Genomic DNA, 55,094 nt, shown 5'->3' on the forward strand with positions numbered 1-55,094 from the left:
AGCAGGACGCCATCCCCGGCATCGTCAACGAGGCCTGGACCGACATCGCCAAGCCGGGCATCTACCGCGGCCAGTGCGCGGAGCTGTGCGGCAAGGACCACGGCTTCATGCCGATCGTCGTGAAGGCGGTCACGAAGGAAGAATTCAAGCAGTGGCTGGCGCAGCAGAAGGCTGCCGCCGCCCCCGCGCCCGCCGTCGCCGTCGCCGCGGCTCCCTGAGCCGCCACCGAACAGAATTTCCCGAGGTAAGCCCATGTCCACGCATTACGAAGGCACCGCCGACAGCCACGGCCACGCCGCCGCCGGCCACGACGCGCACGACCACAAGCCGGGTTTCGTCGACCGCTGGTTCTTCTCGACGAACCACAAGGACATCGGCACGCTGTACCTGCTCTTCAGCTTCCTGATGGTGATCATCGGGGCGCTGCTGTCGGTGTTCATCCGTGCCGAGCTGGCGGTGCCGGGCCTGCAGTTCTTCAAGCCCGAGACCTTCAACCAGTTCACGACGGTGCACGCACTGGTGATGATCTTCGGCGCGATCATGCCGGCGTTCGTCGGCCTGGCGAACTGGATGATCCCGCTGCAGGTGGGCGCGCCGGACATGGCGCTGCCGCGCATGAACAACTGGTCGTTCTGGATCCTGCCGTTCGCCTTCCTGCTGCTGCTGTCCACCTTCTTCATGCCGGGCGGCGCGCCGGCCGGCGGCTGGACCATGTACCCGCCGCTGATGCTGCAGGGCGGCGCCAACGTCGCGATGACCATCTTCGCCGTGCACATGATGGGCATCAGCTCGATCATGGGCGCGATCAACGTGATCGCGACCGTGCTCAACATGCGCGCACCGGGCATGGACCTGATGAAGATGCCGCTGTTCTCGTGGTCCTGGCTGATCACCGCGTTCCTGCTGCTCGCGGTGATGCCGGTGCTGGCGGGCGCGGTGACCATGCTGCTGACCGACAAGTTCTTCGGCACCAGCTTCTTCAACGCGGCCGGCGGCGGCGACCCGGTGATGTACCAGCACATCTTCTGGTTCTTCGGGCACCCCGAGGTCTACATCATGATCCTGCCGGCGTTCGGGATCGTGTCGGAGATCATCCCGACCTTCAGCCGCAAGCCGCTGTTCGGCTACCAGGCGATGGTGTACGCGACCGCCGCGATCGCCTTCCTGTCGTTCATCGTGTGGGCGCACCACATGTTCGTGGTGGGCATGCCGCTGGGCGGCGAGGTCTACTTCATGTTCGCCACCATGCTGATCTCCATCCCGACCGGGGTGAAGGTCTTCAACTGGGTGACGACCATGTGGCGCGGCGCGCTGACCTTCGAAACGCCGATGCTGTGGGCGGTGGGCTTCGTCATCCTGTTCACCATCGGTGGCTTCTCCGGCCTGATGCTGGCCATCGTGCCGGCGGACTTCCAGTACCACGACACCTATTTCGTGGTGGCGCACTTCCACTACGTGCTGGTGACCGGCGCGCTGTTCTCCATCATCGCCGCCACCTACTACTGGTGGCCGAAGTGGACCGGCCGCATGTACAACGAGACCGCCGGCAAGTTCCACTTCTGGTGGACGGTGATCTTCGTCAACCTGCTGTTCTTCCCGCAGCACTTCCTGGGCCTGGCCGGCATGCCGCGCCGCATCCCGGACTACAACCCGGTGTTCGCGGACTGGAACCTGGTCAGCTCGATCGGTGCCTTCGGCATGTTCCTGACGCCCTTCATGATGGCCGCCATCCTGTGGAGCTCGCTGCGCAACGGCGCCAAGGCCGACGCGCGCGCCTGGGAAAACGCCAAGGGCCTGGAGTGGACCGTGCCTTCGCCGGCGCCGCACCACACCTTCAGCACCCCGCCGGTCATCAAGGATGGCGACCTGGCGCACGGCGACGTGACCCACTGAGCCGGGTGACGGGTGGCTGAGTCCATGAACGCTCCGATGCTCTCGCCGGAAGAAGCCGCGCGCCGCCGCAAGGCGGTGCTGCGCACCGCGTGGATCGTGGGTGGCCTGGCCTTCGCCATCTTCGTGCTGTTCATCCTGCGCGCGGTGCTCAGCGCATGAGCGGCAAGGCGTCCAATTCGGCGGGCCTGCTCAAGCTGGTGGGCGTGGCGCTGGGCGTGTTCGTGCTGACGTTCTCGCTGGTGCCGCTGTACCGGATCGCCTGCGAGAAGGTGTTCGGCGTGCGTCTGGAGAAGGGCCCGGGCCAGCAGGCGCAGGTCGCGGCGCCCAACGCCAAGCGCACCGTCACCGTGCAGTTCGACGGTGGCGTGAACTCCAAGCTGCCGTGGGCGTTCCATCCCGAACAGCTGACCATGCAGGTGGTGCCGGGCGAGCTGTACGAGGCCAAGTATTTCGCGCGCAACGACGGCCAGCGGCCGATCGTCGGCAGCGCGGTGCCGTCGGTGGCCCCGGCGCGCGCCTCGGGCTATTTCACCAAGACCGAATGCTTCTGCTTCACCGCCCAGACCCTCCAGGCCGGTGAAGTGCGCGACATGCCGGTGCGCTTCATCGTCGATCCCAACCTGCCGGGCGACGTGAAGACCATCACCCTGTCGTATACCTTCTACAAGAACGATGCCCTGACCGCGCAACTGGGCGCGGGCAATGCCTCCAATTCGCCGCACGCGGCACCCTGATCGAGCCTTAGGAACCGGAAGACACGCCATGGCACAAGCTCATTCGCCAGACGCCAACATCTACTTCGTGCCACACAGCAGCAAGTGGCCGTTCGTGGGCTCCATCGCCATGTTCGTCACCATGTTCGGCGTGGCCAGCTGGCTCAACGACGCGGCCTGGGGCAAGTGGACCTTCTTCACCGGCGTGTTCCTGCTGTGCGCGACCCTGTTCATGTGGTTCGGCGACGTGATCCGGGAGTCGGTCAGCGGCAACTACAACAAGCAGGTCGACGTGTCCTTCCGCATGGGCATGGTCTGGTTCATCTTCTCCGAAGTGATGTTCTTCGCCGCGTTCTTCGGCGCGCTGTTCTACGCCCGCCAGTTCGCGCTGCCGTGGCTGGGCGGCGAAGGCGACGGCGTGATGACCAACGCGCTGCTGTGGGATGGTTTCTCCGCGGCCTGGCCGACCGCCGGCCCCGGCCAGGTCGGTGGCCAGTTCCAGACCATCTCGGCCTGGGGCCTGCCGCTGATCAACACCCTGATCCTGCTGACCTCGGGCGTGACCATCACCATCGCCCATCACACGCTGAAGGCGGGCCACCGCAAGCAGCTGCTGGTGTTCCTGGGGCTGACCGTCCTGCTGGGCTGCACCTTCCTGTTCTTCCAGGCGGAGGAGTACATCCACGCCTACAAGGAACTGAACCTGACCCTGGGTTCGGGCATCTACGGCTCCACCTTCTTCATGCTGACCGGCTTCCACGGCGCCCACGTGACCCTGGGCACGATCATGCTGGCAATCATCTGGCTGCGCTGCGCGCGTGGCCACTTCACCAAGGACGACCATTTCGCGTTCGAAGCCGTGGCCTGGTACTGGCACTTCGTCGACGTGGTGTGGCTGGGCCTGTTCCTGTTCGTGTACGTGCTGTAAGGACGGGATGGAGACTGGGGTTGGGGACACGTTCCCTTTCCCCGATGCAGAAAAGGCGACGGCCAGCCCGTCGCCTTTTTGTTTTCGTTTCAGCGAACCCGGATTTCAGGGTGTGCTGGCGTCCCGGATCCCCGTTCCCGGATTTCGGCGCGGAACGCGCCTACGCCCCAATCCCGTGCGGCTTGATCCAACCCATGTAGATGGCGAGGATGACGAGCAGGATGAGCGCCACCGACAGGCCGATGCGGCGGGTCAGGGCGTTGACGGTGCGTTTGCTCTGGCCTTTGTCCACGAGCAGGTAATACAGGCCGGCGCCGAGGTTCCAGATGATCAGGATCAGGAACGCGATAATCAGCAGGGTCTTCAGCGAATCATTCATGGGAGCCTCGAAGGGCGCGCAGCGGGCATGAACACATTATTGCAGCCGAAGGGGAAACACGCGTGAGCCAGCGCCGGATGCCACTGGTGGCGGGTTGGGCGCTGGCCCTGATCGTGATCGCGCTGTTCTGCGGCCTGGGTACCTGGCAACTGGGGCGGGCCAAGCAGAAGGAAGCCATGCTGGCCGCTTCGCAGAAGATCCTGACCGAGCGCCGTCCGGTTCCGCTCGCGCAGGCCGCCCGGCCGGAGCTGCGGAGCGGGTATGCCTGGGCCTCGGGCCATGGCCATTTCCTGCCCGGCCCGGCGGTGCTGCTGGACAACCAGAACCATGACGGACGCGCGGGCATCCGCGCCTATCGGGTGTTCCAGGCCGATGGCGCGCCGCCGCTGCTGGTGGAACTGGGCTGGTTGCCGCTGCCGGGCGACCGTCGCCTGCCGGCGATTGCCGTGCCCGATGGCGAGCAGGCGCTGAGCGGCCTGATCGCGCCACCGCCGTCGGAGGGCCTGGTCAAGGCGGTGATCACGGTCCAGCCCGGCGGCGATTATCTGGTGACCGGCCTGGACGTGCCTGCGCTGGCGCGGGATCTGAAGCTGCCGGCGCTGGCGCCGCGCGTGTTCCGTCCGGATCCGGCGCTGCCGCTGGGCTATGCGCGCGATCTCGACATCCTGCCCAATACCCTGCCGCCGGAACGCCACCTCGGCTACGCCGTACAGTGGTTCGGGCTCGCGCTGGCGGTGCTGATCACCGCGCTGGTGGTGAGCCGCCGCGGCCGGCGCCCGCGGCAGGCGCACTGAGCCGCCGCGCATGAGAAAATAGCCGGATGACTTCGATGCCCCCTGATGCCGGCCGTGCCCGCGGACGCTGGATGCTGGTCGCGCTGTTCGCCCTGTTCTTCGGCACCGTGTTCGGCGCCGGCGTGCTGCGCTTCGCCGGCTGGCAGCCGGCCGGCCACAAGAACCATGGCGAAATGCTGCAGCCGCCTTCCGACGCCCGCCAGATCGTGCCCCGCCTCGCCGATGGCCAGCCGTATGCCTGGCAGCCGGGCGAGCGGATCTGGCGGATCGTGGTGGCGCCGCCGGCCGATTGCGCGGCCGGGTGCCTGAAGCTGGCCCGGGATCTGGACAAGGTCTGGCGCCTGTTCGGACACAACGCCGACAAGGTGGAGATTCTCTGGATCGGCCCACTGCCGGCGGGCGCGCCGGCGACCGAGGCGCGCCGCCAGTTGCAGGCCACGCCGGAACTGCTCGCAGCCTTGCCGCGCCTGCAGGATCCGAAGGGCGTGCCCGTCTACGTCATCGATCCCCATGGTTTCGTGATCCTGCGCTATCCGCCCGGCTTCGATGCCGGCGGACTGTACAAGGACGTCGCGAAGCTGCTGAAACTGATTTGAGGGTGCGTCCGAGATGAATGCCGTCGCCCGGCCCGTGCTGTATCGCCATTTCCATCGCATCGCCTGGCTGGCCGTTGGCCTGGCCCTGTGCGTCATCGTGTTCGGCGCCTTCGTGCGCCTGTCCAACGCCGGCCTGAGCTGCCCGGACTGGCCGACCTGCTACGGTCGCGCCACCTGGCCGCAGAGCACGCATGAGGTGGTGGATCACGCCGCCAGCGCGATCCGCCCGTTCGAGACCCACAAGGCCTGGCGTGAACAGGTGCACCGGCACATCGCCGCGACCCTGGGCATGCTGGTGTTGATCCTCTCGCTGCTGGCCGCGCGCCGGCGCCGCTTCGGCATCGCCACCATCCTGCTGGCGTCGGCATTCGTCGCCACCGCGATCCCGCTGTACATGCATGGCGAACACGTCGCCGCGTCGGTGCTCGCGATCATCGGCGAGGGCATCCTGCTGTTCGCCGCGCTGCGTTGGTCCAACCTGGATCTGGCGCGGGTCAGCGCGCTGACCCTGGCGGTGATCATCTTCCAGGCGCTGCTGGGCATGTGGACGGTGACCTGGCTGCTCAAGCCGATCGTGGTGATGGGGCATCTGCTGGGCGGCCTGACCACGTTCTCGCTGCTGGTCTGGATGGCCTGGCGCGCGACCGATCAGCCGATCACGCTGGGCGACGCGCGGTCGCTGCGACGGTGGGTGATCGGCGGCCTGATCCTGCTGGGCATCCAGATCGCGCTGGGCGGTTGGGTCAGCGCGAACTATGCGGCGGTGGCCTGCGGGCTGGATTTCCCCAAGTGCGTGGGACGCTGGTGGCCGCCGGCCGATTTCAGCGAAGGCTTCGTGCTCTGGCGCGGCATCGGCGTGGACTATGAAGGCGGCGTGCTCGACGGCGCGTCGCGCATCGCGATCCAGATGACCCATCGGATCATGGCGGTCATCGTGGCGCTGTACGTGCTGGGCCTGGGCATGCGCCTGTTCCGCACGCCGGGCATGCGCGGCTGGGCCACGCTGCTGGTGGTGCTGATCGCCGGTCAGTTCACCCTGGGCATCCTCAACGTCAAATTGAACCTGCCGCTGCACGTGGCGGTGGCGCACAACCTTGGCGCGGTGCTGCTGCTGTTCACCCTGGTTTCGCTGATCGCGCGCCTGCGCAAGCCCGAATGACGATTGCACTGCGCCAATACTGGGATCTGACCAAGCCGCGCGTGGTCGCGCTGATCGTGTTCACCGCGATCGTCGGCATGTTCCTGGCCATCGACGGACTGCCCGACCTGGCGCAGTTGCGCCTGGGCGCGCTGGGCTTCCTCGGGATCTGGCTGGCCGCCTCCAGCGCGGCGGCGATCAACCAGCTGCTCGACACCCGCATCGACGCCAAGATGGCGCGCACCTCCTGGCGCCCGCTGGTGGTGGGGCAGGTCAAGCCGTGGCAGGCGCTGGTGTTCGCGCTGTGCCTGGCGGCGCTGTCGATGGCAATCCTGGTGCTGTGGGTCAACGTCATCACCGCGATCCTGACCTTCGCCTCGCTGATCGGTTACGCGGTGATCTACACCGTCTTCCTCAAGCGGGCGACGCCGCAGAACATCGTCATCGGCGGTGTCGCCGGTGCCGCGCCGCCGCTGCTGGGGTGGGCGACCATGACCGGCATGCGCGGCGAATGGGACTGGGCCCACGCGCTGTTGCTGGTGCTGATCATCTTCGTGTGGACGCCGCCGCATTTCTGGGCGCTGGCCATCTTCCGCCGCGAGGACTATGCGCGCGCGTTGGTGCCGATGCTGCCGGTCACCCATGGCGTCACCTACACGCGCTGGCAGATCCTGTTCTACACGGTGCTGCTGGTGGAGGTGACCGTGCTGCCGGTGGTGTTCGGCATGAGCGGCCTGTTCTACCTGGGCGGCGCGCTGGTGCTGGGCCTGGTGTTCCTGTGGTACGCCTGGCGCCTGCTGGATCCGCCGGACGAGTTCTTCGCCATGCGGATGTTCAACTATTCCATCGTCTACCTGATGGCGCTGTTCGCGTTCCTGCTGGTCGATCACTGGCTGTAATCGCGATGCGTCTCCCCGGCGATGAAGAAAGGCCCGCGCGAGCGGGCCTTTCCGTTTCATCGTACCGTGGCGCGCGCGACGGGATCACTCCAGCAGGTGACGCTGCCAGAACAGCATCGAGGCGGCACTGAAGTAGTCGCTGTTGGATTTCTTCTGGAAGCCGTGGCCCTCGTCGGAGAACTCCAGGTACCACACCGGCTGGCCATTGCCGCGCACCGCCTTCACGATCTGCTCGGCCTCGGTGTAGGGCACGCGCGGATCATTGCGGCCCTGGGCGACGAACAGCGGTGAGGTGATCCGGTTGGCATGGTTGAGCGGCGAGATCTTCTCGAAGTGCTCGGCCATCGCCGGATCCCGTTCGTCGCCATACTCGGCGCGGCGCAGATCGCGACGGTAGCTCTCGGTGTTCTTGAGGAAGGTGCCGAAGTGGGAGATGCCGACCACGTCGATGCCGGCGCGGATGCGGTCGCTGTAATGCATCAGCGAGGCCAGCACCATGTAGCCGCCATAGCTGCCCCCGTAGACGCCGACGCGCTTGGCATCCAGTTCCGGCTGCTGGCCGATCCAGTCGAGCAGCGCGCCGATGTCCTTGACCGAATCCTCGCGCTTGAAGCCGTTGTCCAGCTGCACGTAGGTCTTGCCGTAGCCGGTCGAACCGCGCACGTTGGGCACCAGCACGGCGATGCCCATTTCGTTGACCAGGTACTGGATGCCGGCGTTGAAGGTGGGCAGCGACTGCCCTTCCGGGCCGCCATGGATGTTGATCAGCACCGGATAGCGGCCGTTCTTCGCGGGTTTGGCCGGCTTGTAGAAGAACGCGGGTATCGTGCGCGGCTTGCCGTCGACCTGATCGAAGGTCGGATAGCGCACCAGCGTGGGCGCGACGAAGCCGGCCGCGTCCAGCCCGCCGACTTCGCTGCGGGTCCAGCGCGACAGCGTCGCGCCGGCCAGATCGATCACGTAGATGTCGCTGGGCGACGTGGCGGTGTTGAGGCTCAGCGCCAGCTTGCCGCCATCCGGCGAAAAGCCCATGCCGCCGACGATGCCGATCGGCAGCTCGGGCAGCGCGACCGGCTTGAACGACGGCCAGGCGAACACGTGCAGGCGATCGATGCCGTCCTCGTTGCTGACGTAGGCGACGTGGCGGCCATCGTCGGAGACCTCCAGCTGATCCACGTCCCAGGGAATGTCCGCGCTGACCACCTTGAACTCGCCGGTGGCGGGATTGTGGTAGCGCAGGGTGCGGAACTCCTGCGGCTTGCTTTCCAGGTTCTCGTCGCTGACGTAGAACACGCTCTGGCCGTCGCCCGCGTAGCGGAAGCCGCCGACCGACGCCTTGCCGCCTTCCACCGGGAAGCGGGTCAGCTTGCCGCTGGCCAGATCCACCTTGCCCGGATGCGATTCGTTGACCGAAACGTACTGGCTGACCAGCAGGGTCTTGCCGTCCGGCGAGAAATCCATCGCGCCCCACTGGCCGCCCTCGGTGACCACCGTGCGCGCCTTGCGGGTGGCGAGATCCATCACCCACACGTCGGTGTCCTTGCCGTTGCGGGCGGTGCTGCTCCACGCCAGCTGCTTGCCGTCGTGCGAGAACAGCGGGCCCTGGTTGCGCGCCTTGCCGTCGGTGAGCAGGCTGGTTTCGCGGGTGGCCAGGTCGAACCAGTACAGCTGCCAGAACTCGTTGCCGCCCACATCCTTGCCGAATACGAAGCCATCGCGCCCGGACTTCGCCGGCGCCGCGCCAAGACTGTTGATGGGCTCGGGATAGAAGGTCAGCTGTTCGCGCATGCCCATCGGCTGGCAGACGCGATGCGCCTGGTTGGTCTCGGCGAAGCGGGTGGCGATCAGCACGCAGCCTTCGCGGGTCCAGCCGGCGAAGCCGGCGCCGCGGGTGTTCTGGTAGCGGTTGAGGCGCTCGCCCAGTTCGGCGGGAATCGCCGGCACGTACTCGGTGGTGCGGTTGCCGATCTGTTCGCGCGCCGGCGCCTGCGCGGGCGTGGCCGCGGTCTGGGCCAGCGCCGGCAGCGCCAGCAGGGCCAGCACCAGCGGCAGGCTTCGGCCAGGATGATGGGTCATGCGAAGGTTACTCCCCGGGTGAAAGACCCGAGGTTACCCATGTTCCGGCGCCTGCGGCCAGTGTCGCCGGGAAGCCCGCGAGCAGGGAACGGCCGGGCGATGGCCCGGCCGTTCCGCGCGATCATGGCGTCCGCAGCTTCTGTTCGACCACCGGCGCGAGCGATTTCAGGCCGGCCTGGCGACCGAGTTCCAGTGCTTTTTCGTCGCTGGCGCCTTCTTCCTGTTTCGCCATCAGCGCCAGCAACGCGCCGACCCGGTTGCCGGAAGCGCAATGCAGCAGCACGTTGTCGCCACCGTCCTGCAGCAGCTTCTTCAGCGCGGCGGCATTGGCGGCGGTGAGATCGTCGGCGCCGGCGATCGGCAGGCGCTCGTAGCGCATGCCCTGCTGTTGGATCACGGCGGCTTCATCGAAGCCCCGGTCCTCGCCGGGCGCGCGCAGATCGATGACGGTGCGCACGCCTTGTTTCGAGAAATCGGCGAGTTGTTCGGCGGTGGGCTGGCCACCGGTATGCAGGCCCGGGCGCGGCTGGGTGAAATCGCCGGCCTGGACCTGCAGCGCCAGCAGCAACAGCGCGCCGGCGAGCAGATGACGGAACGATGCGAGGGTGCGACGGGATCCACGTTTCATGGGAGTCTCCTCGTTCAGCGGGCTACGCGCGCCTGCAGCAGGGCGCGCAATTCGTACTTGTCGGCTTCGTCCAGGCCGATGTTGCGCTGTTTCACCTGAAGTTCGTCGATACGTTGCTGCAACAGCTGTTTTTCCATCTGGTGCGCGGCGTCCAGCAGTTCGGCATGCCAGGTGGCGTCGTCGCCGGGCAGATCCTGCATCGCCAGTTTCTGCAAGGCGACCAGTTCCTCGCGCTCGGCGAAATGTTCCAGCAGCGCCCCGGTTGTGATGTCCGGGCGCGCGTGCACGATGTCCAGCAGTTCCAGCAGCAGCTCGATGCCGGGCTGGCGCAGGCCGGCGAAGGCATGTGGCGGCTCCAGCGCCAATGCCAGCGCCGGCTTGTGCAGCAGGCGCACGATCGCGCTGCGGATCAGGCTGGGCTTGTGGCCGCCGGTGGAACGTTGCGGGGTGGCCGCGGTCCGGAGGGGCGGCGCCGGCGGGGCCGACGCGGCGCCGACGCCGGTGATCTCGCCCAGCCGCTGGCGCATCAGATCGCCGAATGCACCATCCGGAATCTGCGCCAGCAGCGGACGCGCGCGCTCGGCCAGGCGCGCCTTGCCGTCCAGCGTGGACAGGCGGATGTCCTTGCCCAGTTCCTGGAAGAAGAATTCCGACAGCGGCATCGCCTGCTGCAGGCGCGCGTCAAACGCGGCGGCGCCTTCCTGGCGCACGATGGTGTCCGGATCCTCGCCGTCGGGCAGGAACAGGAAGAACGCCTGGCGGCCGTCCTTCATGCGCGGCAGCACCGATTCCAGGGCGCGCCAGGCGGCGCGTTGTCCGGCGGCGTCGCCGTCGAAACAGAAATACACGTCCGGCGCGTTGCGGAACAGCAGTTCGGCATGGTCCGGCGTGGTCGCGGTGCCGAGCGTGGCGACGGCTTCCTTGACCCCGAACTGGAACAGCGAGACCACGTCCATGTAGCCCTCGACCACGATCAGCCGCGCGATCTTCTGGTTGGCCTGGCGCACCTGCCACAGGCCGTAGAGTTCGCGGCCCTTGTGGAACAGCGCGGTCTCCGGCGAGTTGAGGTATTTGGGGCCATCGTCCTTCTGCAGCACGCGGCCGCCGAAGGCGATCACCCGGCCACGCCGGTCGTAGATCGGGAACATCACCCGATCCCGGAACTTGTCGTAGGTGTGCCCGCGATCGTTCTTGGAGAACAGGCCGGCGCGATCCAGCAGTTTCATCCGGCGTTCGTCGGTGCCCAGCGCGTCCTTCAGCGCGGAGAAGCCGTCCGGTGCGTAGCCGATGGCGAACTGCGCGCGGGTGGCCGCGTCCACGCCGCGCCCGTCCAGGTAGGCGCGTGCTTTCTCGCTGCCTTCCAACTGGCGCTGGAAGAAGCGCGCGGCCGCTTCCAGCGCGCCGAACAGATCGCGGGTGTCGTTGCTCTGGTTGCGCTGCTGGGTCTCGCGCGGCACTTCCATGCCGTTGCGCCGGGCCAGTTCCTCGACCGCGTCGAGGAACTCCAGGCGGTCGTAGTTCATCAGGAACGACAGTGCGGTGCCGTGCGCGCCGCAGCCGAAGCAGTGGTAGAACTGCTTGGTCGGCGAGACCGTGAACGAGGGCGAGCGCTCGTCATGGAACGGGCAGCAGGCCGAGTACTCCTTGCCTTGCCGCTTCAGCGGCACGCGCGTGCTGATCACCTCGACGATATCCGTCCGGGCGAGCAGTTCGTCGATGAAGGCGTCGGGGATGCGGGCCATGGACTGCGTAGTATTCCACGCCCCGCAGACGGCGTCAGGAAACCCCGCGGAGCGTCTTGTCCCGGCGGGCGGCCAGCCGTTCGTCGATCAGCGCGGTCAGCAGGGCGCCGACCAGGAACACCACCGTGGCGTAGTACATCCAGACCAGCAGGATGACCAGCGTGCCCATCGACCCGTACGCGCTGCCCGGCGCCGCCTGCGCGATGTAAACGCCGATGGCCCAGCGACCGGCGATGAACAGGACCGCCGTCAGCGCTGCGCCCAGGAAAGCCCTTCGCCAGGCCACCCGCCGATCCGGCAGGTAGTGGTAGAGCAGGGCGAAGGCGAACACGTAGAGCATCAGCGATGCGGCGTTGCCCAGCGTGGGCAGCAGCGAAGGCAGCCGGGCGAACGCCACCTGCAGCACCGTGTTCAAGGTCATCGACACCAGCAGCAGGAAGCCCAGCGCCAGCACCACCCCGAACGAGAAGATCCGCTTGCGCAGCCATGCCCACGGGCTTTCCAGACGTTGGGCGTCGGTGCGGAAAATCAGGTTCAGGGCCTGCTGCAACTGGCCGAACACGGCGGTGGCGCCGATGAACAGCAGCGCGGTGCTCCAGCCGCCCGCCAGCGAGCCCACGCTGGGGCGATTGCGGGCGTTGCGCAACACCGTGGCGGCGATGGTCCGGGCTTCATGGCCGGCCAGATCGCCGATCTGGCGCAGCAGGGCTTCCTGGGCGCTGGGATAGAGTGCGGTGGTGAGCCATAGCAGCAACACTAGCAGCGGCGCCAGCGACAGCAATGCATAGAAGGCCAGCGCCGCCGCCTGTGCCATCACGTCGACTTCGATGAAGCGCCGCGCCAGCGCGGCCGGCAGGCTGGCATGCAGGCGCTTCAGCAGGCCCAGCAGCTTGTCGCGAACGCCCCGCATCGGATTCCGCATCCGTCCAGACACGGGGCCAGCATCGCAGGCGCCTGTCGTCGCGCCGTGAGGACGGGCCTGTCAGTCGATGGGCGCGGCGGCCAGTCGCCGCAATGCTTCGCCGGTGACCCGCTGCACGGTCCATTCGTCCTGGCCGAGCGCGCCGAGGCTGCGGTAGAAGCGGATGGCGGGTTCGTTCCAGTCCAGCACCGACCATTCGAACCGCCCGTAGCCGCGTTCCACCGCCCGCCGCGCGAGATCGATCATCAGCCGCTTGCCCACGCCCAAACCGCGGAAACGCGGGCGCACGAACAGATCCTCCAGATACAGCCCGGGCAGGCCGACGAAGGTGGAGAAACTGGTGAAGAACAGGGCGAAGCCGGCCGGCTCGCCGTCGACCTCGGCGATCACCACTTCCGCGGCCGGACGCGGGCCGAACAGGTGTTCGGCGAGCTGGGCCTCGGTGGCGACCGCTTCATGCGCCAGCCGCTCGTATTCGGCCAGTTCGCGGATGAAGGCGAGGATATGCGGCACGTCTTCGCGGACGGCCGCGCGCAGGGTGGGGGTCCGGGACATCGTGGCGCGGGCTCGCAGGTAGAAACGACGGGGACGAGGATGGCGGGGCGGCGCCAGCGGGCGCCGCGCCCGTCATCGACAGGGAAGGCGGGCTCAGCCCGCGAACTTCTTCTTCACCAGCGCCGAGACCTGGCCCATGTCGGCCTGGCCGGCCAGGCGCGGCTTCAGCACGCCCATCAGCTTGCCCATGTCGGCCGGGCCGCTGGCGCCGGTCTCGGCGATGGCGGCGTCGATGGCGGCCAGGATTTCGGCTTCGCCCAGCTTGGCCGGCAGGTAGCGCTCGATGACGAGGATCTCGGCGCGCTCGACCGCGGCCAGGTCCTCGCGGCCGGCGGCCTCGTATTGGTTCACCGAGTCCTTGCGCTGCTTGACCATCTTCTCCAGCACGGCGAGCACCGCGGCGTCGTCCAGTTCGACGCGCTCGTCCACTTCACGCTGCTTGATCGCGGCGTTGACCAGGCGGATGACGCCCAGGGTGTCCTTGTCGCCGCCCTTCATGGCGGCCTTCATGTCATCGGTGAGCTGTTGCTTCAGGGGCATGGGTGTTCTCCGGAGCCTGCCAGCGGCAGGAAAAAGGGGATGCGGATTCCAGAAACGCAAAAAGCCGGCCACGCTCGCGCGTGCCGGCTTCTGGCGAAACGCCGTCGCTCAGTACAGGCGCTGGCGCTTGGTCACGTCGCGCGAAGAGCGACGCAGCTGGCGCTTCACCGCAGCAGCGGCCTTGCGCTTGCGTTCCTGGGTCGGCTTCTCGTAGAACTCGCGCTTGCGGGTTTCAGCCAGCACGCCGGCCTTTTCGCAGGTGCGCTTGAAGCGACGGAGCGCAAACTCAAACGGCTCGTTTTCGCGGACTTTGACGCTGGGCATACGTAATCTCGGTGATGGAAACGACCCGGGCAGACCGGGTGAGCCGCGCATTATAGCGATGGCGGGCGGAAAAGTGCAACATAGCGCCCATGAAGGTTCTTGGCATCGAAACCAGCTGCGACGAGACCGGCGTGGCGGTCTACGACACCGCCCGGACCGGCGCCGACGGCCTGCTGGCCCATGCGGTCTACAGCCAGATTGCGCTCCACGCCGAATACGGCGGGGTGGTGCCGGAGCTGGCCAGCCGCGACCACGTCCGCAAGCTGCTGCCGCTGATCCGCCAGACCCTGGCCGAGGCCGGCCTGGACACCCGCGATCTGGACGGCGTCGCCTATACCGCCGGGCCCGGCCTGGTGGGGGCGCTGCTGGTGGGCGCCGGGGTGGCCCGATCGCTGGCCTGGGCGCTGGATGTGCCGGCGGTGGCGGTCCATCACATGGAAGGCCACCTGCTGGCCCCGCTCATCGAGCATGACCCGCCGGAGCCGCCGTTCGTGGCCCTGCTGGTGTCGGGGGGACATACCCAGCTGGTGGCGGTGGACGCCATCGGCAGCTACCGGCTGCTGGGCGAGACCCTGGACGACGCCGCCGGCGAAGCCTTCGACAAGACCGCCAAGCTGATGGGACTGCCGTATCCGGGCGGCCCGCAGCTGGCCCGGCTGGCCGAGTCCGGCACGCCCGGCCGGTTCAGGTTCGCCCGGCCGATGACCGACCGGCCCGGCCTGGATTTCAGCTTCTCCGGCCTCAAGACCCAGGTGCTGCTGGCCTGGCGCGACAGCGATCAGCAGCCGCAGACCAAGGCCGACATCGCGCGCGGGTTCGAGGACGCGGTGGTCGAGACGCTGGCCATCAAGTGCGAACGCGCGCTGGACGCGGCCGGCTGCGACACCCTGATCGTGGCCGGCGGCGTGGGCGCCAACAAGCGCCTGCGCGCGCGCCTGCAGGAGATGGCGGCGCGCCGGCGCGGCGGCCGCGTGTGCTTCCCGCGGCTGGATCTGTGCACCGACAACGGCGCGATGATCGCCTTCGCCGGCGCGTTGCGGCTGGAAGCCGGGCAGCACGAGAGCGCCGAAGTGAAGGTGACGCCGCGCTGGGACATGGCGACGTTGTCGCCGGTGGCGCGGTAAGACCGATGGACCCGCTCCGGACGTCCGGCGAAATCCTTTCAAGGGTGGATAGCCAGGGATTTCTCGAAGGAATCTTCGCGCGGGACACCGATTGGGACGCCGCCCTGGACGCCAGGGACAGCGGAACCTTCGATGCGGCCTGGCGTGCCAGCCACGCCAGCCTGGACGCGCACAATGCAACGGAAAGCGATGTGATCCGCGCGCTCAGGGAGACGGTGTTCAAGCGCGTGCTTTCACTGACCGGCAGCCCCGACGTGGCGGGCCATGCATCCGATGATTTCGGATTGATGGCCAAGGCGGCCGAAGCGGGCGTGAGCATTCCTTTCGTGGAAGGGCTCTGGAACGCCTATCGCGACGGGATTTTTCCGCGCGGATGACGGACGCGGCGCACGCACCGGGCGCCGCACAGGCTCGGTTCCGGCGTGGACGGGTAACATAGGCCATTCCCTGTTTCCGATTCTTTCCGCAATGGACAAAGTCTTCATCGAAGGATTGCAGGTGGATGCGGTGATCGGCGTCTATGATTGGGAGCGTCACATCCGCCAGGATCTGCGCCTGGACCTGGAAATGGCGTTCGACAACCGCAAGCCCGCCGCCAGCGACGACGTCGCCGACACGCTCGACTACGACGCGATCAGCCGCCGCCTCACCGCGTTCGTGCAGGCCTCCGGATTCGGTCTGGTCGAAACCCTGGCCGAGCGTTGCGCTGCATTGCTGATCGAAGAGTTCGGCGTGGCCTGGCTGCGCCTGCGCCTGACCAAGCCCGGCGCGGTCGCCAATGCCGCCGGAGTGGGCGTGATCATCGAGCGCGGCACGGCGGATCCGGCATGAACCAGCGCCTGGAACAACTGCGCGCCTGGCTGGAACCCTACCCCTGGGCCTACACCACGCTGGTGGTGTGCGCGCTGCTGCTGGCGGCCTGGCTGGCCAACTGGGTGACCAAGCGGGTATTGCTGCGCGGACTGCGCCGCATGCTCAACTCGCTGCCGCTGGGCGGCGAACCGCACGAAGTGCGGTTGCGGGTGATTCCGCGGCTGGCCAATGTCATCCCGGCGATCGTGCTGTCGGCCGGCGTGGTGGCGGTGCCGGATCTGCCGGAACACGTGGTCACCATCGTCCGCAACGTCTGCACCGCCTTCATCATCCTGACCCTGGCGCTGGCGTTCTCCGGCGCGATGGATCTGGTCAACCAGATCTACCAGCGCCGCGCCGACGCGCACAACAAGCCGATCAAGGGCTACCTGCAGCTGCTGAAGATCGTGGTGTTCACGATCGCGGGGGTGCTGATGGTGGCGACCCTGATCGATCGCTCGCCGCTGATCCTGCTGTCCGGGCTAGGCGCGATGATGGCGGTGCTGATCCTGGTGTTCCAGGACACCATCCTGTCGCTGGTCGCTAGCCTGCAGATCAGTTCCAACGACATGGTGCGGGTGGGCGACTGGATCGAGATGCCGCAGCTCAACGCCGATGGCGACGTGATCGACATCGCCCTGCACACGGTGAAGGTGCAGAACTGGGACAAGACCATCACCAACATCCCGACCAAGAAGCTGATCAACGACTCGTTCAAGAACTGGCGCGGCATGAGCGAGGCCGGTGGCCGCCGGATCAAGCGCTCGCTGTACCTGGATCAGCACAGCGTGCGCTTCCTCACCGACGAGGAACTGCGGCGCATGCACGGCTTCACCGTGCTGGATCGCTATCTCAACGAAAAGGGCCGGGAAATCTCCGCCTGGAACACCGATCTGGAAGAACGCGGCATCCATCCGGTGAATGCGCGGCGGGTGACCAACCTGGGGACGTTCCGCGCCTATGTCGAGAACTACCTGCGCAATCATCCCGGCATCCACCAGGACATGACCCTGCTGGTGCGCCAGCAGCAGCCCGGTTCCACCGGCCTGCCACTGGAGGTCTACTGCTTCACCCGCGACATCCGCTGGGGCGTGTACGAGAACATCCAGTCGGACATCTTCGATCACCTGCTGGCGATCCTGCCGGAGTTCGGATTGCGGGTATTCCAGGAATCCTCCGATGCCGGCATCACCGCCGCGCTGATGGCGAGCGCCGCGTTGAAGCATGCGGAAGATGGGTCATCGCCGCCCGCATGAGCCTGCATCGCTATCTGCTGATCCTGGGCAGCGGCGCCGACGGCGAGGCGCAACTGGCGCGCGCGCGCGCCGCGTTGGCCGATGAAGGGCGGATCCTGGCGCTGTCGCCGGTGGTGATCGGCGCCAGTGTGGTCGCCGGGGATCCGCACCGCTACGCCAACCAGGCGATGCTGCTGGAAACCGCGCTGGAACGAAGCGCGTTCAATGCGCGGCTGAAGGCGCTGGAAGCCGGACTGGGCCGGCGCCCCGAAGACGCCGCCTGCGCCATCGATCTGGATCTGGCGCGCGAGTACGGTGCCGACGATGCGCTGTGCTGGGAAAACCCGGCCAAGCTCGAACATCCGTTGTTCATGGATCTCGCGGCGCAGGTCGCGCCGGTCAGATGAACAGCGATCGTCCGCCGTCGATGGCGACCACCTGCCCGGTGATGTAGCCGTTGCCACCCAGCAGCCAGCGCACCGCCGAGACGATGTCATCCGGTGCGCCCTGCCGCTTCAACGCGGTGCGCGCGTGCACCAGTTCCAGCGTTTCGGCCTTGACCGGATTCTCCGACCACAGCACGTTGCCCGGCGCCACCGCGTTCACCCGCACTTCCGGCCCCAGTTCGCGCGCCAGCGACTTGGTCATCATCACCAGCGCGGCCTTGGCCATGCAGTAGATCGTGTGTCCGCCCAGCGGGCGTTCGGCGTAGATGTCGGCGATGCTGACGATCGCGCCGTGGCTGGCTTTCAAATGCGGCGCGGCGGCTTGCGACAGGAAGAACGGCGCGCGCGCGTTGGAGGCGAACAGCTCATCCCACTGCTGCGGCGTGGCCTGGCCGATCGGGGTGGCGTAGTAGGCGGAGGCGTTGTTGACCAGCGCGTCCAGGCGGCCGAAGTGGCCGACCGCGCGCGCGACCAGTTCCGGCAGCCGGTCGAACTCGGCCAGATCCGCGTGCAGGGTCAGCACGCTGCCCGGCCGCACCGCGTCCAGTTCGCTCGCCAGCGCCTGCATGGCCTCGCCGGAATGGCGGTAGTGCAGGGCCAGATCGTAGCCATCGGCATGCAGGCCGCGCGCGATGGCCGCACCCACCCGTTTGGCGCTGCCGGTGACGAGGGCGACGGGGGGCGACTCGGACATGCGGAACCTCCTGGAAACGAGTCCCCATTGTCGCCGGTCGGCCCGATGGGCGCATGCCGCTTGACGCCCCGCGGGGTTTCGCGCATGTTGCAATGCAGTAACCCCATCGGCATGTCGCCGGTGGCGGCGCGGAAAGAGCGGATGGACTGGGCCAAGTACCGTACCACCACCTTTGACGAGCTGATCCAGCCTGACGGCAGCCCGCGCAGCGCCGCGCGCCGCCTGGTCGACTACCTCTCCGGCCTGGGCAGCCGCGAACTCGCCCAGCGCCAACTTGCCGCCGACGTGGTCGCCCGCGCCCAGGGCATCACCTTCACCGTCTATTCCGATGGCCGCAACGTCGACCGCACGCTGCCGTTCGATCTGATTCCGCGGGTCATCGATCGCCGCGAATGGCAGCGCACCGAAGCCGGCCTGAAGCAGCGCATGCAGGCGCTGAACCTGTTCATCGGCGACATCTACGGCGAGCAGCGCATCGTCCGCGACAAGGTGTTCCCGGCGATGCTGCTGAAGGATTCGGTCAATTTCCGGGCGCATTGCGTCGGTATTTCGCCCCCGCTGGGGGTATGGGCGCATATCTGCGGTTCCGATCTGGTCCGTGACGGCGATGGCACCCTGTATGCGCTGGAAGACAACCTGCGCATTCCCAGCGGCGTGTCCTACATGCTGGAAAACCGCATGGTCGCCAAGCGCGTGTTTCCGGAATTGTTCGAGACCAGCGCCATCCTGCCGGTCGACGAATATCCGTCGCAGCTGTACGACACTCTGGCGGCGTTGTCGCCGCGGCCGGGCGACACGCCCAGCATCGTCCTGCTGACGCCGGGGGTGTTCAACAGCGCCTATTTCGAGCACGCCTACCTGGCGCAGGCGATGGGCATCGAACTGGTGGAAGGCAGCGATCTGTTCGTCGCCGACGATGACTGCACCTACATGCGGACGGTCTACGGGCCGCAGCGCGTCGACGTCGTCTATCGGCGGGTGGACGATCTTTTCATTGATCCGGAAGTCTTCCATCCGGATTCCGTGCTGGGGGTTCCCGGCCTGATCCGCAGCTGGCGCGCCGGCAAGGTCGCGTTGGCGAACGCCCCCGGCGCCGGTGTCGCCGACGACAAGGTGGTGTTTGCCTACGTGCCGAAGATGATCAAGTACTACCTGGATCAGGAACCCATCCTGCCCAACGTGCCCAGCTATCTGTGCCACGACCCCAAGGAACGCAGGTACGTGCTGGATCACCTGGAACAGCTGGTGGTAAAGCCGGCCAATGAATCCGGCGGCTACGGCATGCTGATCGGCCCACGCTCCACCAAGCGCCAGCGCGACAAATTCCGGCAGTTGATCGAAGCCAATCCACGGAACTACATGGCGCAACCGACGCTGTCGTTGTCCACCGCCCCCATCGTCTCCAAGCAGGGACCCTCGCCCCGGCACCTGGATCTGCGTCCTTTCGTGCTGTCGCGACAGGACATCTACGTCACCACCGGCGGCTTGACCCGGGTGGCGATGACCAAGGGGTCACTGGTGGTCAACTCCTCGCAGGGAGGCGGCGCCAAGGACACCTGGGTCGTCGATGTCGAGGAGGAGGAGGCCTGATGCTGTCGCGCGTGGCCGACAACCTGTACTGGTTCAGTCGCTACGTGCGGCGCGCGGAGAACACCGCGCGGCTGGTGGGCGTCGGCAGCCAGCTGCAGCTGGATCTGCCGCGTTCGGTGCATTTCACCTGGCGGCCGATGATCGATACGGTGGGGGCCGGCGAGTTTTTCGCCCAGCAGTTCCCCGAGTCCGGGGCCGACGTGGGCGATGTGGACGTGGTGCGCTTCCTGTTGCTGGAATCCCGCAATCCGTCGTCGCTGCGCAGTTCGGTGGATGCCGCGCGCGAACTCCTGCGCAGTGTCCGCGACAGCCTGCCGCAGGAAGTCTGGGAAGCCATCAACGATCTGCACCAGCATATCGAGACCACCGGCGAGCGTGGCCTGAGCCGTCGTTACCGCGTCGATTTCCTGAACCGCATCGTCGATGGCTGCCTCAAGGTGTCCGGCCTGCTCAGCGCCAACGTCAGCCGTGACATCGGCTTCCAGTTCCTGCGCCTGGGCACCGCGCTGGAACAGGCCGACATGACCACCCGCATCATCGACGCCGGCGCCTCGGGCCTGGTCACGCCGCGCAACGACGAGGATCGCGAGACCTTCCGCAACATGCAGTGGATGAGCGTCCTGCGTTCACTGGCGGCCTACCAGATGTTCCGGCGGCATGTGCGGCAACGGGTCAGCGCCGAGCTGGCGCTGCGTTTCCTGCTGCAGAACGGCGAGTTTCCGCGCAGCGTGCAGTTCTGCCTGTCGCGCGTGCAGAACGTGTTGCCGACCATGCCCTCGCGGCCGGGAGTGGATCGCCATCTCAACCGGGTGATCGGACTGACCCGCAACGCCGATCCGGTATCGCTGGCGCAACGCAATCCGGCGGCGTTCATGGACGAGATCCAGGTCAACCTGGGGCGACTGCACGACGCCATCGCCGAAGGCTACTTTCACGGTTGAGCGGACGTTGGCGGCGCCAGCTTCCGCGGATGCGACGGGGCGGGGCGGTTACTGCTGCTGGCCCTGCATGTCACCCGGATCCTGCCGCGAGGGCACGCGCCGTGGCGGGATCGCCGGCGCCGCGGAAGCCGGTTCCTCGGCCTCGCGCGGTGGTTCCCACGGAAAACGCGGCAGGCCATGCACCGCCGCCTCCAGCTTGCGCGACCAGGTCTCGTGGATTTCCGAATACAAGGGCGTGTCGCTTTCCAGCCGGAGCGTCTGGGTGAGCCTGAGATCGCCCGCGCGCAGCAACGTCAGATCGATCGGCATGCCGACCGAAAGATTGGAGCGGATGGTCGAATCCAGCGACACCAGCGCGCAGCGGGCGGCGTCCTCCAGCGTGGTCTGCGGGCGCAGGATGCGGTCCAGGATGGGTTTGCCGTACTTGGACTCGCCGATCTGCAGATAGGGGGTCTCCGGCGACGCGGCGATGCAGTTGCCGAGCGGATAGATCATGTACAGCCCCGGTCGCTCGCCGGCGATCTGGCCGCCCAGGATCAGCGTGGCCTGCACGCTGACGCCGCTCTGCTGCGCTTCGTCACTGACCTTGGCCTGGCTGGCCACGAGCACGTCGCCGACGTACTCGGCCACTTCATACAGGTGGGCGAAGCTGCGCAGGCTGCGGGGTGCCGAGGCATCGGCGGCGTCGCGCTGCAACCGCGAGATGGTCAGCTGGGTGGTGGCGAGGTTGCCCGCCGACAGGATGACGAACACCCGCTCTCCGGGGTATTCGAAGCTGTGCATCTTGCGGTACACGCGCACATCGTCGAACGAGGCGCTGGTGCGCGTATCCGACGCGAAGACCAGGCCTTCGTCCACCTCGATGCCGACGCAATAGGTCATGGCGGTTCCGTTGTTGCCGTGCACCATGATTCTAGGCGCGGCCTCGCCGCTTGGCTAGGCTGAACCATGCGCACGTACAATGTGTCCCGGATCCGCAGACATCGAGTGGCCCCATGCCGGCCCAGCTACCCCCTCCCGACGCCGATGCGCTGGCGCACAGCCAGCGCCTGGCCGAACTGCTGCGTGAGGAAATCCGCGCCAACGGCGGGTTCCTGCCGTTCTCGCGCTTCATGGAGCGCTGCCTTTACGCGCCCGGCCTGGGCTATTACAGCGCGGGCAGCGCCAAATTCGGCGAGGCCGGCGATTTCGTCACCGCGCCCGAGCTGGGCCCGCTGTTCGCCGCCTGCGTCGCCAGCGCGGTCGCGCCGGTGCTGCAGGAACTCGGGCCGGACGCTGAATTCCTCGAACTGGGCGGCGGCAGCGGCGCCTTCGCCGAGGTGATGCTGAAGCGGTTGCTGGAACTGGACGCATTGCCGGCCCGCTACGCCATCCTCGAACCCAGCGCCGACCTGCGTGAACGCCAGCGCGAGCGGCTGGCGCAGCGGTTGATTCCGCCGGTGTTCGCGTTGATTGAATGGCTCGACGGACCGCCGGGGGAAAGCTGGAACGGCGTGTTGTTCGCCAACGAGGTGATCGACGCGCTGCCGACGCCGCGCTTCACCCTGCGCGATGGCGAAGTGTTCGAGGAGTACGTGGCGCTGGACGAGGCGGACCGCTTCGTGCGCACCGACCGCCCCGCCGATGCGCTGCTGGCGGCCGCGGTCCGCCACGTGGAGCGTTACCTGGAACAACCTTTCCCCGATGGCTACCGCTCCGAACTGCTGCCGCAGCTGCCGTACTGGATCCAGGCGGTGATGGGGGGATTGCGCTCGGGCGCGATGCTGTTCGTCGATTACGGTCATCCGCGCCGCGAGTACTACCTGCCGGATCGCGACGAAGGCACACTGCGCGCGTTCTATCGCCAGCACATGCACGCCGATCCCTATCTGTGGCCGGGCCTGCAGGATCTGACCGCGTCGGTGGATTTCACCGCGCTGGCCGAGGCGGGCACCCAGGCCGGCTTCGAGCTGGCCGGTTACTGCGATCAGGCCAGCTTCCTGCTCGGCAACGGCCTGCCCGAACGCCTGCAGGAGATCGAGGAAAGGGCCGACGAGACCGCCAAACTGCGTTTTCGCAACGAGGCGAAGAAGCTGACCCTGCCCAGCGAGATGGGCGAGCGGTTCCAGGTGATGGGATTCGCGCGCGACGTCGAGTTCGGGCCGGCCTTCCTCGCCAACGACCTGACCTGGCGCCTGTGAGATGACCCTGCTGAAACCGTTACGCCACCCCCGACTCTGGTTGTGCCTGTGGCTGCTGGCCATCGCGACGGTGGTGGCGCTGTCGCTGGGGCCGCCGCCGCCGTTCCCGGACATGCCCTCGGGGACCGACAAGCTGGAACATGGCCTGGCCTACTTCCTGCTGGCGGCCGGAGCAGTGCAATTGTTCCGCAGCCGCGGCGGCTGGATGCTCGCCGGGCTCGCGCTGGTGATGGTGGGCATCGGCGTCGAGTTCGCCCAGGGCGCCTACACCACCGATCGCATGCGCGATCCGTTCGACGCGATCGCCAATACCGTCGGCGTGCTGCTGGGACTGTCCACCGCGCTGACTCCGCTGCGGGATCTGCTGCTGAGGCTGGAACAGCGGGTTCGCAGGCCGGTCTGAAACGCCGCCGACGCGCCGGAAAAGAATCCCCCCGCCCGCGAACGGGCGAGGGGCGTGGCGAAGGTGGAGAGCCCTTCGCCGCAGCAGGTGGAGACCGATTTCCTCAGCGCGGCACCAGCCGCACTTCGTCCAGCACCCACATCTCCGGGCGCGTGTCGCCGGTGAACACCAGGCACAGATCCTGCTGGCCGGCCAGTCCGGCCGGCAGCGCCGCATCCAGGGTCACGAAGCCGTCGGCGTCGGGCTTGGCGGGCAGCGGCACCGTCGCGACCGGTTCGGCCTTGCAACCGCCGGCGCGGACCAGCAGTTCGCCGTGCGCCGAGCGCGCCGGTTCGAACTTGCGGTTGACCTCGTCGTGCGCGAGCTGGAAGTAGTACGGGATGCGCCCGGCCCGTACCCGCAGCCGGGCGATGCCGGTCAGGTCCGCCTGCGGCCACTGCCAGCACGGATTGAAGATGGTGACGTTGAACATGGCGCGGTCGCCATCACGCGGGCCGTCATCCTCCAGCCGCAGCAGCAGGCGGCCACCTTCCGGGCAACTGGCCAGCGCATCGCTGGTCCGGCGCAGCAGCCAGTCGCGATCCACGAGCTGTCCGGTGGCATCGGCCAGCGGTCTGCCGTCGAAGAAGGCGGCGGCGCGTACCTGCGCCGGCGGCGTCACCGTGAACGGCTGCGCGTAACGGGTCGAGCTCGGGACGGGCGCGCTGCCATCGACGGTGTAGCGGATGTCGTATCCAAGCGGATTCGCCAGCGTGATCTGCGCCGTGCCGGCCGCGCGCTGCTCCTGCGCGGTGACGACCACCTCGAACGGTGTCTTCGCGTAGGCGATGCCGAGCGACCGGTAGCGCTGCAGCTGCGCCGGCAGGCGCTTGAGGAAATCGGCGTAGTCCTTGCGCGCGGCGGGCGTCCAGCCCACTTCCGCCAGCGCGGCCAGGCGCGGATACAGGTGATGCTGCAGACGCGCGTAGTAACGGGTGTGTTCGGTCCACACGTTGGCCTGCAGGCCGAGGATGTGATGGCGCAGCGCGGGCGCGAGCGCTTCCGGCACCGGTTCGAAACCGTAGACCTTCTCCAGCGGCACCTGGGTCGGCCGGCCCGGCGGCTCGTTCGGCGAGGTGGTCTGGTGATAGTCCAGGTACAGATGCGACTTGGGCGTCATCACCACGTCGTGGCCCTGGGTGGCCGCTTCCAGCCCGCCCTCGGTGCCGCGCCAGGACATCACCGTGGCTTCCGGCGGCAAGCCGCCTTCGAGGATTTCATCCCAGCCGATCAGCCGGCGGTCGTGCGCTTCCAGGAACTTCTCCAGCCGCTTGATGATGTGGCTCTGCATCTCGAACTCGTTCTTCAGGCCGAGTTCGCGGATGCGCGCCTGCGCGCGCGCGGAGTTCTCCCACTGGATCTTCACGGCTTCGTCGGCGCCCACGTGCACGTAGCGTCCCGGGAACAGCGCGATGACCTCGGTCAGCACGTCCTCCAGGAACTTCATCGTGCTTTCCTCGATGTTGAACAGGTAGCTGTGCACGCCCCACTGATTGGAGACCGGCGGCCTGCTGCCCAGCACGCCCAGCTCCGGATAGGCGGCAATCGCGGCCTGCGCATGGCCCGGCACGTCGATTTCCGGCAATACGGTGATGTGGCGATCCGCAGCGTACTTCACGATCTCGCGGATCTGATCCTGGGTGTAGAAACCGCAATAGGGCCTGGGCTGGCCATCCGCGCCGATGCCGGCCTCACCGGCTGCCACCCGGCAACCGCCGATCTCGGTCAGCTTCGGATACTTCTTTATCTCGATGCGCCAGCCCTGGTCATCGGTCAGGTGCCAGTGGAAGGTGTTGAGCTTGTGCAGCGCCATCGCATCGAGGATCCGCTTGATCTCGTCGAGCGACTGGAAATGCCGCGCGGAGTCGAGCATGAAGCCGCGCCAGGGAAAGCGCGGGGCATCCTGGATGTCGATGGCGGGCAATGACGTGCCACCACGCTGGGTGGCCAACTGCCACAGGGTGACCGCGCCGTAGAACAGGCCGCGCGCGTCGGCGGCCTGCACGGTGGCGCCGTCCTGGGTCACGGACAGGCGGTAGCGTTCCGGGGAGTCGCCCGGCAGGTCGGTGGAGATGGCGAAGCGGATACCCCCACCGGTCGACGAGCCCGCAGGGGCGATCGAGGGCGTCGGCAGGCCGCTCGCACCCAGCATGGCCGCGAACTGCTGCGCCACCCCACGCGCGGTGGCGTCCTGAGCGTGCAGCACCGTTTCGGCGCCAAGCGGATAGCTGCCCTGGCGGACATCGACCTTGGTGGGCAGCGGAATCAGCGACAGGCCCGGGCTGGCGTCGGCCGCCCGGGATGCGTTGGATCCCTGCGCCATCGCGGGCAATGCGATGGCGAGAAGACCCGCGAGCATGCCGGCCCGGTGAATCATCTTGGTTCTCATCGTCGGCTCGTTCCTTGTCGGGAATGCAGGACCAGTCCCCCAAAAAAATCGGGCTCAATCAGGATTGAGCCCGTGGAGAGACAAATAGCTGTCAAAGGCAGAAAGCGCAAATCATCAGAAGTCGTAGCGCATCGTCAGCAGGAAGCGGCGACCGGTCTTGTAGGCGCCGTTGGTCAGCTTTTCCGTGCCGATGTAGCTGTGGTAGGTCTCATCCAGCAAGTTCATGCCGTTGAGCTGCAGCGACAGCGACTCGTTGACCCGGTAGCCCACCGAGGCGTCGAGCGAGGCATATTCCCTGGTCCAGGTATCCACGCCGCCGATCGCGCGGGTGAAGTACTTGTCGCGCCAGCCGTAGGTCACGCGCGCCGACCAGTCGCCACGCTCGAAGTACGGGCTGATGTTGAACTGGTGTTCGGAGTTGAACGGCAGCGGGCGACCACCATCGGCCTCGCCGTCGGAGAAGGTGTAGTTGGCCAGGATGCCGAAGCCGGCGCCGATGTCCTGCTGGTAGGCCAGGCCCACGCCTTTCACCTTGGCATTGCCCGCGTTCTGCGGACGGGCGACCAGGAAGGTGTCCATGCGATCGAGGTTCTGGTTGTAGTGGACTTCCGGCTTGGTGACCTGGAGGACGTAGTCCTCGATGTCGCGATAGAACACCGATGCCGCGAGGATCGCGTTTTCGGCGAAGTACCACTCGGCCGACAGATCGAGGTTGGTCGACTTGTACGGATCCAGATCCGGATTGCCGCCGCCGCCGGTCAGGCTCTGGTCCGACAGCCAGATGTAGCTCGACAGGTCGGTGTAGTTGGGGCGGGCCATGGTCTTGGCGGCGGAAAAGCGCAGGACCATCTCGTCGTTGAGGTCGTAGATCAGGTTCAGGTTGGGCAGGACGTTGTTGAACTTGTTCTTGCGGCTCACCGCCGTGTAGGCGCTGGCGTACTGGCTCGGGGCGAGGCCGGCGACGCAGTTGGCCTGTCCGGTGTTGCACTCGAAGGCGCCGGAGGTCACTTCGGTGCGGACGTAGCGCACGCCGATGTTGCCGCGCAGGCGATCGAAGCTGAAATCAGCCTGCACGTAGGCGGCCTGGGTGTCCTCGTCGATGGACCAGGTATTGCGCGCGAACTCGTTGGCGCTGAACGAGGACAGCTCGGGCATGGGGGTGCCCGGCGGCAGCCAGGCGCCGCTCATGGCCCAGTCGTAGATCGCCCAGCCATCGACGGTGAAGCGATCCTTCAACGCGCCGTAGCCGCTGAAACCGCTCAGGTAGTTGCCGGGAAGCTTGCGCGGGTTGAACATCGCGGCGCTCGGCGACAGGGCGGTGTTGAGGCCGACGCCACGCTGGATCTGGCTGGTGTGGTGGTCGCGCTGCTTGTAGCCGAAGCGCAGCAGGTAGAGCGGCGAGTTCAGCTTGATGCCAAAATCCAGCTGGCCGTACTTTTCCTTGTCGACGGTGGGCTTCTCGACCACGTTGCCGCCCCAGCCCTGGATGGTGAACAGTTCCGGGGTGTTGAACGGATTGGCGCCGTGGAAGGTCACGCTGCCCGGCCGGCCCGGCGAACCGGAGATGTCCCAGCTGTAGTCGGTGCGGGCGAGGAATTCACCGAACACCTGCTTCGGGCCGGCATCGGCCTTGGTCGAACCGAGCTGGGTGCTGGCGAACCAGCGCTCGTCGTTCCAGGTGGCCTTCAGGTCGTAGGTCTTGGACTTGGTGGTGGCGCGGCGATTCTGGATGTCGAAGATCGCCAGGCCGTTGCGCATCGTGCCGCGGGTGATGACGCCGTTCTCGATGGTCAGGTCGGTCAGCTTGTCCAGGCTGTTGCCTGCGTTGCCCTGGTTGAGGAACATCGGCTGCGCCATGTGATCGTAGCTGGCGTCGATCTTGAACGCGTTGAATTCGATGTCCAACTGCTCGACAGGACGGGCCTGCAGGCTCAGCGTGTAGGTCTTGCGCTGGCGCTCCTGTTCGAAGAAATGCGCGGCGGTCGAGTTGGGGCCGATCGCGTTGGGATTGGCGTTGATGGTGTCGGCGCAGGCGCCGGTGCAGTTGCCATTGGCGATGGACGGCCGGTAGGCGCTGGCGCGGACGATGTTGTAGGACTCGATGCCGTCGCGGCGGATGTTCTCGTCATCCTTCTGCACGGACACGATCACGCCGAAGTTGTCGGCCTTGTTCTTCCAGCCGAACAGGAGCGAGGCGGAAGGGTCGGTGTGTTCGACGCGATCGTTGCGGTTGAAGCCGACCTGGCCGGCGATCACGATGTCGCGGTCGAGGTCCAGCGGCTTGCGGGTGCTGACCATCACCGTGCCGCCGATCGAGCCTTCCTCCAGGCGCGCTTCCGGCGACTTGAACACCTCCACCTTGCCGACCAGCTGCGGGGCGAGCAGCGAGTAGTTGAAGGTGCGGGTCGGGAACTCGGACATGTTCCAGTCGCCGGAGGCGACCGACTGGCCGTTGAGCAGGGTGCGGTTGAGCGCCGGGTCGGTACCCAGGATGCTGACCTTCTCGCCCTGGCCGAAGGCGCGATCGATGGCCACGCCGGGAATGATCGTCATCGCCTCGGCGACGTTGGTGGCCGGGAACTTGCCGACGTCCTCGGCGGTGATGACGTCGACGATGGCGTCGGCGTTGCGCTTGGTTTCCAGCGACTTCTGCAGGCTGGCGCGGATGCCGGTGACAACGACCTTGTCCAGCTCGGTGGCATCGCCCGCGGCGGCGACCTGGGTCGGCGCCGCGTCCTGCGCGTGCGCGGTGACGCTCAGGCACATCACGATTGCGGCGGATAGTGCGGTCTTGCGGTAACTCATGCTGTCTCTCCCATCATGATTTGTTCTGGTGGTTGGCCTGCCTCGTCGGCGGGTCATGCGGTGCCCTGGCTCCCCGGCGGGCACCTCGCCGTTTGCTTCACCGGTGATCGGGCTGGTCGAGATACCAACGAGCGGCGCCGAGGACGCCGAGTTGCCCGTGCTCGACCAGCTTCACGGGAATGTGTTCGAGTGCCTGCCGCAGCGGTCCCTTGTTGAGGAAGCGCGCGACGAACCCGCTTTCGATCAGGAAGCCGCCCAGTTGCGGCAGGATGCCGCCGGCCAGGTAGATGCCGCCCTGCACGCCGTAGAACAGCGCCATGTCGCCGACCACGCTGCCGAGCAGTCCGCAGAACACCTGCAGCGTGTCGTGGGCGTGTTCGTCGTCGCCCGCCAGCGCGGCCGTGGTGATGTCGCCGGGCGTGGTGTATCGCACCGGCACGCCGTGCAGCGCGCAGAGCGCGGAATGGAGATTGAGCAGGCCGGGTCCCGACAGCGCGTGTTCGACCGGCACGTGACTGCGGTCGCCGAGCATCCGGCCCAGCAGCGCCAGTTCCAGCGCGTTGCCCGCGGCCAGCGAGGCGTGCCCGGCTTCGGTCGCCAGGACGATCGGACGCGGATGCGCGGGAATCCACACCGCTGCGCCGAGGCCCGTGCCCGGGCCGAGGATCAGGCGTGGGCCATCCGCGCCCTGGGTCGGGCCGGCGAGTTGCAGGACCTGGCTGGCCTCGACGTGGGGCGCGGCATGCGCGACCGCCTCGAAGTCGTTGACCAGGCGCAGATCGGCAAAGCCCAGCCGGGCCTGGATCGCGCGCGGCGACAGCGGCCAGGGCAGGTTGGCGGAGATGACGGTGCCGTCCTGCAACGGCAGGCCGGCGCTGGCGATGACGCCGCAGCGGATCGGATGCGCGGGGCGGCCGCCCAGGAAATCTTCCAGGATCTCGGCCAGGCCGGCGAAACGGGCACAGGCATAGGTCTGGTAGTCCAACACGGTGACCGGCCGGGTGGTCGAAGCCGTGGCCTGCACCAGACCCACCCGGACATGGGTGCCGCCCACGTCGGCGGCCAGGAACAGCTCGTGCTCCCGTAGTCGCGATTCCGCTTTCAACGCTGGATTGGCGATGGCAGCCACACGTCTCCCCACATGCTTCGCGGCCGGGGCCCCCTCAGGCTCCCTTCGTGACCGAGTGTGTTGGAGTGCTGACAACGTTGTCAAGCTTTTTGCAAAAAATTTTCAGTCAAATCCGTGCTGCGCTGCGGCGAAAAACTGTTTGATTTAATGAGGTTTTTGCCGAAAACGAGCCGTGACTGTCCGGAAATGCCCCTGCTGAAAGGCATGGGAATAAGGAAAAAGACACTGACGTGTAAAAAATTATCTGACCGGCCTGACTGCCCGGATGCCCGGGAAGATGCGGCCCGGATGGAGAACCTCTTCCCGTACGGCCGACGCAGGAAACGACGCAGGAAAAGACGACGGCGGCATCGCCGGCACGCGTCGCCTGATCGAGGTGGCGGAGTCTGGCGTCGCTGATGAAACGCGGGCGCGGCGAGGTGATGGCCGCGCACACGGTGACGAATCATTCGTCCCGGACGTGAGCGCCAAGGCAAGTGGATGGGGACTTGTTCGTTCCGGCACGGATGTCCGGCTCGCGATATGACGCGAGCCGAAGGCGCATCCGGTTCGTCATGCGCCGGCGGAAAGGGGCCGGCAGGCGATCGCGCGCTTCCGGCGCATGCCGAGGCATGGGGAGACATTCCGCCACCGTCCACAGGGGGGCGAGCGTTTCCAAACCGAAGTTGGTGCATCCGCGTCACGACACCCTCATTTTCTCGCCGCTGCCGGCTTGCGTTCCCGCCCGTCGTCGTCGTCGCTCCTGCGTGGGCGCCGGAGAAGCGAGATTCGTGCATCGACAGCGACGACGCGAACCGCCACGGTCGGGCGCAAGCGTCGCCGTGCGCACAAGGGCGATGGATCAACCCGCGATGATGCAAGGCGCGCGATGGCCGTGCGGATGGCCGGTTCGACCTTCGTGGCGGGGCGGACGACGCCTTCGCAACCTGCGTCGAATCGACGCGAACGTCGTCGTCCGCGCCTGGCGACGGCGAACCCCGCTCGGCGCGGGAAACCGGCATTCCCCCCCCCAAAAAAAAGGGCCTGGACAAGTCCAGGCCCCGGAGAAGGAGCACGCGGTTACATCGTCACCATCAGAACTTCAGGCGGACGTTGAAGTAGTACTGCCGTCCGTTGCTGTAGAACGAGGTCGGAATGGCCGCGCTCTGGTAGTACTTGATGGTCGGATCGTTGAGGTTGAGGGCGTCGAGCGAGAAGCTCAGGTGATCATTGAACTTGTAGCTCAGTGCCGCCGACAGCGTGCCGAAATCATCCTGGTAGTACGGGTTGGCGCCGGACAGGCCGATCAGGAACGACGAACGACGGGTATAGCTGACGCGCGCGCCGAACGTTTCGTTCTCGAAGTAGGCACCCACGTTGTAGGTGTTCTTCGAGGTGCCGAGCAGGTTGTCGCTGCCATCCGCCCAGGTGTGCGAGGTGCTGCCGTCGGCGTAGGTGTAGTTGGCCACGACACCGAAGTTGTCGCCGATCGGCTGCTCGTACGCCAGTTCGACGCCGGTGACCTTGCCGTTCGAATTGATCGGCACGGACACCAGGTATTCCTCAAGCTGGTTGGTCAACTCGCTGAACAGCATCTGCTTCTCGGTGCCGAAGGCGACGTAATCCTTCAGGTTCATCGAGTAGGCGCCGACGGACAGCAGGCCGCGCGGCATGAAATACCACTCGACGTTCGCGTCGAAGTTGGTAGAGACCACCGGGTCCAGGTTCGGATTGCCGCCGCCGCCGGTCCGGTTCAGGTCCGAGCCCCAGGACGAAGCGCCCAGCGCGGAGAAATCCGGCAGGGTCTGCGTCTGCGAGGCCGCGAAACGGAACACCAGGTTCTCGCTCAGGTCGAACTTGATGTTCGCGCTGGGCAGGACGCGGCTGTGCTTGTTGTTGGTGAACTTGCGGATCCACTGGCCGAACAGGCTGGACACGTCGGCGTTGGCCGCGTTGGCGACGGCCTGGTAGGAGCTGATGTCCTGGTCGACATTGACGTAGCGCAGGCCGACGTTACCGCTCCAGTTGTCACCGACGAAGTTGGCCTGGATGTAGGCGGCGAGGTTCTTCTCCTCCACCTTCCACTCGGCGCCGTAGTTGTGGCGACCGTTCGGACCATCGTTGTTGTACAGCCAGGTCGAGTTGTTGATGATCGCGTTCTGCAGCGCGCCCGGCGTGAAGTACCACAGGTTGCGCGGGAAGCTGCCGCCGATGCTGCTGGCGAAGCCACTCGGATACGACGCGGTGGCGCCATTCCGCAGCGCATCCCAGATGCCCGCGCCCGGGCTGGCGCCTTCCGGCGACAGTGCCTCGCGGGTATGGTCGGCGTAGCGCGCGCCGAAATCGAGCGAGGACAACACGCCACCGTTGAAGTAATGGGTGAAGTCGGCGGTGAACCAGTCCTCGTCATCCTTCGCGGTGACCTGCTGGTTGCCCCAGGTGCCACCCCAGGTGGCGGCGGCGGGGCTCAGATCGCCGCCCACGTTCCAGTCCACCGGCGAGCCGGCGCCATGGCTGGTCCAGCTGGCGCCACCGCCGCTGGCCATGTTCAGTTCGGCAATGAACTGGCGAGGCGTGGAGCCTTCACCGCTGGTGGTGCCGACCTGGAACTTGGAACTCAGGTTGTCGTTGATCTGCCAGTCGACGTCGAAGGTGACGTACTCGCTCTTGGCCGACGCTTCGCGGTAAATCATGTCGTAGACCGCGTAGTTCTGCCCGGGCTGGCCGGTGTAGGTGGCGTTGGTCAGCACGCCGTCCTTGATCACGTAGCCGGGATCGGGTGCCCACGCGCGGGCGAAATTGCCACCCCACATCATGAAGTTGCGGTTGTAGTTGTTGGCGTCCATGTCCGAGCGGAAGCCGCTCAGACCCAAGGTCAGATCGTCGTTGGGCTTGAACTGCAGTTCGATCAGGCCGCCCTTGCGCTCGCGGGTCTGCTCGAACAGGGTCGAACCGAGCAGGCCGGGAGCCCAGACGCCGACCAGATCAGGATTGCTGATGCCGGCGGGATCGGTGGCCGAAATCTGGAAGAAGCCGCCCGGGACCTCCTGCGCTTCGCGGCGCAGCTCGCGCTTCTGGCTGAATGCCTGGACCATCACGCCGAACGTGCCGGCGTCGTTCTTGTAGTTGAACAGGCCCGACAGCTGCGGGTCGGTGGAATCGGCCTGTTCGGCGTTGACCACGCCCAGCGAGGCTTCGGCGGTGATCTTGTCGGCGAACTGCAGCGGCTTGCGGGTGATGATGTTGACCGAACCGGTGGTGCCGCCATCGGGCAGCTTGGCCTGCGAGGACTTGTGCACTTCCACCGAGCTGACCAGTTCGGACGGCAGCAGGGTGTAGCTGACGCTGCGGCCGACGTTGTTGCCCTGGCTGAGCACGAACCAGTCGGCCGAGCCGACGGTGTGGCCGTTGATCAGGGTCTGGGTCAGGCTGGGGCTGGTGCCGCGCAGGCTGACGCGATCGGCCTCGTCGAAGCCGCCTTCGTCGGAGGAGGACGAGCTGATGTTCACGCCCGGCAGGCGTTGCAGGGTGTCGGCCACGTTATGGGCCGGCAGCTTGCCGACGTCCTCGGCGGTGACCACTTCCACGCGCGAATTGGCTTCGCGCTTGGTGTCCAGCGACTTCTCCATCGAGCCGCGGATGCCGGTGACGACCACGGTGTCCAGATCGGTGGCCTGCTGCGCGGCGGGCTGGGGCTGCTGCTGGGCGGCGGCGTCCTGTGCCTGCGCGTGCATGGAGACCGCGAGGCCCGTCGCGATGGCGACGGCGAGTAGCGACTTACGGTGATTCATGGTGTCTCTCCCATCATGATTTTTGGTTGTCGGCCGGGGCGTGATCCGGTGCCGTGTTGCTGCCTTTGCTGCCAAGGGTTCGGCTGACAGCACCGACCCGGTTCTGTTGCGGACGCCTGTGCCGGCGCCTTCGTTTCTTCTGCTTCTAGTTGCTTTCGGTTTGATCGAGGTACCAGCTGGCGGCGCCGATGACGCCCAGCTGCCCGTGCTCGACCAGCTTCACGGGAATGCGTTCGAGCGCCTCGCGCATCGTTCCCTTGTTGAGGAAACGCGGCACGAAGGAGCTCTGGAGAAGGAATTCGCGGATGTTCGGCAGGATGCCGCCGGCCAGGTACACGCCGCCCTGCACGCCGTACAGCAGCGCCATGTCGCCGACCACGCTGCCGAGCAGGCCGCAGAAGACGTCGAGGGTCTCGCGCGCCAGCGCGTCCTCGCCGGCGAGCGCGGCGGCGGTGATCTGGCCCGGTTGCGAATGCACGGGCGCGCCGGCGCCCCGCACCGCGCACAGCGCGGTGTACAGGTTCATCAGGCCGGGTCCGGACAGGGCATGCTCGACCGGGATGTGCGGACGCGACTTCAACATCTCGGCCAGCAGCGCCATTTCCAGCGGATTGCCGGCGGTCAGCGCGGCCTGTCCCGCCTCGGTCGCCAGCACCACCGCGCGGCGGCCGGCGGGAATCCAGACCGCGGCGCCCAGGCCCGTGCCGGGACCGAGAATCAGAATCGGTCCGCGCGGCGGAACGCCGGTCGGACCGGTGAGCTGCAGCACCTGGCTGGCGTCGACCTGCGCGGCGGCGTGGGCCACCGCCTCGAAGTCGTTGACCAGGCGGAAATCATCGAAACCCAGGCGCGCGCGGATGTCGGCCAGCGACAGGCGCCAGGGCAGGTTGTTGGTGATGACGGTGCCGTCTTCCAGCGCATAGCCGGCGCTGGCGATCACGCCACGGCTCACCGGCAGGTCGCCCAGCCCGGCCAGGAAGTCCTGCAGGATGTCGGCCAGCCCGGGGTACTCGGCGCAGGCGTATTTGCGGTATTCCAGCACGCTGATCGGGCTGGCGGGATCATTGCCCCCGCGCACCAGGCCGACACGGACGTGGGTGCCGCCGACGTCCGCGGCAATGAAGGCGTCGCCCGTCCGGCTCATGGCATCCACCGGCAATGGATTGGCGATTGCGACCACACGTCTCCCCACATGTTCGCGAAGGGGCGAAAACCAGCAGCCCCGATGGCGCCGGAGTGTGGGAGGGGTTTGACAACGTTGTCAACACTCTGTCATCAAATACGGGCAGGCGGGGCGGCCAGCGGATCAAATTTGCAAGTGATCCTGTGGGCGCTGTCCTGTTCAGTTTCAAAAGCTGGAGAAATGCGTTCAGATTTAAGGCGTTGTGGCGGGATTTTCTTGCTCGCGCATGTTGCATCGCCACATGTGGCGGAATGCCGGCGGCGTTGCGCCGGCGCCGCGGAAGTCGCTCGCGGGTGGCTTCGCGGACAAATCTGTGACAACGTTGTTTCCAGAGGGAGCCACGCTGCGGCAAGGCGTGGACGCCGGTCGCGGACCGGCCATCACAATCAGAGAGAGGGGAGTTCGCCAGACATGACCGCGGTACAAGGCTCGCGACAATTCACGTCCATCGCCATCATCGGCCTGCTGTTTTTCATCTTCGGTTTCGTCACCTGGCTCAACGGCCCGCTGATCACGTTCGCCAAGCTGGCGTTCAACGTCAGCGAGACCTACGCCTTCCTGATTCCCAGCGCGTTCTACATTTCCTACTTCTGCCTGGCGCTGCCGTCGTCGGTGATCCTGCGCAGGACCGGCATGAAGAAGGGCATGGCGCTGGGCCTGTTCGTGATGGCGATCGGCGCGCTGGTGTTCGGCCAGTTCACCACCCATCGCTGGTATCCGGGCGCACTGGGCGGCGTATTCACCATCGGCGCCGGCCTGGCGATCCTGCAGACCGCCGCCAATCCCTACATCAGCATCCTGGGACCGATCGAAGGCGCGGCGCAGCGCATCGCGGTGATGGGCATCTGCAACAAGATCGCCGGCATCCTCGCGCCGATCGCGCTGGCGGCGTTCGTGCTGCACGGCATGGGGGATCTGGCGGCGCAGGTCGAAGCCGCCGCGCCGGAAGCGAAGGAACTCCTGCTCAACGAGTTCGCCGCCCGCGTCTATGGTCCCTACATGGTGATGGCCGGACTGCTGGTGCTGCTGGCGATCGGCATCCTGTTCTCGCCGCTGCCGGAAGTGGACACCGCCGAAGCCAACGCCAACGAGGGCGGGGCGGAGTCGAACCGCCGCAGCGTGTTCCAGTTCCCGCACCTGCTGCTGGGCGTGATCTGCCTGTTCGTCTACGTCGGCGTGGAAGTGCTGGCAGGCGACGCCATCGGCATCTACGGCGAAGGTTTCGGCCTGCCGCTGGACAAGACCAAGGTGTTCACCTCCTACACCCTGGGCGCGATGCTGTTGGGCTACCTGTTCGGCCTGGTCGCCATCCCGCGCTTCATCTCGCAGGAACGCTACCTCAGCGTGTCGGCGGTGCTGGGCATCGTGTTCGCGATCGGCGCGTTGCTGACCCACGGCTATGTGTCGGTCGGTTTCGTCGCCGCGCTGGGCTTCGCCAACGCGATGATGTGGCCGGCGATCTTCCCGCTGGCGATCCAGGGCCTGGGCCGCTTCACCGAGACCGGTTCGGCGCTGCTGATCATGGGCATCGCCGGTGGCGCGGTGATTCCGCAGCTGTTCGCGGTATTCAAGCAGACCCATGATTTCCAGGTGGTGTTCACCGCGCTGGCGGTGCCCTGCTACCTGTACATCCTGTTCTTCGCCCTGCGCGGCCACAATGTCGGCCGGGTCAAGGCGGGCTGACCGGCGCATGGATCGCGTGGAGATTCCCCATGGCTGAGAACGGCATGCGCAGGCCCACCATCAAGGATGTCGCCGAGCGGGCCAAGGTTTCACTGAAGACGGTCTCGCGGGTCATCAACAACGAGCCGTCGGTGATGCAGGGCACGCGCGCGCGCGTCCTGCACGCCATCGCCGAACTGGACTACGAACCGGATCAATCCGCGCGCAACCTGCGCAGCGGCACCCCGTTCGTGGTCGGGCTGGTCTACGACAACCCCAACCCGTACCACATCATCGGTGTGCAGAATGGCGTGCTGGCGGCCTGTCGCGAGACCGGGTTCGGCCTGCAGATCCATCCCTGCGATTCGACTTCGCCGCTGCTGGCCGAGGAACTGGCCGAGTTCGTGCAGCGTTCGCGGCTGGCCGGACTGGTGCTGACCGCGCCGATGTCCGAACGGATGGAGCTGGTGAACGCGCTGGCCGCGCGCGGCGTCAAGATGGTGCGGATCATCGCCGCCACCGAGGACCCGCAGGACGGGCAGCCGTGCGTGTACGTGGATGATCACGACGCCGCCTATGAAATCACCGAACACCTGATCCAACTGGGCCACCAGCGCATCGGTTTCCTCTGGGGCGGCCTGGCGCACCGGTCCTCGATCGAGCGCTACAACGGCTATGAGAAGGCGCTGAAGGACTACGGCATCCCGCTCGACAAGCACCTGGTGGTGCCGGGCGACTACACCTTCGACGACGGTTTCCGCGGCGCGCGCCGGCTGCTGGCCCTGCGCGAACCGCCGACCGCGATTTTCGGATCCAACGACGAAATCGCCGCCGGCGTGCTGGCGGCGGCCAAGTCGGCGGGCATGAACGTGCCCTACGATCTGTCCATCGCCGGCTTCGAGGACAGTCCGTTCTCGCGCCAGTCCTGGCCGCCGCTGACCACCGCCAAGCAGGCCACCGAGGACATCGCCAAGCAGGCCGCGCGCCTGTTGATCGCGACGCTGCGGCAGGACGCCTACGACGACAACCCCACCCCCGTGCACAACCAGGGCTTCGTGCCGCAGCTGGTGGTGCGCGGATCCACCGCGCCGGTCCGCCTGCGCACCGAACGCCCCGACGCCACGACATGACCCAGGTTTCCTCCCTCCCCGCGCCCGCCGACACCCTGATGTTCCAGGAGGCGCAGCAGACCGCCGACGTGGTCGCCGCGCAGTACCAGCGCAACGAATCCGTCATCCGCGCCCTGGCCGCCGATCTGCGCGCCAACCCGCCGCCGTTCGTGGTGACCTGCGCGCGCGGCAGTTCGGATCACGCGGCGACCTACGCCAAGTACCTGTTCGAGACCCAGCTGGGTTTCGTCACCGCGTCCGCCTCGCCTTCCGTGGGGTCGGTCTACGAGGCGAGGCAGAAACTCAGGGATGCGCTGTACATCGTCATCTCGCAGTCGGGCAAGAGTCCGGATCTGCTGCACAACGCGCGCGCGGCCGCCGAGGCGGGCGCGCGGGTGGTGGCGATCGTCAACGTCGAGGATTCGCCGCTGGCCGGCCTGGCCGACACCGTGATTCCGCTGCACGCCGGTCCTGAGCGCAGTGTCGCGGCGACCAAGAGCTATCTGAGCTCGCTGGCCGCGATCCTGCAACTGGGCGCGTACTGGAAGGACGAGTCGACCCTGCGCGACGCGCTGCCGTTGTTGCCCGACGCGCTGCGGCAGGCCTGGGCCGCCGACTGGTCGCCGGTCACCGACGGCCTGGTCGATGCGCACAACCTGTTCGTGCTCGGCCGTGGCCTGGGCCTGGCCGCCGCGCAGGAAGCCGCGCTCAAGTTCAAGGAGACCTGCGGCCTGCATGCCGAGGCCTACAGTTCGGCCGAAGTGAAGCACGGCCCGATGGCGCTGGTCGGGCCGGGTTTTCCGGTGCTCTGCTTTGCCCAGCCGGACGAGACCGGCGCCGGCACGCTGGCGTTGGCGCGCGAATTCCGTGGCCGTGGCGCGCAGGTGTGGGTGGCGTCCGAGGAAGCCGACCCCACCGCCGGCCCGGGCGAATCATTGCCGCTGGTGCACGCGCCGCATCCGGCCTGCTCGCCGCTGCTGACCATCCAGAGCTACTACCGCGCGATCAACGCGCTGGCGCTGCGTCGCGGCTACAACCCCGACGTGCCGCCGCATCTGAACAAGGTCACCGAAACCGTATGAGCACCGCGCTGGTCAATGGCCGCGTACTGGCCGCGCAGGGTTTCGCCGAGGGCGTGGCCGTCGTCATCGACGGGCGCGATATTGTTTCGATGCTGCCGGAAGCGGATCTGCCCGCGCACCTGCCGCGTCACGATCTGCGGGGCGCGTGGCTGGTGCCCGGTTTCATCGATGCGCAGGTCAACGGCGGCGGTGGCGTGCTGTTCAACAATACGCCGACGGTCGATGCGATCCGGCGCATCGGCGAAGCGCACCGGCGGTTCGGCACCACCGGCTTCATGCCCACGCTGATCAGCGACGACCTCGCGGTGATGCGCGAAGCCATCGCCGCGACCCGCCAGGCCATCGCCGAAGGCGTGCCCGGCGTGCTCGGCATCCATCTGGAAGGCCCGTATCTGGCGCCGGCGCGCAAGGGCACACATGACGCCGGCAAGTTCCGCGTGCCGGACGCGCAGGAAATCGAACTCGCCACCTCGCTCGACAACGGCGTCACCCTGATCACGCTCGCGCCCGAGCGCGTGTCGGATGCGTCGATCCGGGCGCTGGTCGGACGCGGCGCGATCATCGCCGCCGGCCATACCGCCGGCAGTTACGAGGAGATCCGCGCCGGCCTGGCCGCCGGCATCCGCGGATTCACCCATCTGTACAACGCGATGTCGCCGCTGCAGGGGCGCGAGCCCGGCGCGGTCGGCGCCGCGCTGGAGGATCCGCACAGTTGGGTCGGCATCATCGCCGATGGCCATCACGTGCATCCCGGCAGCCTGCGCGTCGCGCTGGCCGCCAAGCCGCAGGGCAAGGTATTCCTGGTGACCGACGCGATGCCGCCGGTCGGTTCCGACGATCCGAGCTATGCGCTGTACGGCGAGATCATCACCGCCGTGGACGGCGTGGTCCGCAATGCGGCCGGTTCGCTCGCGGGCTCCGCGCTGGACATGGCCACCGCGGTGCGCAACGCGGTGAACCTGCTGGGGCTGCCGCTGGCCGAAGCGGCGCGCATGGCGGCGACCTACCCGGCGGATTTCCTCGGCCTGTCGGCCAGCCACGGCCGCATCGCCACCGGTTATCGCGCGGATCTGGTCGCGCTGGACGAGCAGCTGCGGGTGACCACCACCTGGATCGACGGCCAATCCGTCGCGCACGCCCACTGAGCGCCGGCGCATCGGAACAGCGGCGATGAGCAGAACCGCACCAGCGCGTTTCGCCTCCGTGGACGCATTGCGTGGCATCGCCGTCGCGGCGATGCTGCTGGTCAACAACCCCGGCGATTGGGGCCATGTGTACGCGCCGCTGCTGCATTCGGAATGGCACGGCTGCACGCCGACGGATCTGATCTTCCCGTTCTTCCTGTTCATCGTCGGCGTCTCCATCTCGCTGGGCGTCACGCCGCGCATGGAAGGCGGCGGGGATCGCGGCGCGCTGCTGCGCGGCGTGTTCTGGCGGGGCACCAAGATCATCGCCATCGGCCTGCTGCTGCACCTGCTGGCGTTCTGGTGGCTGGACAAGCCCTGGTTCCGTCCTTGGGGCGTGCTGCAGCGGATCGGGCTGTGCTTCATCGCCGCCGGCGCGATGGCGCTGTACCTGCGACCGCGCGCGCAGTGGCTGGTCATCGCCATCGTGCTGCTGGGGTATTGGGCGCTGCTGGCGAGCGGCGGTGGTTACGCGCCACTGGACAATCTGGCCAGCCGTATCGACACCCGTTTGTTCGGGCAACTCGTCTACCAGTTCGATCCGGTCACCGGTCGGGGTCATGACCCCGAAGGCCTGCTCAGCACCCTGCCGGCGATCGCCACGACCCTGCTGGGCGTGCGCGCCGGCGATTGGCTGCGGCGAGGCGAAACCCGCCGCCTGCTGCCGGCGGCGGCGTTGGCCTTGGTCGCGGGCGGACTGTGGTCGCCGTGGCTGCCGTTCAACAAGAACCTGTGGACGTCGTCCTATGTGCTGTGGACCGCCGGCTGGGCGTTGCTGGCGCTGTGGCTCGCGCACGTGCTGATCGATCACAAGGGCCTGCGTCCGTGGGGACGCAGCTTCGGCGTCAATGCGATCGCGGCCTACGCCGGCTCGGCGGTGATGGTGTACGCGCTGGCCGGCCCGGGCTGGATGCCGCTGATCTACCGGTACGGATTCGCCGACTGGATGACGCCCCGGTTCGGCCCGTATGTGCCCTCGCTGGCCTTCGCGCTGGCGTTCGTCCTGGTCTGGTGGCTGATCGTCCGGCTGATGGATCGCCGGCGCTGGTACCTGAAGGTCTGATCCCGTCCCGCGGGCCGCGGACGGGATCACGACTTCCTTCGCCGGACCGGAGTAAAAGGGGCCATTCCCCGACCGGAACCCGGCCATGAACCTGTCCGCCTGGAGCGTCACCTGTCTGGCCCTTTCGTTGCTCGCCTGCGACGGCAACGCGGTCGCCGTGGCTGGCGCCGACGAAGATCGCAACGAACCCGCGCCGGCACCGATCGTGCTCGCGGGCCATGTGCCTTCGACGCCGATCGCGGCGTCGGCCGCCGCGCAGGCCGCGCCGGTCACCGGCGGGCCGCAACCCGCGCTGCGCGTACCGGATCCGCCTTTCGTCAGCACCGAAGTCGCGCGCTTCGATCAGCCGTGGGCGATGACCTTCCTGCCGGATGGCCGGCTGCTGGTGACCGAGAAGCCCGGCCGCCTGCGCCTGCTGAATCCCGCCACCGGCCAGAGCGGCGAGATCACCGGCGTGCCCGCCGTCGCCTATGGCGGGCAAGGCGGTCTTGGCGACGTGATCCTGCATCCACGCTTCGCCGACAACGGATTGATCTATGTCAGCTATGCCGAGTCCGGCGCCAACAGCACCCGCGGCGCGGCGGTGGCGCGGGCGCGGCTGGTGATCGATGCGGGCGCCAACAGCGGGCGCCTGGAAGGATTGCAGGTGATCTGGCGACAGGTGCCCAAGGTCACCGGCGATGCGCACTACAGCCATCGCATGCTGTTCGATGCGCAGGGCAAGCTGTGGATCAGTTCCGGTGAGCGCCAGAAGGCCTCGCCCGCGCAGGACATGCAGAGCAATCTCGGCAAGATCCTCCGGCTGAACGACGATGGCAGCGTGCCGGCCGACAATCCGTTCGCCGCCCAGGGCGGCGTGGCCGCGCAGGTCTGGTCGCTCGGGCATCGCAACGTGCTGGGGCTGGCCTTTGATCCCGCCGGCAGGCTGTGGGCGCACGAGATGGGGCCGGCCGGCGGCGACGAATTGAATCTGATCGAGCGCGGCTCCAACTACGGCTGGCCGATCGTGTCCAACGGCGACAACTACGACGGCAGCCCGATTCCGGATCATCCGACCCGTCCCGAGTTCAATGCGCCGGAGATTTCATGGACGCCGGTGATCGCGCCGGCCGGTTTCATCATCTACCAGGCGGATCTGTTCCCGTACTTCCGTGGCCGTGGATTCATCGGCGGGCTGGCGTCGCAGGCGTTGATCCAGGTCGAGCTCGGGGATGCGCCGCGCGAGGTGAAGCGCTATCCGATGGGCCGTCGCATCCGCGAAGTGGAACAGGGGCCAGATGGCGCGATCTGGCTGCTGGAAGATGGCGCCGATGCGCGCCTGCTGAAACTCACGCCCAACCGCGGCTGACGCCCGCCGGCCGGATGCCGGCGGACGCGCCGCAGGAGAATCAGTCGACGACCACCAGGCGGACGTCGATGTTGCCGCGGGTGGCGTTGGAATACGGGCACACCTGGTGGGCCTGCTGCACCAGCGCCTCGGCCTGCTCGCGCGGCAGTCCCGGCAAATGGATGCGCAGTTCGGCCTCGATGCCGAAACCACCCGGAATCTGGCCGATGCCGACGCTGCCGTCGATGCGGGTGTCGGCCGGCAGCGCGACCTTGGCCTGTCCGGCGACGAATTTCAGCGCGCCGATGAAGCAGGCGGAATAGCCCGCCGCGAACAGCTGCTCCGGATTGGTGCCGTCGCCGCCGGCGCCGCCGAGCTCGCGCGGGGTGGTGAGCTTGACGTCCAGCACGTTGTCCGAGGAAACGGCGCGGCCGTCACGGCCGCCGGTGGCGGTGGCGTGGGCGGTGTAGAGGACTTTCTCGATCGACATGGAAATCTCCGTGGAGGAAAGTGGCGGCGGAGCCGGGCGCCACGACCGGTTCATATCTCACTATCAAATAGCGCGCTATATGTAAGATGGAAAAGAAGACGCGGACGATTCAGGCGCCCGCCCCCAGGTTGTCGCGCAGGGCTTCCAGCTGCTTCTTCAGGCCAGCGACTTGGCGGGCGTCGCAGCCGGATGCGCACAGCAGGGCTTCCGGGATGGCCTTGGCCTTCTGCTTCAGGGCGCGGCCCTGCGCGGTCAGCTGGATGATCACCTGGCGCTCGTCCTCGCGGGCACGGGTGCGGGTGACCAGGCCGATCGCCTCCAGCCGCTTGAGCAGGGGCGTCAGCGTGGCCGAATCCAGGAACAGCCGCTCGCCGATCCGCGACACGGTCAGCGCGTCGCCTTCCCACAGCACCAGCATCACCAGGTACTGCGGATAGGTCAGCCCGAGCTTGCCCAGCAGCTGCCGATACACCTTGTTGAGCGCCAGTTGCGCCGAGTACAGGGCGAAGCAGAGCTGGTTGTCCAGCGCCAGCGGGTTCGCGGCGGGATCGGGGCGGGTGGCGGAGGCGGCGCGTGAGCTCATGGCGCGCAATATACATAGCGCGCTATTTAATTGCAAACATCAAATCTGGAACGCTGCATCGCCCAGGGACGGGCGCCTACGACTCGGGCAGTTGATAGTCGAAGTCGTAGTAATGGCGGCCTTCCTCGATGCGGATGGTCATCCGCCCGCTCAGTCCCGCCAGTTCGCCGGTGCCGGAGTCCGGGACGACGCGCACGCTCAGCTCGGGCTGGCCCCGATCCATGAAGGCGAAGTGCTGCAGCACGAAGGAACCACGCCGGCCCTGCAGCTGGCCGTCCACCCGTTCCATCGCGACATAACCGGCCGAGCCACGGACTTCCGTCATCACCGCCAGCATTTCGCCCAGGCTGGTGGCTTCCAGATCTCCCCGGAAGGTCTTGTCGATGGTCTGCCGGCCCAGTCGCGCCGCCTCGATTCCGGGGGCGGCGCTCTGCGGCGCCAGCTTCACTTCGAATTCGCCCTGCGCATGTCGGGTCATGAGGATGTCCTTTGAAAAGGCATTGGAAAGACGGGAAGGGGCGGAAGACACGCTGACGGCCGCGCCCAGCAGGGCCGCCATGATGGCGCCGTGGTTGAGGTGACGCCACATGTCATGCTCCGCTTGCGTCGGGCTCACCGCCGGCGGACGCATTGCAGTACATTCCGGCGCCGCAGGATTGGACAAACGCGACAGCATGAAGACCACGGACTCGCTTCCAGCTTCGGGCGCTCCGGGCAAGCCGCGCGGCGTGCTCCGGCAACGGCTGGGTACCGGAGCATTCCGGCACCAGCGGCGACTGCCCGCGCCGCGACTGGGCGAATGGGTCGAGCACTTCTGGCAGGTGGATTGGCAACTGCGGGACTGCCCGCCCCAGCAACAGGAGACCCTGCCGCATCCCAGTGTGCACCTGGTGATCGAGGCGGGCGAGGCCGGCATCCATGGCGTGCATACCGGCCGCTACGTCCGCCAGCTGGTCGGCGACGCCTATGCCTTCGGCATCAAGTTTCGTCCGGGAGGATTCCAGCCCTTCCTGGGTGGCGACGTATCGATGCTTACCGATCGCAGCGTGACGGTCGCATCCGTGCTGGGCGAGGCGGGTGACGCCTGGGTGGAAGCGGTTCGTGGTGCGGCGGATTTCGATGCGCGCGTGGCGATGGCCGAGCGTTTTCTCGACGAACGGCGGCCCGCGCTCGATTTGAAGGTGGCGCAGGCGGCCGCCTGCGTGGCGAGGATCGCCTCGGATCCGGCGATTACCTCGGTCGACCGGCTCATCGCGGACGGCGACCTGGGCAAGCGCGCCCTGCAACGCCTGTTCAAACACTACGTGGGCGTGGGGCCGAAGTGGATCATCAACCGTTACCGGCTGCATGAAGCGGTCGCCCGCATCCAGGCCGGGCAGGCGGTGGACTGGACCCGACTGGCGCTGGAACTCGGCTATTTCGACCAGGCGCATTTCATTCGCGACTTCCATGCCCTGGTTGGCATGAGCCCCGGCGATTTCGCGCGCCGCGAGGCGCCGGGTTAGTCCGGGGAAGCGGTCGAACGACGCGCTTCGGCAATCGCGTTCACGCGCGCGCGCTTGAGCGCCTCGCCGATCTCCCGTCCGTCGAGGCCGGTGGCGGCGAACCCGCGCGCGTTCACCGCCATCGCCGCCGCATGCAGGCGGACCAGCATGGGGCCTTGTGGATAGGCGGTCGCCTCGCTGCCCAGCCGGCCACGCTTGTCGGCCTCGCAGACCAGGGCGAGGCGGGGCACCCGCTCCGGCCTGCGGAAGGCGTCGCAGCGCGACAGCAGGTCGAACACGGTGGCATCGCGCAGCTCGTCCAGCCGATGCACGTTGAGATGTTCGCGGCAGGCCATGACCGCCAGGTCGCGATGCTCCAGCGGCACCTTCAGCCGTTCGCACAGCGCAAGCACGGGCGCGACGCCGCGTTGTTCGTGCATCACGTGGCGCGGAAGCTCTTCTTCCGGCGTGAGCGCCTTGCCCAGGTCGTGGCACAACGCGGCGAAGCCGATCAGATCGTCGCCCGGCGCCAGTCGCGCGGCCATGTCGCTGACCATCTCCTGGTGCACGCCGGTATCCACTTCGGGGTGGAACTCCGCGCGCTGCGGCACGCCATACAGCGCATCCACTTCCGGCAGCACGCTGGCCAGCGCGCCGGCCTCGCGCAGGGTGGACAGGAAGGCGGACGGGCGCGCCGAGGCGAGTGCGCGGCGCAGTTCCTGCCAGACGCGTTCCGGCACCAGCGTGTCCAGTTCGCCGCTGGCCGCCACTTCGCGCATCAACGCCATCGTTTCCGGCGCGACCGTGAAGCCCAGCGGTGCGAAGCGGGCCATGAAGCGCGCCGCGCGCAGTACCCGCAGCGGATCCTCGACGAAGGCCGGGCCGACATGGCGCAGCACGCGCGCTTCCAGATCCCTCGCCCCGCCGTAAGGGTCGACGAGGCGGCCGTCCTCATCCTCGGCGATGGCATTGAGGGTGAAGTCGCGCCGCCGCAGATCCTCTTCCAGGGTGACAGAGGGATCGGCATCGACCTCGAAACCGCGATAACCGCGCCCGCGCTTGCGCTCGGTCCGCGCCAGCGCGTACTCCTCGCCGCTGTCCGGATGCAGGAACACCGGGAAATCCTGGCCGACCTGCTTGTAGCCCAGCGCCAGCATCTGCGCGGGCGTGGCGCCGACCACCACATGGTCGCGATCGCCCGGCTCGATGCCCAGCAACCGGTCGCGCACCGCACCGCCGACGAGATAGGTCTTCATGCGCGCATGATGCCGGATAGCGGCGGGCGGATCAGCTCTTCGGCATGCGCGCGTCGGGACAGGTGAATTCCCGGCGCTTGCCGTCGAGCTTGCCGAGCATGCGATCGCTGATCGGCAGGGCGTTGCCGTTGAGGCGCCAGTCGTAGATCACGCTGAAGGCGAGGATGCGGGCGACGTACTCGCGGGTTTCCTTGTAGCTGATGGTCTCGATCCAGATGTCCGGGTCGAAGCCGGGCCGCTGCAACTGCCAGCGCGCGGTCGGGGTGGGGCCGGCGTTGTAGGCGGCGATGGCGATGTACGGAACGCCGTACTTGTTCTCCATTTCGCGCAGGTAGGCGGTGCCCAGCGCGATGTTGGTGTCCGAGTCGTACAGGCTAGCGGCGCCGCCCCACGGCAGGCCCAGGCGCTTGGCGGTGGCCGCGCCGGTGGCGGGCACCACCTGCATCAGCCCCATCGCATTGGCGCCGGAGCGTGCGCGCGGGTTGAACACGCTTTCGGCGCGGATCTCGGCCGCAACCCAGGTGGGATCCAGCGCGTGCCGCGCGGCCTCGCGACGGATGGTCTCGCCGTGGTGCAGCGGAAAGCGCAGCTGGTACAGGCGCTGCTCATCCGGGCGCTTGCCCAGCGAGAACACCGCGCGATCGAACCAGCCGTTGTCCTGCGCCACCTCCACCGCGATGCGGCGCTGGGTGTCGTCGAATCGCGCCAGCGCGCTGTTCCATTCGGCCACCGCCCAGCCGGAGCGATCCAGCTTCCATAGTTCCATCGCCCGCACGATCGCCGGATCCCGGGCGATGGCGTCCTTGGCGTCCTTGCCGTCGTTGGGAATCCACGGACACAGCGCATAGGACTGGTTGAGGCGATCGGCGGCCAGGAAGCCATGGAAGGTCGACGCGCGCGCGGCTTCGCGCAACAACTGCTGTGCGGTGGCGTTGTCACCGGTCTTCTCGGCCATGCGCGCCTCGAAGTAGCGCCAGCGCGAATCCGCGCGCTGGGTGGCCGGCATCTTGCGCAGCGCGACCAGCGCGCCGCGCCAGTCGCCGCGCGCCATCGCCTCGCGCACGCGCCATTCGTGCAGGCGTTCGTCGTAGGCTGATTCGGGTACCGCGTTCAGACGCCGCGCCGAGTCGGGCTCATACGACGCCACCGTCCACAAGGCGATCTGGTACAGCACGCGACCGCGATCGGCTTCGGTCATGCCGAGCGCGCCGGCGTACTGCGGCAGCTGGTTTTCGGCGGCGGCCGGATCGCGGCTGGCCAGCCGCGCCAGGCCATAGCTGGCCATGCGCCGGCTGCGATCGGTCTTCGGCCAATTGAGCGCGCGCGTGTGCACGGCGTCGATGAAAGCCGCGTAGTCGTTGGCCAGGGCCGCTTCGTCGGCGGGCAGGCCGCGCGCGGCGGTCCGCATCACCGCGGTCTGGCCTTCGGCGGCGGCGGCATCGATGCGTTCCCAGCGCAGCGCCGGCGGCAGGCCGCCCTTGTTGGCGAGGATCGCGAAGACCGGATCGCAGCCGTCCGGCAGCGACTTGGCGGCGCCACGCCACAGCGCCTGCGCATCCTTGATCCACTGCGCGTCCGCGCGGCCGGTGGCCTGGCGCGCGTCCAGCTCCGCGCAGCGCAGGGTGGTGCCCTCGCTGGGCTTCCACGCACCGAGAAAAGTGGGCCAATCCTGCCGGCGCGCCAGCGAGGCCAGCCACAGCGAACGGAAGTTCTCCGCCACCGCCTGGCCCTCGTAGCGCTTGAGGAACGCCTGTGCCTGCGGCGTGGGAAGGCTGTCGATGTCGCGGCGAAGCGCGGCCAGTTCCACCCAGCCATAGACCGGGTGCGAGGCCAGGCCGGCGTATTGCGTGGCGTTGAACTGGCCGCGCTCGGCGGCCTCCAGCGCCGCGCGCAGTTGCGGACGTTGCGCATCCAGGTTCTGCGCGCGCGCACCGGCCAGGGGCAGGAGCGCGAGCGCGGCAGCGAGTACGATGAGGGGGCTGGGACGATTCATGGCCGGAATATACCGGAGCCGGCTGAACGGTCGCGTGCGTGATTGATGGAAGGAGATTGCGTTTGGAGCATTTCTGGATTTTCCCGTTGCTGGGCGTGGTCGCCGGCGTGCTGGCCGGCCTGCTCGGCATCGGCGGCGGGCTGGTGCTGGTGGCCGCATTGGTATGGGTGCTGCCGCTGTTCGGCATCCCGAAGGAGGCGGCGATGCACGCGGCGCTGGCGAGTTCGCTGGCCAGCATCGTGTTGACTGCGGCGTCGTCCGCCTACGCGCATCACAGGCGCGGCAGCGTGATGTGGCCGACGGTGGTCTGGATGGTCCCCGGTCTTCTGTTGGGGGGATGGCTGGGCAGCGGACTGGCGGTGTACCTGGACGACGATGTGCTGCGCTGGGTGGTGGCGATCTACTGCCTGATCGCGGGCGCGCAGATGGCGTTCGGCGGCACCCGCAAGGGCGGCGCCGGCGACAGCGCCGCGCCGCCGCGCGGTTGGCCGATGACCGCGGCGGGCACCGGCATCGGCGCGGTGTCGGCGGTGGTCGGCATCGGCGGTGGCAGCATGACGGTCCCGCTGCTGGTCTGGCGCGGCGTCGCGCCGGTGCGCGCGGTGGGCACGTCGAGCGCGTGCGGCGTCGCCATCGCGATCGGCAGCGCATTGGGCTACGCGCTGCATGCGCCCGCCGGTGCGTTGCCCGAACACGCGGTCGGCTATGTCTACCTGCCGGCGGCGATCGGCGTGGCGGTGGCGTCGGTGCTCGCAGCGCCGTGGGGAACGCGCCTGGCGCACGCGATCGGTGGCACCGCGCTGAAGCGGGTGTTCGCGATCTTCATGGTGGTGATGGGCATCAGCATCCTGGTCGCGGGCTGAGCGACGGGAATACGCGGGCCTGATTCAGCGCAGGGCTTCGGCGGGGACGTCGATGTTCATCGCCAGCGCGAGGTGATCCGAATTGGCGGCGGGCACCGCGCGCGCGTCTTCGGCCACCAGTGCTTCACTGATCAGGATGTGATCGATGGCGCGCTGCGGGCGCCAGCTGGGAAACGTCGGAATCCGGTGTTGCGGCGGACGCAGGCGGGTGTGCCGGTACAGCACGTCCATTTCCGGCGTGTCGGGCATGCAGTTGAAATCGCCCATCAATACCGCGTGCGGATGATCCGACAGCAGTTCGGCGATGAACGACAGCTGCGCGCGGCGGGAATTCGCGCCGAGCGACAGATGGGCCACCGCCACGGTCAGGCCTTCGTCGCCGTCGCCGAAGCGTGCCACCAGCACGCCACGGCCACTGATGCGGCCCGGCAGCGCGTGGTCGCTCACTTCCACCGGTTCCAGCCGGCTCAGCAGTCCGTTGGCGCTGGACGCCACCCGCCCGACGTTGCGGTTGGGCTGGTGGGTCCAGTAGTCGAAACCGGCGCGTTCGGCCAGATAGTGGGTCTGGTTGGTGAAGCCCGAGCGCAGGCTGCCCGGATCCGCTTCCTGCAGGCCGACGATGTCGTGCTCGCCGGCCAACTGCGCGATGGCGTCGAGGCTGCCCCGCTTGTTGCCCGCCGGCAGCGCGTGCGACCAGCTGCGGGTCACGTAGTCGCTGTAGCGGCGGGTGCTCGAGCCGGCCTGGATGTTGGCGCTGAGCACCCGCAGCCGGCGCTTGCCGGACATCGTCGTCATGGGGGAAGCGGGATGGATTGGAGTGCGGATTACTTGGCGGCGCGTTCCTGCGCGATCAAGTGATCGGTGATGCGCAGCATGTCCTCGAAGCTGCGGCCCTTCACCTTGTATTTGCCGTTGACGACCAGGCTGGGCGTGCTGTTGACGCCGGACTGCATCGAGAACTGCTTGGCGCGGTTGACCTTGGCGTTGATGCCGAAGCTGTTCATCAGGCCCAGGAACTCCTTGGCGTCCACGCCGTAGCCGGCGTAGAACGCGGCGACCTTGGCCGGATCCGGCTTCTTGCCTTCGCCCGGCAGGCTGCGCTCGGCGTGGATCTTGGTGAACACGGTGTCGTGGGTGCGTTCGACCAGGCCTTTGCTCTCGGCGGCGTAGTAGGCCTGCGCGTACGGCAGCCATTCCGGACCGAACGCGACCGGGACGTAGGTCAGGCGCACGTCGGCCGGCAGCGTCTTGCGCCACGGCATGATCTGGGTCTGGAAGCTGGCGCAGGCCGGGCAGACGTAGCCGAACACTTCCACCACTTCGATCTTGCCGTTGAGCGGCGCGTACGGCTGGCCATTGGGAATCAGGTCGTAGTCGACGCCGGCCACCGGCGCGGGGCCGGCGGGCGCGGTCGGCGCGGGCGCGTTTGCCGGAGCCGGTGCTTCGGCGGCGGCGGGGGCAGCGCCATCAGCTGGAGGGGCGGGCGTTTCCGCCGGCGCGGCGGTATCGGTGGCCGGAGCCGCCGGCGTTTCCGCGGCCGGGGCGGCGGCGGGCGGCGTCTCGGTGGCCGGGGTGGTGGCGCCGGGGGCGTTGGTCTGGCCGCAGGCCGCCAGCAGCGGCAGCAGGGCGAGCGTCATCAGGAGCGGACGAAGTTTCATGGCACTGACTCCAGCATGGAAAGGATTCATGGGCGGACGACAAGGTCCGCGAAGGGACCGCACATTCTGTGCCGCGGGCGAGGTGGTGTCACCCGCGCGGGTTACCTGCGTGCGCCGCGCTCGCGCGCGACCAGCCAATCGGTGATGCGCAGCACGTCGTCATAGCTCTCGCCGCCGGTGACGCGGTACTTGCCGTTGACGATCAGGGTCGGCGTGCCGCGCACGCCGCTGGCGATGGCGAACGCACGCGCCTTCTCCACGCGGGCGTCCACTTCGGGACCGCGCAGCAGGGTGTTGAAGCGCGCGCGATCCACGCCATGGCCGGCGTAGAACGCGACCAGCTCATCCGCCGACACGTTGTGCATGGGCAGCGAGCCGTCCTTGTGCAAGGCGTCGAACACGGCGGCGTGGGTCTTGGCCAGCACGCCGCTCAGCTCGGCGGCGTAGTAGGCGCGGGCGTAGGGAATCCAGGAAGAGGACAGCGCCGCCGGTACCTGCACCACCTGCACTCCAGGCCCCTGCTTGCGCTTCCACGCCTGCAGGCTGGGTTCGAAGTGGGCGCAGTGGATGCAGGCGTAGGAGAACACCTCCGCCACTTCCACCTTGCCCTTGACCGGCGCGAACGGCTTGCCGTCCGGGATGACCTCGTAGTCCACGCCTTCCTTCGGCGCGGGCGCGTCGGCGGCCAGCGCCAGCATCGGCAGCAGCGAGAACAGCGCCGTCAACATCAGGCGCAGGGTCAGGCGGGTCTTCATGTGTTTCCTCCGCAGGCGCTGGAAAAAGAAACGCCGGCCATGGTGGGGCCGGCGCAATGAACAGGAGCTGTGAATCAGGACCGCGGCGAAGCGGCGAAGTTCACGACTTCTTGGCAGTCGCTGTCTTCGCGGCGGCTTCGTCGTCGGCCCGGTCGTGCAGGCCCTGCAGATAGCTGCCCAGCGCCTGGATTTCCTGCTCGGTCAGCGAGTGGACGACCTGCGCCATGATGTTGAAGTGGGTCGGATCCTTCTCGGTGGTCGTGCCGGCCTGGTACTCCTGCAGGCGGCGCACCACGTAGGCCTGCTGCTGGCCGCCGACGTGCGGATAGGCCGGGCCCGGGTTGCCGGCGCCGGTCGGGCCGTGGCAGGCCATGCACGCGGGAACGCCGCGGCTGGCGTCGCCGGAGCGGTAAAGCTTCTGGCCGATTTCGTAGAACTTCATGTCCTTGTACGCGCCGTCGGCGACGACGGTGTCGTCGGCCAGGCCGGCACCGGCCTTCTGGGTGGCGAAGTAGGCGCCGATGTCGCGCATGTCCTGCGCGCTCAGGGTCTGGGCGAACGGCACCATCACCGCGGCCATGCCGCCGGTGCGCTGGCCGTTGGCGAACAGCGACAGCTGGCGGGAGACGTAGCGCTCACTCTGGCCGGCGATGCGCGGGTACTGCGGATCGGCCGGGTTGCCGTCGGCGCCGTGGCAGGCGGCGCAGGCGGCGGCCTTGGTCTGGCCGGCCTTGGCGTCGCCCCAGGTGGTCTTGGTCAGGTCGATATCCAGCGAGGCGGTCTGCACCGGCGCATTGTCCGGCACCGGAACGACGGTGGTCTGTGCATAGGCGACCGCCCCAACGGCCGCAATGGCCAGTCCAGCGAGTCCCCAAACGCGAGCGTGGCGCATGCTAAAGCTCCGAAAAACCTCAAGAAGCGGTGCCCCATGGCAGCCGCGAAACCCCGGAATTATCCCTTCGGGGGGGCTCCCCGGTCAATTCGGCCCTGTCAGCGGGGCGAACCCTGCCGCCATCGACGCCCGCCCATGCCATCCTAGTGGCATGTCGAACCTGCTCAATTCCGCCCGATACCTGCTCTCGGCGCACAATTTCCGCCAGCTTCCGGCCGATACCGGCCGCGAAGTCGCCTTCGCCGGGCGTTCCAACGCCGGCAAGTCCAGCGCGCTGAACACGTTGACCCGCCACAACGCCCTGGCGCGGGTGTCCAAGACGCCGGGCCGGACCCAGCAACTGGTGTTCTTCGAGGTCCAGCCGGACCGCCACCTGGTCGATCTGCCGGGCTATGGCTACGCAAAGGTGCCGCAGGAACTGCAGGCGCACTGGCAGGCCTTCATCCAGGACTACTTCCAGCGCCGCGAGGCGCTCAAGGGACTGGTGGTGGTGATGGACATCCGCCATCCGCTCAAGGACTACGACCGGCAGATGCTGGGCTACGCGGTCCAGCGCGGGCTGCCGGCGCACGCGCTGCTGACCAAGGCCGACAAGCTCGGCCGTGGCCAGCAGTCGCAGACCCTGCAGGCGGTGAAGAAGGAACTGTTCTCCGCCTTCGGCGACAGCGTCGGCGTGCAGGTGTTCTCGTCGGAGTCCAAGCAGGGCGTGGACGAGGCGCGCCAGGTGGTGATGGACTGGCTGGAACTGGGCTAGGGAGCGCTCCCGGGGCGGGTCATTGTTCTCCCGGCAGCGGCGAGAACTCCGCCGGCACCCAGGCGAACGCATCGTCGTCGCGGCGGACATGACCCAGGCCGGGGAACGGCAGGTGCGCGCCGGCCAGCCACCAGCCACCGTCGGCCACCTGCGCCATCAGCGCGCGGCGGCTGGCGATTGCCTGGCCGCGATCCAGATCCGCCTCGAAGGAGGCATCCGGGCGGGCGAACTGCACCGCGTGGTAGTGGACGATGTCGCCCCAGATCAGCAACCGCTGGCCGGCGCCCGCGTCGAACAGGAATGACGTGTGCCCCGGCGTATGGCCGGGTGAATCCAGGCCGCTCACGCCTTCGGGCAGGCGCTCGCCGCGGGCGAACAGGCGCAGGCGTCCGGCCGCCCGGTAGGGCGCCACCGCGTCGCGCGCCATCTTGAACAGCGGACGGAACATCGCCCGGGTGTCGGGGCGGGTTTCGGTCTTCGGATCCAGCCAGTAGTCGGCGTCGGCGCGCGCCAGCCAGACGGTCGCCTTCGGGAACGCCTCGCGGCCCTGCGCATCGAGCAATCCGCACAGGTGATCCGGATGCGCATGGGTGATCAGCACCTGATCGACCTGCTCCGGTGAATAGCCCGCGCTGCGCAGGTTTTCCAGCACGTGCCCCAGGCTTGGACCGAAGCAGCGCGCGGTGCCGGCGTCGACCAGGGTCAGCACGTCGCCACGCTGCACCAGATAGGCGTTGACCGCGGTCTGCAGGCCCTGCGGTGTCTCGGGCACGTGGCGCGAAGCGAGCAGCGCCTGCTTGCCGGCGTCGTCGATGCCGGACAGTTCGCCGCGCGCCAGCGGGACCACGCCGTCGAACAGGGCGGTGACCCGCAGTTCGCCGATGGCCTGGTGATAGACGCCCGGCACCTGGCGGGCGGGCGCGGTCTGCGCGCCGGCGGGCAGGGCGGTGGCTGCCAGCAGCATCAGCGACGCCAGCAGGGAGGGACGGGGACGGAACCGGATCGGGATCATGGCGGGGAAGGGAAAGGCGGCACGCCGCGGGGCCCTCATCGTAGGCAGGCGCGATCGAGCGCAACGCTCAATCCATGGCGTCAAACGCTCACGTCGTGCCGCCGGTCAGGCGTTGCCGATATGGGCCGGGTCCAGGCCGTAGCGTTCGCTGAAGCGCCGGCTGAAGCTGGCGACGGAGCGATAGCCGACCCGCGCGGCCACCGTCTTCACCGGCCAATGGGTGGTATAGAGCAGATCCATCGCGCAGGCCAGCCGCGACGCGGCGATCACCTCGCGCAGGCCGGTGCCCTCGGCGAGCAGCCGCCGGCGCAGGGTGGCGCCGCTGACGCCCAGGGCGGCTTCGACATGCTGGGATTGCCAGTCGCGCGCGGGATCGGCGCGGATCAGATCCCGGATCCGCATCGCCAGGCTCGGCGGCGGCGGCACCAGCATCGCGGTGTGGCCACGACGGCACAGCGCCACCGTCAGCGCGGCCAGCGCCAGCCGCGCCTCGGTGTATTGGCCGGCCTGCAGCGACGCCAGCCAGCGCTGCAAGTCGGTGGCGAACTCGGCAACGTCCAGGCGGGCGAGATCATCGCCGCGACCGTCGATCGGTTCGGCCCACAGCAGGCGCGCGGCGGCCAGGACTTCCTCGCACAGCGGAATGGTGACGGTCAGATAGAGGCCGCTGTCGGGATCGGGAATGTTGGTCACGTCCATGCGCGAGCGCCGCGCGATCAGGAACAGATCGCCCGGCGCGAACTCCAGCGCCTGCGCATGCGTGCGCACCTGCTTGCGCCCGCGCAGCACGATCGCGACACAGGGATGATCGATGTCGACCGCGTGTGCGCCATGTTCGTGGCGCGCGGTGATGCAGGCATAGCCTTCGGCGCGGGTGCAGTCGACCAGCGAGCCGAGGCGGGCGAGCAGCAGCGAGCGGGGATCCTGCGGGGCGTTCATTCCAATGCGAGCGGCTCAGATCGCGACGTTGAACAGTCGGCCCACCAGCGCCGCCGCGGCCATCGCCGCCGCGCCCCAGAA

The 55,094-nt window shown here is 67.7% G+C and carries 53 protein-coding genes and 1 pseudogene (1 of these 54 running past the window's edge); 27 read left to right on the top strand and 27 right to left on the bottom strand.

All coding sequences use genetic code 11. The features are described 5' to 3' along the window. The 5 genes and pseudogenes from ACTHN1_RS18735 to ACTHN1_RS18755 form a co-directional block, all read left to right on the top strand. Positions 1–218 (top strand): annotated as a pseudogene (locus ACTHN1_RS18735) (cytochrome c oxidase subunit II); the annotation flags it as partial. A 34-nt stretch (positions 219–252) separates the two neighbouring features. After that, positions 253–1,893: a cytochrome c oxidase subunit I gene (gene ctaD / locus ACTHN1_RS18740; protein WP_440472433.1), complete on the top strand. Its 1,641-nt coding sequence runs from the start codon at positions 253–255 to the stop codon at positions 1,891–1,893. A 24-nt stretch (positions 1,894–1,917) separates the two neighbouring features. Then, on the top strand, positions 1,918–2,052 hold the full coding sequence (locus tag ACTHN1_RS18745; RefSeq protein WP_287754893.1) for a hypothetical protein: 135 nt from the start codon (positions 1,918–1,920) through the stop codon (positions 2,050–2,052). After that, a complete protein-coding gene (locus tag ACTHN1_RS18750) occupies positions 2,049–2,627 on the top strand; it encodes a cytochrome c oxidase assembly protein (protein ID WP_440472434.1) in 579 nt (192 codons plus the stop codon). The genes ACTHN1_RS18745 and ACTHN1_RS18750 overlap by 4 nt, the downstream gene beginning before the upstream one ends. A gap of 28 nt (positions 2,628–2,655) precedes the next feature. Beyond that, a complete protein-coding gene (locus tag ACTHN1_RS18755) occupies positions 2,656–3,534 on the top strand; it encodes a cytochrome c oxidase subunit 3 (protein ID WP_440472435.1) in 879 nt (292 codons plus the stop codon). 160 nt (positions 3,535–3,694) lie between these two features. On the opposite strand, the gene ACTHN1_RS18760 is transcribed toward ACTHN1_RS18755, so the two are convergent. Further along, entirely contained in the window at positions 3,695–3,913 is a 219-nt protein-coding gene (locus ACTHN1_RS18760) for a twin transmembrane helix small protein (protein WP_440472436.1), read from the bottom strand. Between the two features lie 77 nt (positions 3,914–3,990). Between ACTHN1_RS18760 and ACTHN1_RS18765 the strand changes: the two genes are divergently transcribed. Genes ACTHN1_RS18765 through cyoE form a run of 4 tightly spaced genes read left to right on the top strand, consistent with a single transcriptional unit; the run spans position 3,991 to position 7,340 of the window. Beyond that, positions 3,991–4,707: an SURF1 family protein gene (locus tag ACTHN1_RS18765; RefSeq protein ID WP_440472516.1), complete on the top strand. Its 717-nt coding sequence runs from the start codon at positions 3,991–3,993 to the stop codon at positions 4,705–4,707. Positions 4,708–4,733: 26 nt separating this feature from the next. Continuing rightward, the gene (locus ACTHN1_RS18770) at positions 4,734–5,303 is read left to right on the top strand and encodes a hypothetical protein (RefSeq protein WP_440472437.1); all 570 of its coding nucleotides are present in this window, start codon (positions 4,734–4,736) and stop codon (positions 5,301–5,303) included. A gap of 13 nt (positions 5,304–5,316) precedes the next feature. Beyond that, complete coding sequence (locus ACTHN1_RS18775) at positions 5,317–6,462, top strand: COX15/CtaA family protein (protein ID WP_440472438.1); 1,146 nt, start codon at positions 5,317–5,319, stop codon at positions 6,460–6,462. Continuing rightward, positions 6,459–7,340, top strand: a complete 882-nt coding sequence (gene cyoE, locus ACTHN1_RS18780; RefSeq protein WP_440472439.1) for a heme o synthase — start codon at positions 6,459–6,461, stop codon at positions 7,338–7,340. The genes ACTHN1_RS18775 and cyoE overlap by 4 nt, the downstream gene beginning before the upstream one ends. An 84-nt stretch (positions 7,341–7,424) precedes the next feature. On the opposite strand, the gene ACTHN1_RS18785 is transcribed toward cyoE, so the two are convergent. The 7 genes from ACTHN1_RS18785 to rpsU form a co-directional block, all read right to left on the bottom strand. After that, positions 7,425–9,416 (bottom strand): alpha/beta fold hydrolase, encoded by a 1,992-nt coding sequence (locus ACTHN1_RS18785; RefSeq protein ID WP_440472440.1) that lies wholly within the window; start codon positions 9,414–9,416, stop codon positions 7,425–7,427. A gap of 121 nt (positions 9,417–9,537) precedes the next feature. Then, on the bottom strand, positions 9,538–10,044 hold the full coding sequence (locus ACTHN1_RS18790; RefSeq protein ID WP_440472441.1) for a fused DSP-PTPase phosphatase/NAD kinase-like protein: 507 nt from the start codon (positions 10,042–10,044) through the stop codon (positions 9,538–9,540). Between the two features lie 14 nt (positions 10,045–10,058). After that, a complete protein-coding gene (gene dnaG, locus ACTHN1_RS18795) occupies positions 10,059–11,786 on the bottom strand; it encodes a DNA primase (RefSeq protein ID WP_440472442.1) in 1,728 nt (575 codons plus the stop codon). 34 nt (positions 11,787–11,820) lie between these two features. After that, entirely contained in the window at positions 11,821–12,696 is an 876-nt protein-coding gene (locus tag ACTHN1_RS18800) for a YihY/virulence factor BrkB family protein (RefSeq protein WP_440472443.1), read from the bottom strand. Between the two features lie 72 nt (positions 12,697–12,768). Further along, a complete protein-coding gene (locus ACTHN1_RS18805) occupies positions 12,769–13,263 on the bottom strand; it encodes an N-acetyltransferase family protein (protein ID WP_440472444.1) in 495 nt (164 codons plus the stop codon). 93 nt (positions 13,264–13,356) lie between these two features. Beyond that, on the bottom strand, positions 13,357–13,803 hold the full coding sequence (locus tag ACTHN1_RS18810; RefSeq protein ID WP_295378952.1) for a GatB/YqeY domain-containing protein: 447 nt from the start codon (positions 13,801–13,803) through the stop codon (positions 13,357–13,359). Positions 13,804–13,911: 108 nt separating this feature from the next. Then, positions 13,912–14,127 carry a 30S ribosomal protein S21 gene (gene rpsU / locus ACTHN1_RS18815; RefSeq protein WP_002808376.1) on the bottom strand — a complete coding sequence of 72 codons (216 nt, stop codon included), beginning with the start codon at positions 14,125–14,127 and terminating at the stop codon, positions 13,912–13,914. 89 nt (positions 14,128–14,216) lie between these two features. Between rpsU and tsaD the strand changes: the two genes are divergently transcribed. The 5 genes from tsaD to ACTHN1_RS18840 all read left to right on the top strand — a co-directional run bounded on the left by tsaD (position 14,217) and on the right by ACTHN1_RS18840 (position 17,745). Next, entirely contained in the window at positions 14,217–15,251 is a 1,035-nt protein-coding gene (tsaD, locus tag ACTHN1_RS18820) for a tRNA (adenosine(37)-N6)-threonylcarbamoyltransferase complex transferase subunit TsaD (protein ID WP_440472445.1), read from the top strand. A gap of 5 nt (positions 15,252–15,256) precedes the next feature. Then, entirely contained in the window at positions 15,257–15,628 is a 372-nt protein-coding gene (locus ACTHN1_RS18825) for a hypothetical protein (RefSeq protein WP_440472446.1), read from the top strand. Positions 15,629–15,719: 91 nt separating this feature from the next. Further along, entirely contained in the window at positions 15,720–16,082 is a 363-nt protein-coding gene (folB, locus tag ACTHN1_RS18830) for a dihydroneopterin aldolase (protein ID WP_440472447.1), read from the top strand. After that, positions 16,079–17,359 carry a mechanosensitive ion channel family protein gene (locus tag ACTHN1_RS18835; RefSeq protein WP_440472448.1) on the top strand — a complete coding sequence of 427 codons (1,281 nt, stop codon included), beginning with the start codon at positions 16,079–16,081 and terminating at the stop codon, positions 17,357–17,359. The genes folB and ACTHN1_RS18835 overlap by 4 nt, the downstream gene beginning before the upstream one ends. Further along, positions 17,356–17,745 carry a 2-amino-4-hydroxy-6-hydroxymethyldihydropteridine diphosphokinase gene (locus ACTHN1_RS18840; RefSeq protein WP_440472449.1) on the top strand — a complete coding sequence of 130 codons (390 nt, stop codon included), beginning with the start codon at positions 17,356–17,358 and terminating at the stop codon, positions 17,743–17,745. The genes ACTHN1_RS18835 and ACTHN1_RS18840 overlap by 4 nt, the downstream gene beginning before the upstream one ends. Here the strand turns inward: ACTHN1_RS18840 and ACTHN1_RS18845 are convergent. Further along, entirely contained in the window at positions 17,738–18,478 is a 741-nt protein-coding gene (locus ACTHN1_RS18845) for a pteridine reductase (protein ID WP_440472450.1), read from the bottom strand. The genes ACTHN1_RS18840 and ACTHN1_RS18845 overlap by 8 nt on opposite strands. Before the next feature lie 141 nt (positions 18,479–18,619). On the opposite strand from ACTHN1_RS18845, the gene ACTHN1_RS18850 reads away from it, so the two are divergent. Together ACTHN1_RS18850 and ACTHN1_RS18855 are read left to right on the top strand one after the other, a co-directional pair. Continuing rightward, a complete protein-coding gene (locus ACTHN1_RS18850; protein WP_440472517.1) occupies positions 18,620–20,068 on the top strand; it encodes a circularly permuted type 2 ATP-grasp protein in 1,449 nt (482 codons plus the stop codon). Then, positions 20,068–21,009, top strand: coding sequence for an alpha-E domain-containing protein (locus ACTHN1_RS18855; RefSeq protein WP_440472451.1), 942 nt, complete (start codon positions 20,068–20,070; stop codon positions 21,007–21,009). Before ACTHN1_RS18850 ends, ACTHN1_RS18855 begins: the two co-directional genes overlap by 1 nt. A 48-nt stretch (positions 21,010–21,057) precedes the next feature. On the opposite strand, the gene ACTHN1_RS18860 is transcribed toward ACTHN1_RS18855, so the two are convergent. After that, a complete protein-coding gene (locus ACTHN1_RS18860; protein ID WP_440472452.1) occupies positions 21,058–21,891 on the bottom strand; it encodes a 20S proteasome subunit A/B in 834 nt (277 codons plus the stop codon). Positions 21,892–22,004: 113 nt separating this feature from the next. On the opposite strand from ACTHN1_RS18860, the gene ACTHN1_RS18865 reads away from it, so the two are divergent. After that, positions 22,005–23,189: a class I SAM-dependent methyltransferase gene (locus ACTHN1_RS18865; protein WP_440472453.1), complete on the top strand. Its 1,185-nt coding sequence runs from the start codon at positions 22,005–22,007 to the stop codon at positions 23,187–23,189. 1 nt (position 23,190) lies between these two features. Then, positions 23,191–23,592 (top strand): VanZ family protein, encoded by a 402-nt coding sequence (locus ACTHN1_RS18870; RefSeq protein ID WP_440472454.1) that lies wholly within the window; start codon positions 23,191–23,193, stop codon positions 23,590–23,592. Positions 23,593–23,695: 103 nt separating this feature from the next. Here ACTHN1_RS18870 and ACTHN1_RS18875 read toward each other — a convergent pair whose 3' ends face one another. The 5 genes from ACTHN1_RS18875 to ACTHN1_RS18895 all read right to left on the bottom strand — a co-directional run bounded on the left by ACTHN1_RS18875 (position 23,696) and on the right by ACTHN1_RS18895 (position 34,868). Then, positions 23,696–26,020, bottom strand: a complete 2,325-nt coding sequence (locus ACTHN1_RS18875; protein WP_440472455.1) for a family 20 glycosylhydrolase — start codon at positions 26,018–26,020, stop codon at positions 23,696–23,698. Between the two features lie 114 nt (positions 26,021–26,134). Then, positions 26,135–28,825: a TonB-dependent receptor gene (locus ACTHN1_RS18880; RefSeq protein ID WP_440472456.1), complete on the bottom strand. Its 2,691-nt coding sequence runs from the start codon at positions 28,823–28,825 to the stop codon at positions 26,135–26,137. Between the two features lie 97 nt (positions 28,826–28,922). Further along, complete coding sequence (locus ACTHN1_RS18885) at positions 28,923–29,954, bottom strand: glucokinase family protein (protein ID WP_440472457.1); 1,032 nt, start codon at positions 29,952–29,954, stop codon at positions 28,923–28,925. 1,073 nt (positions 29,955–31,027) lie between these two features. Next, complete coding sequence (locus ACTHN1_RS18890) at positions 31,028–33,724, bottom strand: TonB-dependent receptor (protein WP_440472458.1); 2,697 nt, start codon at positions 33,722–33,724, stop codon at positions 31,028–31,030. Between the two features lie 145 nt (positions 33,725–33,869). Beyond that, a complete protein-coding gene (locus ACTHN1_RS18895; protein WP_440472459.1) occupies positions 33,870–34,868 on the bottom strand; it encodes a glucokinase family protein in 999 nt (332 codons plus the stop codon). Between the two features lie 450 nt (positions 34,869–35,318). Here ACTHN1_RS18895 and ACTHN1_RS18900 point away from each other — a divergent pair, with 450 nt between their 5' ends. From ACTHN1_RS18900 to ACTHN1_RS18925, 6 genes are all read left to right on the top strand, one after another. Continuing rightward, on the top strand, positions 35,319–36,590 hold the full coding sequence (locus tag ACTHN1_RS18900) for a sugar MFS transporter (protein ID WP_440472460.1): 1,272 nt from the start codon (positions 35,319–35,321) through the stop codon (positions 36,588–36,590). A 44-nt stretch (positions 36,591–36,634) separates the two neighbouring features. Next, on the top strand, positions 36,635–37,699 hold the full coding sequence (locus ACTHN1_RS18905; protein ID WP_440472518.1) for a LacI family DNA-binding transcriptional regulator: 1,065 nt from the start codon (positions 36,635–36,637) through the stop codon (positions 37,697–37,699). Beyond that, positions 37,696–38,760 (top strand): SIS domain-containing protein, encoded by a 1,065-nt coding sequence (locus ACTHN1_RS18910; RefSeq protein ID WP_440472461.1) that lies wholly within the window; start codon positions 37,696–37,698, stop codon positions 38,758–38,760. Before ACTHN1_RS18905 ends, ACTHN1_RS18910 begins: the two co-directional genes overlap by 4 nt. Continuing rightward, on the top strand, positions 38,757–39,905 hold the full coding sequence (gene nagA, locus ACTHN1_RS18915; protein WP_440472462.1) for an N-acetylglucosamine-6-phosphate deacetylase: 1,149 nt from the start codon (positions 38,757–38,759) through the stop codon (positions 39,903–39,905). Before ACTHN1_RS18910 ends, nagA begins: the two co-directional genes overlap by 4 nt. A 25-nt stretch (positions 39,906–39,930) precedes the next feature. Further along, positions 39,931–41,007 (top strand): acyltransferase family protein, encoded by a 1,077-nt coding sequence (locus tag ACTHN1_RS18920; protein WP_440472463.1) that lies wholly within the window; start codon positions 39,931–39,933, stop codon positions 41,005–41,007. Positions 41,008–41,092: 85 nt separating this feature from the next. Next, on the top strand, positions 41,093–42,355 hold the full coding sequence (locus tag ACTHN1_RS18925) for a PQQ-dependent sugar dehydrogenase (protein ID WP_440472464.1): 1,263 nt from the start codon (positions 41,093–41,095) through the stop codon (positions 42,353–42,355). Positions 42,356–42,395: 40 nt separating this feature from the next. Here the strand turns inward: ACTHN1_RS18925 and ACTHN1_RS18930 are convergent, their stop codons facing one another. From ACTHN1_RS18930 to ACTHN1_RS18940, 3 genes are all read right to left on the bottom strand, one after another. Beyond that, positions 42,396–42,824 carry an organic hydroperoxide resistance protein gene (locus tag ACTHN1_RS18930; protein ID WP_440472465.1) on the bottom strand — a complete coding sequence of 143 codons (429 nt, stop codon included), beginning with the start codon at positions 42,822–42,824 and terminating at the stop codon, positions 42,396–42,398. Positions 42,825–42,933: 109 nt separating this feature from the next. Further along, positions 42,934–43,407 carry a MarR family winged helix-turn-helix transcriptional regulator gene (locus tag ACTHN1_RS18935; protein ID WP_440472466.1) on the bottom strand — a complete coding sequence of 158 codons (474 nt, stop codon included), beginning with the start codon at positions 43,405–43,407 and terminating at the stop codon, positions 42,934–42,936. Between the two features lie 76 nt (positions 43,408–43,483). Further along, entirely contained in the window at positions 43,484–43,996 is a 513-nt protein-coding gene (locus ACTHN1_RS18940; RefSeq protein WP_440472467.1) for a DUF3224 domain-containing protein, read from the bottom strand. Between the two features lie 85 nt (positions 43,997–44,081). On the opposite strand from ACTHN1_RS18940, the gene ACTHN1_RS18945 reads away from it, so the two are divergent. Beyond that, positions 44,082–44,912, top strand: coding sequence for an AraC family transcriptional regulator (locus ACTHN1_RS18945; protein WP_440472468.1), 831 nt, complete (start codon positions 44,082–44,084; stop codon positions 44,910–44,912). On the opposite strand, the gene ACTHN1_RS18950 is transcribed toward ACTHN1_RS18945, so the two are convergent. Together ACTHN1_RS18950 and ACTHN1_RS18955 are read right to left on the bottom strand one after the other, a co-directional pair. Next, a complete protein-coding gene (locus ACTHN1_RS18950; protein ID WP_440472469.1) occupies positions 44,909–46,147 on the bottom strand; it encodes a multifunctional CCA addition/repair protein in 1,239 nt (412 codons plus the stop codon). The genes ACTHN1_RS18945 and ACTHN1_RS18950 overlap by 4 nt on opposite strands. 31 nt (positions 46,148–46,178) lie before the next feature. After that, positions 46,179–48,140 carry a transglycosylase SLT domain-containing protein gene (locus tag ACTHN1_RS18955; RefSeq protein WP_440472470.1) on the bottom strand — a complete coding sequence of 654 codons (1,962 nt, stop codon included), beginning with the start codon at positions 48,138–48,140 and terminating at the stop codon, positions 46,179–46,181. A 62-nt stretch (positions 48,141–48,202) separates the two neighbouring features. Between ACTHN1_RS18955 and ACTHN1_RS18960 the strand changes: the two genes are divergently transcribed. Then, a complete protein-coding gene (locus ACTHN1_RS18960) occupies positions 48,203–49,003 on the top strand; it encodes a sulfite exporter TauE/SafE family protein (RefSeq protein WP_440472471.1) in 801 nt (266 codons plus the stop codon). A 24-nt stretch (positions 49,004–49,027) separates the two neighbouring features. Here ACTHN1_RS18960 and ACTHN1_RS18965 read toward each other — a convergent pair whose 3' ends face one another. The 4 genes from ACTHN1_RS18965 to ACTHN1_RS18980 all read right to left on the bottom strand — a co-directional run bounded on the left by ACTHN1_RS18965 (position 49,028) and on the right by ACTHN1_RS18980 (position 52,308). Further along, entirely contained in the window at positions 49,028–49,798 is a 771-nt protein-coding gene (locus ACTHN1_RS18965; RefSeq protein ID WP_440472472.1) for an endonuclease/exonuclease/phosphatase family protein, read from the bottom strand. Positions 49,799–49,827: 29 nt separating this feature from the next. Further along, positions 49,828–50,661 (bottom strand): thiol:disulfide interchange protein DsbA/DsbL, encoded by an 834-nt coding sequence (locus tag ACTHN1_RS18970; RefSeq protein WP_440472473.1) that lies wholly within the window; start codon positions 50,659–50,661, stop codon positions 49,828–49,830. A 101-nt stretch (positions 50,662–50,762) separates the two neighbouring features. Next, a complete protein-coding gene (locus ACTHN1_RS18975; protein ID WP_440472474.1) occupies positions 50,763–51,416 on the bottom strand; it encodes a thiol:disulfide interchange protein DsbA/DsbL in 654 nt (217 codons plus the stop codon). A gap of 100 nt (positions 51,417–51,516) precedes the next feature. Then, positions 51,517–52,308, bottom strand: a complete 792-nt coding sequence (locus tag ACTHN1_RS18980) for a c-type cytochrome (RefSeq protein ID WP_440472475.1) — start codon at positions 52,306–52,308, stop codon at positions 51,517–51,519. 151 nt (positions 52,309–52,459) lie between these two features. Between ACTHN1_RS18980 and yihA the strand changes: the two genes are divergently transcribed. Next, the gene (gene yihA / locus ACTHN1_RS18985) at positions 52,460–53,062 is read left to right on the top strand and encodes a ribosome biogenesis GTP-binding protein YihA/YsxC (RefSeq protein WP_440472476.1); all 603 of its coding nucleotides are present in this window, start codon (positions 52,460–52,462) and stop codon (positions 53,060–53,062) included. A 19-nt stretch (positions 53,063–53,081) separates the two neighbouring features. Here yihA and ACTHN1_RS18990 read toward each other — a convergent pair whose 3' ends face one another. The 3 genes from ACTHN1_RS18990 to ACTHN1_RS19000 all read right to left on the bottom strand — a co-directional run. Continuing rightward, the gene (locus ACTHN1_RS18990; protein WP_440472477.1) at positions 53,082–54,074 is read right to left on the bottom strand and encodes an MBL fold metallo-hydrolase; all 993 of its coding nucleotides are present in this window, start codon (positions 54,072–54,074) and stop codon (positions 53,082–53,084) included. 105 nt (positions 54,075–54,179) lie between these two features. Further along, positions 54,180–55,013: a helix-turn-helix transcriptional regulator gene (locus ACTHN1_RS18995; protein WP_440472478.1), complete on the bottom strand. Its 834-nt coding sequence runs from the start codon at positions 55,011–55,013 to the stop codon at positions 54,180–54,182. A gap of 15 nt (positions 55,014–55,028) precedes the next feature. Then, positions 55,029–55,094: the 3' portion of a VIT1/CCC1 transporter family protein gene (locus ACTHN1_RS19000; RefSeq protein ID WP_440472479.1), read on the bottom strand. The gene runs 651 nt beyond the window's last position; 66 of the gene's 717 nt are visible here — the last part of the coding sequence; its start codon lies beyond the right edge, outside the window; it ends in the stop codon at positions 55,029–55,031.

Source organism: Pseudoxanthomonas sp. (assembly GCF_051953815.1).
In the GTDB taxonomy this organism is placed as follows: domain Bacteria; phylum Pseudomonadota; class Gammaproteobacteria; order Xanthomonadales; family Xanthomonadaceae; genus Pseudoxanthomonas_A.

Excerpts from the sequence above, each read along its gene's own strand:
- ctaD (WP_440472433.1), top strand. The coding sequence starts at position 253 with ATGTCCACGCATTACGAAGGCACCGCCGACAGCCACGGCCACGCCGCC.
- ACTHN1_RS18745 (WP_287754893.1), top strand. The coding sequence starts at position 1,918 with ATGAACGCTCCGATGCTCTCGCCGGAAGAAGCCGCGCGCCGCCGCAAG.
- ACTHN1_RS18750 (WP_440472434.1), top strand. The coding sequence starts at position 2,049 with ATGAGCGGCAAGGCGTCCAATTCGGCGGGCCTGCTCAAGCTGGTGGGC.
- ACTHN1_RS18755 (WP_440472435.1), top strand. The coding sequence starts at position 2,656 with ATGGCACAAGCTCATTCGCCAGACGCCAACATCTACTTCGTGCCACAC.
- ACTHN1_RS18760 (WP_440472436.1), bottom strand. The coding sequence starts at position 3,913 with ATGAATGATTCGCTGAAGACCCTGCTGATTATCGCGTTCCTGATCCTG.
- ACTHN1_RS18765 (WP_440472516.1), top strand. The coding sequence starts at position 3,991 with ATGCCACTGGTGGCGGGTTGGGCGCTGGCCCTGATCGTGATCGCGCTG.
- ACTHN1_RS18770 (WP_440472437.1), top strand. The coding sequence starts at position 4,734 with ATGACTTCGATGCCCCCTGATGCCGGCCGTGCCCGCGGACGCTGGATG.
- ACTHN1_RS18775 (WP_440472438.1), top strand. The coding sequence starts at position 5,317 with ATGAATGCCGTCGCCCGGCCCGTGCTGTATCGCCATTTCCATCGCATC.
- cyoE (WP_440472439.1), top strand. The coding sequence starts at position 6,459 with ATGACGATTGCACTGCGCCAATACTGGGATCTGACCAAGCCGCGCGTG.
- ACTHN1_RS18785 (WP_440472440.1), bottom strand. The coding sequence starts at position 9,416 with ATGACCCATCATCCTGGCCGAAGCCTGCCGCTGGTGCTGGCCCTGCTG.
- ACTHN1_RS18790 (WP_440472441.1), bottom strand. The coding sequence starts at position 10,044 with ATGAAACGTGGATCCCGTCGCACCCTCGCATCGTTCCGTCATCTGCTC.
- dnaG (WP_440472442.1), bottom strand. The coding sequence starts at position 11,786 with ATGGCCCGCATCCCCGACGCCTTCATCGACGAACTGCTCGCCCGGACG.
- ACTHN1_RS18800 (WP_440472443.1), bottom strand. The coding sequence starts at position 12,696 with ATGCGGGGCGTTCGCGACAAGCTGCTGGGCCTGCTGAAGCGCCTGCAT.
- ACTHN1_RS18805 (WP_440472444.1), bottom strand. The coding sequence starts at position 13,263 with ATGTCCCGGACCCCCACCCTGCGCGCGGCCGTCCGCGAAGACGTGCCG.
- ACTHN1_RS18810 (WP_295378952.1), bottom strand. The coding sequence starts at position 13,803 with ATGCCCCTGAAGCAACAGCTCACCGATGACATGAAGGCCGCCATGAAG.
- rpsU (WP_002808376.1), bottom strand. The coding sequence starts at position 14,127 with ATGCCCAGCGTCAAAGTCCGCGAAAACGAGCCGTTTGAGTTTGCGCTC.
- tsaD (WP_440472445.1), top strand. The coding sequence starts at position 14,217 with ATGAAGGTTCTTGGCATCGAAACCAGCTGCGACGAGACCGGCGTGGCG.
- ACTHN1_RS18825 (WP_440472446.1), top strand. The coding sequence starts at position 15,257 with ATGGACCCGCTCCGGACGTCCGGCGAAATCCTTTCAAGGGTGGATAGC.
- folB (WP_440472447.1), top strand. The coding sequence starts at position 15,720 with ATGGACAAAGTCTTCATCGAAGGATTGCAGGTGGATGCGGTGATCGGC.
- ACTHN1_RS18835 (WP_440472448.1), top strand. The coding sequence starts at position 16,079 with ATGAACCAGCGCCTGGAACAACTGCGCGCCTGGCTGGAACCCTACCCC.
- ACTHN1_RS18840 (WP_440472449.1), top strand. The coding sequence starts at position 17,356 with ATGAGCCTGCATCGCTATCTGCTGATCCTGGGCAGCGGCGCCGACGGC.
- ACTHN1_RS18845 (WP_440472450.1), bottom strand. The coding sequence starts at position 18,478 with ATGTCCGAGTCGCCCCCCGTCGCCCTCGTCACCGGCAGCGCCAAACGG.
- ACTHN1_RS18850 (WP_440472517.1), top strand. The coding sequence starts at position 18,620 with ATGGACTGGGCCAAGTACCGTACCACCACCTTTGACGAGCTGATCCAG.
- ACTHN1_RS18855 (WP_440472451.1), top strand. The coding sequence starts at position 20,068 with ATGCTGTCGCGCGTGGCCGACAACCTGTACTGGTTCAGTCGCTACGTG.
- ACTHN1_RS18860 (WP_440472452.1), bottom strand. The coding sequence starts at position 21,891 with ATGACCTATTGCGTCGGCATCGAGGTGGACGAAGGCCTGGTCTTCGCG.
- ACTHN1_RS18865 (WP_440472453.1), top strand. The coding sequence starts at position 22,005 with ATGCCGGCCCAGCTACCCCCTCCCGACGCCGATGCGCTGGCGCACAGC.
- ACTHN1_RS18870 (WP_440472454.1), top strand. The coding sequence starts at position 23,191 with ATGACCCTGCTGAAACCGTTACGCCACCCCCGACTCTGGTTGTGCCTG.
- ACTHN1_RS18875 (WP_440472455.1), bottom strand. The coding sequence starts at position 26,020 with ATGAGAACCAAGATGATTCACCGGGCCGGCATGCTCGCGGGTCTTCTC.
- ACTHN1_RS18880 (WP_440472456.1), bottom strand. The coding sequence starts at position 28,825 with ATGAGTTACCGCAAGACCGCACTATCCGCCGCAATCGTGATGTGCCTG.
- ACTHN1_RS18890 (WP_440472458.1), bottom strand. The coding sequence starts at position 33,724 with ATGAATCACCGTAAGTCGCTACTCGCCGTCGCCATCGCGACGGGCCTC.
- ACTHN1_RS18895 (WP_440472459.1), bottom strand. The coding sequence starts at position 34,868 with ATGAGCCGGACGGGCGACGCCTTCATTGCCGCGGACGTCGGCGGCACC.
- ACTHN1_RS18900 (WP_440472460.1), top strand. The coding sequence starts at position 35,319 with ATGACCGCGGTACAAGGCTCGCGACAATTCACGTCCATCGCCATCATC.
- ACTHN1_RS18905 (WP_440472518.1), top strand. The coding sequence starts at position 36,635 with ATGCGCAGGCCCACCATCAAGGATGTCGCCGAGCGGGCCAAGGTTTCA.
- ACTHN1_RS18910 (WP_440472461.1), top strand. The coding sequence starts at position 37,696 with ATGACCCAGGTTTCCTCCCTCCCCGCGCCCGCCGACACCCTGATGTTC.
- nagA (WP_440472462.1), top strand. The coding sequence starts at position 38,757 with ATGAGCACCGCGCTGGTCAATGGCCGCGTACTGGCCGCGCAGGGTTTC.
- ACTHN1_RS18920 (WP_440472463.1), top strand. The coding sequence starts at position 39,931 with ATGAGCAGAACCGCACCAGCGCGTTTCGCCTCCGTGGACGCATTGCGT.
- ACTHN1_RS18925 (WP_440472464.1), top strand. The coding sequence starts at position 41,093 with ATGAACCTGTCCGCCTGGAGCGTCACCTGTCTGGCCCTTTCGTTGCTC.
- ACTHN1_RS18930 (WP_440472465.1), bottom strand. The coding sequence starts at position 42,824 with ATGTCGATCGAGAAAGTCCTCTACACCGCCCACGCCACCGCCACCGGC.
- ACTHN1_RS18935 (WP_440472466.1), bottom strand. The coding sequence starts at position 43,407 with ATGAGCTCACGCGCCGCCTCCGCCACCCGCCCCGATCCCGCCGCGAAC.
- ACTHN1_RS18940 (WP_440472467.1), bottom strand. The coding sequence starts at position 43,996 with ATGTGGCGTCACCTCAACCACGGCGCCATCATGGCGGCCCTGCTGGGC.
- ACTHN1_RS18945 (WP_440472468.1), top strand. The coding sequence starts at position 44,082 with ATGAAGACCACGGACTCGCTTCCAGCTTCGGGCGCTCCGGGCAAGCCG.
- ACTHN1_RS18950 (WP_440472469.1), bottom strand. The coding sequence starts at position 46,147 with ATGAAGACCTATCTCGTCGGCGGTGCGGTGCGCGACCGGTTGCTGGGC.
- ACTHN1_RS18955 (WP_440472470.1), bottom strand. The coding sequence starts at position 48,140 with ATGAATCGTCCCAGCCCCCTCATCGTACTCGCTGCCGCGCTCGCGCTC.
- ACTHN1_RS18965 (WP_440472472.1), bottom strand. The coding sequence starts at position 49,798 with ATGACGACGATGTCCGGCAAGCGCCGGCTGCGGGTGCTCAGCGCCAAC.
- ACTHN1_RS18970 (WP_440472473.1), bottom strand. The coding sequence starts at position 50,661 with ATGAAACTTCGTCCGCTCCTGATGACGCTCGCCCTGCTGCCGCTGCTG.
- ACTHN1_RS18975 (WP_440472474.1), bottom strand. The coding sequence starts at position 51,416 with ATGAAGACCCGCCTGACCCTGCGCCTGATGTTGACGGCGCTGTTCTCG.
- ACTHN1_RS18980 (WP_440472475.1), bottom strand. The coding sequence starts at position 52,308 with ATGCGCCACGCTCGCGTTTGGGGACTCGCTGGACTGGCCATTGCGGCC.
- yihA (WP_440472476.1), top strand. The coding sequence starts at position 52,460 with ATGTCGAACCTGCTCAATTCCGCCCGATACCTGCTCTCGGCGCACAAT.
- ACTHN1_RS18990 (WP_440472477.1), bottom strand. The coding sequence starts at position 54,074 with ATGATCCCGATCCGGTTCCGTCCCCGTCCCTCCCTGCTGGCGTCGCTG.
- ACTHN1_RS18995 (WP_440472478.1), bottom strand. The coding sequence starts at position 55,013 with ATGAACGCCCCGCAGGATCCCCGCTCGCTGCTGCTCGCCCGCCTCGGC.